General features: G+C 67.6%; 49 protein-coding genes and 11 pseudogenes (1 of these 60 running past the window's edge). 34 read left to right on the top strand and 26 right to left on the bottom strand.

Annotated features, from left to right (window positions below):
- From ACFU6I_RS17880 to ACFU6I_RS17865, 4 genes and pseudogenes are all read left to right on the top strand, one after another.
- Window positions 1–143: the end of a metalloregulator ArsR/SmtB family transcription factor gene (locus ACFU6I_RS17880; protein WP_384367242.1), read on the top strand. 712 nt of this gene lie to the left of the window's left edge; the window shows 143 of its 855 coding nt (coding positions 713–855); the start codon falls outside the window, past its left edge; its stop codon occupies window positions 141–143.
- On the top strand, window positions 140–739 hold the full coding sequence (locus tag ACFU6I_RS17875; protein ID WP_384367239.1) for a dihydrofolate reductase family protein: 600 nt from the start codon (window positions 140–142) through the stop codon (window positions 737–739). The genes ACFU6I_RS17880 and ACFU6I_RS17875 overlap by 4 nt, the downstream gene beginning before the upstream one ends.
- A 121-nt stretch (window positions 740–860) precedes the next feature.
- Window positions 861–1111 (top strand): annotated as a pseudogene (locus ACFU6I_RS17870) (DUF3093 family protein); the annotation flags it as partial.
- A 772-nt stretch (window positions 1112–1883) separates the two neighbouring features.
- A complete protein-coding gene (locus tag ACFU6I_RS17865; protein WP_384367236.1) occupies window positions 1884–2624 on the top strand; it encodes a DUF1775 domain-containing protein in 741 nt (246 codons plus the stop codon).
- 134 nt (window positions 2625–2758) lie between these two features.
- On the opposite strand, the pseudogene ACFU6I_RS17860 reads toward ACFU6I_RS17865, so the two are convergent.
- Together ACFU6I_RS17860 and ACFU6I_RS17855 are read right to left on the bottom strand one after the other, a co-directional pair.
- Window positions 2759–3196 (bottom strand): annotated as a pseudogene (locus ACFU6I_RS17860) (DUF4158 domain-containing protein); the annotation flags it as partial.
- Between the two features lie 184 nt (window positions 3197–3380).
- On the bottom strand, window positions 3381–4595 hold the full coding sequence (locus ACFU6I_RS17855; protein ID WP_384367233.1) for an MFS transporter: 1215 nt from the start codon (window positions 4593–4595) through the stop codon (window positions 3381–3383).
- 72 nt (window positions 4596–4667) lie between these two features.
- Between ACFU6I_RS17855 and ACFU6I_RS17850 the strand changes: the two are divergent.
- From ACFU6I_RS17850 to ACFU6I_RS17835, 4 genes and pseudogenes are all read left to right on the top strand, one after another.
- Window positions 4668–4802, top strand: a pseudogene (locus ACFU6I_RS17850) (LysR family transcriptional regulator); the annotation flags it as partial.
- Window positions 4803–5100: 298 nt separating this feature from the next.
- Complete coding sequence (locus ACFU6I_RS17845; RefSeq protein WP_384367230.1) at window positions 5101–5511, top strand: LysR substrate-binding domain-containing protein; 411 nt, start codon at window positions 5101–5103, stop codon at window positions 5509–5511.
- Window positions 5512–5598: 87 nt separating this feature from the next.
- Window positions 5599–5907: pseudogene (locus ACFU6I_RS17840) on the top strand (transposase family protein); the annotation flags it as partial.
- A gap of 311 nt (window positions 5908–6218) precedes the next feature.
- Complete coding sequence (locus tag ACFU6I_RS17835) at window positions 6219–8033, top strand: APC family permease (protein ID WP_384367227.1); 1815 nt, start codon at window positions 6219–6221, stop codon at window positions 8031–8033.
- A gap of 67 nt (window positions 8034–8100) precedes the next feature.
- On the opposite strand, the gene kdpF is transcribed toward ACFU6I_RS17835, so the two are convergent.
- The 4 genes from kdpF to ACFU6I_RS17815 all read right to left on the bottom strand — a co-directional run bounded on the left by kdpF (window position 8101) and on the right by ACFU6I_RS17815 (window position 12004).
- On the bottom strand, window positions 8101–8190 hold the full coding sequence (gene kdpF, locus ACFU6I_RS17830) for a K(+)-transporting ATPase subunit F (RefSeq protein ID WP_384367224.1): 90 nt from the start codon (window positions 8188–8190) through the stop codon (window positions 8101–8103).
- A gap of 130 nt (window positions 8191–8320) precedes the next feature.
- Window positions 8321–9697, bottom strand: a complete 1377-nt coding sequence (gene lysA / locus ACFU6I_RS17825) for a diaminopimelate decarboxylase (RefSeq protein WP_384367221.1) — start codon at window positions 9695–9697, stop codon at window positions 8321–8323.
- Window positions 9698–9710: 13 nt separating this feature from the next.
- Window positions 9711–10127: an SAV_915 family protein gene (locus tag ACFU6I_RS17820; RefSeq protein WP_384049208.1), complete on the bottom strand. Its 417-nt coding sequence runs from the start codon at window positions 10125–10127 to the stop codon at window positions 9711–9713.
- A 608-nt stretch (window positions 10128–10735) separates the two neighbouring features.
- On the bottom strand, window positions 10736–12004 hold the full coding sequence (locus tag ACFU6I_RS17815; protein WP_384367218.1) for an ROK family protein: 1269 nt from the start codon (window positions 12002–12004) through the stop codon (window positions 10736–10738).
- A 425-nt stretch (window positions 12005–12429) separates the two neighbouring features.
- Here ACFU6I_RS17815 and ACFU6I_RS17810 point away from each other — a divergent pair, with 425 nt between their 5' ends.
- Window positions 12430–13446, top strand: coding sequence for a sugar phosphate isomerase/epimerase family protein (locus ACFU6I_RS17810; protein ID WP_384367215.1), 1017 nt, complete (start codon window positions 12430–12432; stop codon window positions 13444–13446).
- Window positions 13447–14137: 691 nt separating this feature from the next.
- Here ACFU6I_RS17810 and ACFU6I_RS17805 read toward each other — a convergent pair.
- Together ACFU6I_RS17805 and ACFU6I_RS17800 are read right to left on the bottom strand one after the other, a co-directional pair.
- The gene (locus ACFU6I_RS17805) at window positions 14138–15310 is read right to left on the bottom strand and encodes a hypothetical protein (RefSeq protein WP_384367212.1); all 1173 of its coding nucleotides are present in this window, start codon (window positions 15308–15310) and stop codon (window positions 14138–14140) included.
- Between the two features lie 1271 nt (window positions 15311–16581).
- Window positions 16582–16995, bottom strand: a complete 414-nt coding sequence (locus ACFU6I_RS17800; protein ID WP_384367209.1) for a DUF6896 domain-containing protein — start codon at window positions 16993–16995, stop codon at window positions 16582–16584.
- A 156-nt stretch (window positions 16996–17151) separates the two neighbouring features.
- Here ACFU6I_RS17800 and ACFU6I_RS17795 point away from each other — a divergent pair, with 156 nt between their 5' ends.
- Window positions 17152–17898 carry a hypothetical protein gene (locus ACFU6I_RS17795; RefSeq protein WP_384367206.1) on the top strand — a complete coding sequence of 249 codons (747 nt, stop codon included), beginning with the start codon at window positions 17152–17154 and terminating at the stop codon, window positions 17896–17898.
- Entirely contained in the window at window positions 17864–18220 is a 357-nt protein-coding gene (locus ACFU6I_RS17790; protein ID WP_384367203.1) for a hypothetical protein, read from the top strand. The genes ACFU6I_RS17795 and ACFU6I_RS17790 overlap by 35 nt, the downstream gene beginning before the upstream one ends.
- 243 nt (window positions 18221–18463) lie before the next feature.
- Here ACFU6I_RS17790 and ACFU6I_RS17785 read toward each other — a convergent pair.
- A pseudogene (locus ACFU6I_RS17785) lies at window positions 18464–18620 on the bottom strand (IS5/IS1182 family transposase); the annotation flags it as partial.
- 183 nt (window positions 18621–18803) lie between these two features.
- On the opposite strand from ACFU6I_RS17785, the gene ACFU6I_RS17780 reads away from it, so the two are divergent.
- Complete coding sequence (locus tag ACFU6I_RS17780) at window positions 18804–19397, top strand: ALF repeat-containing protein (protein WP_384367200.1); 594 nt, start codon at window positions 18804–18806, stop codon at window positions 19395–19397.
- A gap of 338 nt (window positions 19398–19735) precedes the next feature.
- On the opposite strand, the pseudogene ACFU6I_RS17775 reads toward ACFU6I_RS17780, so the two are convergent.
- The 4 genes and pseudogenes from ACFU6I_RS17775 to ACFU6I_RS17760 all read right to left on the bottom strand — a co-directional run.
- A pseudogene (locus tag ACFU6I_RS17775) lies at window positions 19736–20026 on the bottom strand (hypothetical protein); the annotation flags it as partial.
- 679 nt (window positions 20027–20705) lie between these two features.
- Window positions 20706–21182 carry a ribonuclease E activity regulator RraA gene (rraA, locus tag ACFU6I_RS17770; RefSeq protein ID WP_384367197.1) on the bottom strand — a complete coding sequence of 159 codons (477 nt, stop codon included), beginning with the start codon at window positions 21180–21182 and terminating at the stop codon, window positions 20706–20708.
- Between the two features lie 104 nt (window positions 21183–21286).
- Window positions 21287–22450, bottom strand: a complete 1164-nt coding sequence (locus ACFU6I_RS17765; RefSeq protein WP_384367194.1) for an MFS transporter — start codon at window positions 22448–22450, stop codon at window positions 21287–21289.
- 9 nt (window positions 22451–22459) lie between these two features.
- Complete coding sequence (locus ACFU6I_RS17760; RefSeq protein ID WP_384367191.1) at window positions 22460–23155, bottom strand: GntR family transcriptional regulator; 696 nt, start codon at window positions 23153–23155, stop codon at window positions 22460–22462.
- Between the two features lie 286 nt (window positions 23156–23441).
- Here ACFU6I_RS17760 and ACFU6I_RS17755 point away from each other — a divergent pair, with 286 nt between their 5' ends.
- Genes ACFU6I_RS17755 through ACFU6I_RS17715 form a run of 9 tightly spaced genes read left to right on the top strand, consistent with a single transcriptional unit; the run spans window position 23442 to window position 33775 of the window.
- A complete protein-coding gene (locus tag ACFU6I_RS17755; protein WP_384367189.1) occupies window positions 23442–24608 on the top strand; it encodes an ABC transporter substrate-binding protein in 1167 nt (388 codons plus the stop codon).
- Between the two features lie 30 nt (window positions 24609–24638).
- Complete coding sequence (locus ACFU6I_RS17750; RefSeq protein ID WP_384367186.1) at window positions 24639–26411, top strand: ABC transporter permease; 1773 nt, start codon at window positions 24639–24641, stop codon at window positions 26409–26411.
- Complete coding sequence (locus ACFU6I_RS17745; RefSeq protein WP_384367183.1) at window positions 26404–27534, top strand: ABC transporter ATP-binding protein; 1131 nt, start codon at window positions 26404–26406, stop codon at window positions 27532–27534. Before ACFU6I_RS17750 ends, ACFU6I_RS17745 begins: the two co-directional genes overlap by 8 nt.
- 51 nt (window positions 27535–27585) lie before the next feature.
- Window positions 27586–28677, top strand: a complete 1092-nt coding sequence (locus tag ACFU6I_RS17740) for an isocitrate/isopropylmalate dehydrogenase family protein (protein WP_384367180.1) — start codon at window positions 27586–27588, stop codon at window positions 28675–28677.
- Between the two features lie 26 nt (window positions 28678–28703).
- A complete protein-coding gene (locus ACFU6I_RS17735; protein WP_384367177.1) occupies window positions 28704–29393 on the top strand; it encodes a hypothetical protein in 690 nt (229 codons plus the stop codon).
- Complete coding sequence (locus ACFU6I_RS17730) at window positions 29390–29542, top strand: hypothetical protein (RefSeq protein ID WP_384367174.1); 153 nt, start codon at window positions 29390–29392, stop codon at window positions 29540–29542. Before ACFU6I_RS17735 ends, ACFU6I_RS17730 begins: the two co-directional genes overlap by 4 nt.
- The gene (locus ACFU6I_RS17725; RefSeq protein ID WP_384367171.1) at window positions 29539–30603 is read left to right on the top strand and encodes an Ldh family oxidoreductase; all 1065 of its coding nucleotides are present in this window, start codon (window positions 29539–29541) and stop codon (window positions 30601–30603) included. Before ACFU6I_RS17730 ends, ACFU6I_RS17725 begins: the two co-directional genes overlap by 4 nt.
- Window positions 30603–30926: a putative quinol monooxygenase gene (locus tag ACFU6I_RS17720; RefSeq protein WP_384367168.1), complete on the top strand. Its 324-nt coding sequence runs from the start codon at window positions 30603–30605 to the stop codon at window positions 30924–30926. The genes ACFU6I_RS17725 and ACFU6I_RS17720 overlap by 1 nt, the downstream gene beginning before the upstream one ends.
- Entirely contained in the window at window positions 30923–33775 is a 2853-nt protein-coding gene (locus ACFU6I_RS17715; protein WP_384367165.1) for an aconitate hydratase, read from the top strand. The genes ACFU6I_RS17720 and ACFU6I_RS17715 overlap by 4 nt, the downstream gene beginning before the upstream one ends.
- Before the next feature lie 506 nt (window positions 33776–34281).
- On the opposite strand, the pseudogene tpg reads toward ACFU6I_RS17715, so the two are convergent.
- Window positions 34282–34536, bottom strand: a pseudogene (gene tpg, locus ACFU6I_RS17710) (telomere-protecting terminal protein Tpg); the annotation flags it as partial.
- Between tpg and ACFU6I_RS17705 the strand changes: the two are divergent.
- From ACFU6I_RS17705 to ACFU6I_RS17695, 3 genes are all read left to right on the top strand, one after another.
- Window positions 34496–34627, top strand: a complete 132-nt coding sequence (locus ACFU6I_RS17705) for a hypothetical protein (RefSeq protein WP_384367296.1) — start codon at window positions 34496–34498, stop codon at window positions 34625–34627. The pseudogene tpg and the gene ACFU6I_RS17705 overlap by 41 nt on opposite strands.
- A 335-nt stretch (window positions 34628–34962) precedes the next feature.
- A complete protein-coding gene (locus ACFU6I_RS17700) occupies window positions 34963–35475 on the top strand; it encodes a hypothetical protein (protein ID WP_384367162.1) in 513 nt (170 codons plus the stop codon).
- 5 nt (window positions 35476–35480) lie between these two features.
- Window positions 35481–35621, top strand: coding sequence for a hypothetical protein (locus tag ACFU6I_RS17695; RefSeq protein ID WP_384367159.1), 141 nt, complete (start codon window positions 35481–35483; stop codon window positions 35619–35621).
- 2 nt (window positions 35622–35623) lie between these two features.
- Here the strand turns inward: ACFU6I_RS17695 and ACFU6I_RS17690 are convergent, their stop codons facing one another.
- Window positions 35624–35881: a hypothetical protein gene (locus tag ACFU6I_RS17690; RefSeq protein WP_384367156.1), complete on the bottom strand. Its 258-nt coding sequence runs from the start codon at window positions 35879–35881 to the stop codon at window positions 35624–35626.
- 217 nt (window positions 35882–36098) lie between these two features.
- Between ACFU6I_RS17690 and ACFU6I_RS17685 the strand changes: the two genes are divergently transcribed.
- Together ACFU6I_RS17685 and ACFU6I_RS17680 are read left to right on the top strand one after the other, a co-directional pair.
- Window positions 36099–36413, top strand: a complete 315-nt coding sequence (locus ACFU6I_RS17685; RefSeq protein ID WP_384367153.1) for a hypothetical protein — start codon at window positions 36099–36101, stop codon at window positions 36411–36413.
- Window positions 36414–36427: 14 nt separating this feature from the next.
- The gene (locus ACFU6I_RS17680; RefSeq protein ID WP_384367291.1) at window positions 36428–36940 is read left to right on the top strand and encodes a hypothetical protein; all 513 of its coding nucleotides are present in this window, start codon (window positions 36428–36430) and stop codon (window positions 36938–36940) included.
- Here the strand turns inward: ACFU6I_RS17680 and ACFU6I_RS17675 are convergent.
- Genes ACFU6I_RS17675 through ACFU6I_RS17665 form a run of 3 tightly spaced genes read right to left on the bottom strand, consistent with a single transcriptional unit; the run spans window position 36937 to window position 37654 of the window.
- Window positions 36937–37107, bottom strand: a complete 171-nt coding sequence (locus ACFU6I_RS17675; protein ID WP_384367288.1) for an ATP-binding protein — start codon at window positions 37105–37107, stop codon at window positions 36937–36939. The two genes, ACFU6I_RS17680 and ACFU6I_RS17675, sit on opposite strands and share 4 nt — an antisense overlap.
- A gap of 34 nt (window positions 37108–37141) precedes the next feature.
- The gene (locus tag ACFU6I_RS17670) at window positions 37142–37486 is read right to left on the bottom strand and encodes a hypothetical protein (protein ID WP_384367150.1); all 345 of its coding nucleotides are present in this window, start codon (window positions 37484–37486) and stop codon (window positions 37142–37144) included.
- 12 nt (window positions 37487–37498) lie between these two features.
- Complete coding sequence (locus ACFU6I_RS17665; protein ID WP_384367147.1) at window positions 37499–37654, bottom strand: hypothetical protein; 156 nt, start codon at window positions 37652–37654, stop codon at window positions 37499–37501.
- Window positions 37655–38461: 807 nt separating this feature from the next.
- Here ACFU6I_RS17665 and ACFU6I_RS17660 point away from each other — a divergent pair.
- The 3 genes from ACFU6I_RS17660 (at window position 38462) to ACFU6I_RS17650 (ending at window position 41450) form a co-directional block, all read left to right on the top strand.
- Window positions 38462–39115, top strand: a complete 654-nt coding sequence (locus ACFU6I_RS17660) for a hypothetical protein (RefSeq protein WP_384367144.1) — start codon at window positions 38462–38464, stop codon at window positions 39113–39115.
- Between the two features lie 611 nt (window positions 39116–39726).
- Window positions 39727–40251, top strand: a complete 525-nt coding sequence (locus tag ACFU6I_RS17655) for a GNAT family N-acetyltransferase (protein ID WP_384367141.1) — start codon at window positions 39727–39729, stop codon at window positions 40249–40251.
- Window positions 40252–40679: 428 nt separating this feature from the next.
- Window positions 40680–41450: an MBL fold metallo-hydrolase gene (locus tag ACFU6I_RS17650; RefSeq protein WP_384367138.1), complete on the top strand. Its 771-nt coding sequence runs from the start codon at window positions 40680–40682 to the stop codon at window positions 41448–41450.
- 160 nt (window positions 41451–41610) lie between these two features.
- Here the strand turns inward: ACFU6I_RS17650 and ACFU6I_RS17645 are convergent.
- Both ACFU6I_RS17645 and ACFU6I_RS17640 read right to left on the bottom strand, forming a co-directional pair.
- Window positions 41611–42530 (bottom strand): annotated as a pseudogene (locus ACFU6I_RS17645) (IS256 family transposase); the annotation flags it as partial.
- 128 nt (window positions 42531–42658) lie between these two features.
- Entirely contained in the window at window positions 42659–44797 is a 2139-nt protein-coding gene (locus tag ACFU6I_RS17640; protein ID WP_384367135.1) for an MMPL family transporter, read from the bottom strand.
- A gap of 79 nt (window positions 44798–44876) precedes the next feature.
- On the opposite strand from ACFU6I_RS17640, the gene ACFU6I_RS17635 reads away from it, so the two are divergent.
- The 5 genes and pseudogenes from ACFU6I_RS17635 to ACFU6I_RS17615 form a co-directional block, all read left to right on the top strand.
- The gene (locus ACFU6I_RS17635; RefSeq protein WP_384367132.1) at window positions 44877–45365 is read left to right on the top strand and encodes a MarR family winged helix-turn-helix transcriptional regulator; all 489 of its coding nucleotides are present in this window, start codon (window positions 44877–44879) and stop codon (window positions 45363–45365) included.
- Between the two features lie 26 nt (window positions 45366–45391).
- Window positions 45392–45484 (top strand): annotated as a pseudogene (locus ACFU6I_RS17630) (IS5/IS1182 family transposase); the annotation flags it as partial.
- Between the two features lie 665 nt (window positions 45485–46149).
- Entirely contained in the window at window positions 46150–49035 is a 2886-nt protein-coding gene (locus ACFU6I_RS17625) for a glycoside hydrolase N-terminal domain-containing protein (RefSeq protein WP_384367129.1), read from the top strand.
- A gap of 171 nt (window positions 49036–49206) precedes the next feature.
- The gene (locus ACFU6I_RS17620; protein ID WP_384367126.1) at window positions 49207–49620 is read left to right on the top strand and encodes a hypothetical protein; all 414 of its coding nucleotides are present in this window, start codon (window positions 49207–49209) and stop codon (window positions 49618–49620) included.
- A gap of 36 nt (window positions 49621–49656) precedes the next feature.
- Window positions 49657–50300, top strand: a pseudogene (locus tag ACFU6I_RS17615) (transposase family protein); the annotation flags it as partial.
- A gap of 100 nt (window positions 50301–50400) precedes the next feature.
- Here the strand turns inward: ACFU6I_RS17615 and ACFU6I_RS17610 are convergent.
- The 6 genes and pseudogenes from ACFU6I_RS17610 to ACFU6I_RS17585 form a co-directional block, all read right to left on the bottom strand.
- Window positions 50401–51159: a hypothetical protein gene (locus ACFU6I_RS17610; protein WP_384367123.1), complete on the bottom strand. Its 759-nt coding sequence runs from the start codon at window positions 51157–51159 to the stop codon at window positions 50401–50403.
- Entirely contained in the window at window positions 51156–51767 is a 612-nt protein-coding gene (locus tag ACFU6I_RS17605; RefSeq protein ID WP_384367120.1) for an RNA polymerase sigma factor, read from the bottom strand. The genes ACFU6I_RS17610 and ACFU6I_RS17605 overlap by 4 nt, the downstream gene beginning before the upstream one ends.
- Before the next feature lie 196 nt (window positions 51768–51963).
- Window positions 51964–52140 (bottom strand): annotated as a pseudogene (locus ACFU6I_RS17600) (DUF742 domain-containing protein); the annotation flags it as partial.
- Between the two features lie 818 nt (window positions 52141–52958).
- Window positions 52959–53315, bottom strand: a complete 357-nt coding sequence (locus ACFU6I_RS17595; protein ID WP_384367117.1) for a hypothetical protein — start codon at window positions 53313–53315, stop codon at window positions 52959–52961.
- Between the two features lie 1100 nt (window positions 53316–54415).
- Window positions 54416–54556 carry a hypothetical protein gene (locus ACFU6I_RS17590; RefSeq protein ID WP_384367114.1) on the bottom strand — a complete coding sequence of 47 codons (141 nt, stop codon included), beginning with the start codon at window positions 54554–54556 and terminating at the stop codon, window positions 54416–54418.
- 111 nt (window positions 54557–54667) lie between these two features.
- A complete protein-coding gene (locus ACFU6I_RS17585; protein ID WP_384367111.1) occupies window positions 54668–55333 on the bottom strand; it encodes a hypothetical protein in 666 nt (221 codons plus the stop codon).
- Between the last annotated feature and the right edge of the window lie 583 nt (window positions 55334–55916).

Here is a 55916-nt window from a genome sequence, read left to right as displayed (position 1 = left end):
GGATCACTGACAGCACGGTCGACTCCGCCGACTTCATCGCAGGCATCGAGATCGGCTTCGGCCAGAGCCTCGACAAACTCGTGGCGGCCCTCGCCGCAGACCCGCACGACACCGACAGTGCCGATACAAGGAGCGCGAAATGACCGACTCGACCGGCCGCAGGGTGACCGCGAACCTGGTCCTCAGCCTCGATGGGCGTTACAACGGTCCCGGCGGGGCCGGCGATTTCAGTGCGTTCGCCCCGTACGTGACCACCGAGGTCGCGCGAAACCACCTCACCCGCATCTGGGAGGGCGCGACGACGGCGCTGCTCGGCAGGGTCAACGCTGAGGGATTCCTGGGGTACTGGCCGTCGGTCGCCGCGGACGAGAACGCCGATCCGCGTGATCGTGGATATGCGAAGTGGCTGGTCGACACCGAAAAGGTGGTGCTCTCGACCACCTTGGCCGAGGCGCCGTGGGCACACACCCGCGTGGTGAACGCCCCCGCTGCGGACGTCGTCGCCGACCTCAGGACCACCGGTGAGGGCGACATCCTCGTCAACAGCAGCGCCAGCGTCATCAAGGCGCTTCTCTCAGCAGACCTGCTGGACCGGATGTACCTCATGATCTTCCCCGAGATCGTCGGGGGCGGGCAGCGGCTGTTCGACGACGGCCTGCCGAGCTCGAAATGGAAGCTCGCCCATCAGGAGACCGGCGATCTGGGCGAGATCGCCATGGTCTACGACCGAGTGCGCTGATCCGGCCTGTCAGCGTACTCAGCGGGCGAGGCGGGCCCGGCAGGTTGAGGGAAGTGGCACCGCGATGCTGTGCGGGCGCGGCCGTCCATCGATCGCCTCGTTCATCCGGAGGCGGTGAGGTTCCGGTCTCCTCGTCATCGGGTACGCCCGCATTCCGTTGCCCGCGCTCGGCGAACCCCAGGTGCTGCAGGGCGAGGAGGCGAGAGCGTGGCGGACCTATAAGGCTGACCTGCGCGCCCACACGGTGCAGCGCAGCCGCATCCCCACAGCGGTCCGCGTCGAGGTCGTCGACCCCGATGACCCACCCCGTATGTCTACGTCTCCACCCGCACGCCCCAACTGCTCGCCGAGGCGATCCGCGGGTCCGCCTGACGCAGGACGAACGAGGGAGGATGATGGGCGACCGTGCCAGGTGATCACGTGATGGCGTACGACGGCCCGAGTGGCCGTCTGCGGCCGGATCGTGCTGTGGCATGCGTGCGGGCCGGGCTGTTCGCGCTCGTCGGCAGCGTGCTGGCGGCCCTCGGCCACCACGCGGTTGCCGAAGGCGCGGTGCCGTGGCGGCTGGTGACCGCATTCGCTGCGGTTCAGTTCGTGGTGGCCTGGCCGTTCGCCCGCCGTCGATTTTCCCTGGGGATGATCACCGGTTGCACTCTGGTGGCCCAGGGCGGATTGCACCTGGCCCTGACCTGGGTGGGCGGCGAGCACGAAGCGAAACCCGACCAAGGGGGCAACGCCGGTCATACCGCGATGGAAATGGGGAACGGGCATGCCTGGCACGACGCCGGGACGGCCATGACCACCGCCCACGTCCTTGCCGCTCTTGCGGCGGCCTGGCTGCTGCACCGCGCCGACACTGCAGTCACCGTGGCCCTGGCGGCCGCCCGCACTCTGCGCGCGGTCGCAGCCGCGGTCCTGTTGCGGGTGCTGCCACGCCTCGCCCTCGGTAATGGCCGCAAGCCGCCGTGCGCACGGCTCGCCGACCGCTTCACCGATCCGGCCCCACCGCGGACACACACTCTGGAACATGCGCTGGTGCGCAGGGGACCTCCGGGACGCGAGCGCGTTCCGGTCATCCCCTCACCCGGGCCCTTCGGCTTCGGCCAGCCCGTCTTCAGCACCAGCAAGGAGCTCTCCTGTGTCCATGTCCACTCACGTTCTAGGCCGGACCACGCGACGGATCGGCGTCGCCGGCGCCCTCGCGTTGACGGCCACACTGGCCCTGGCCGGCCCGGCTTCCGCCCACGCGGAGGTCGAGGCCGACACCGCTCAGGCCCTGGCCGAGAACGTTACGCTCAGCTTCGTCTCCGAGGCCGAGTCCGGCAGCGCGGGCTTCACCGAGATGCGCGTCGTCCTTCCCGAAGGCATCGCGCCGGGTGACGTCACGCTCGTGGAAGCGCCCAAGGGCTGGAAGTTCAAGGCCACGAACGACGGCTACACAGTGGGCGGTCCGAAGCTCGCCGTCCGGACGGACGCCGAGTACAAGGTCAAGGTCCGGCAGTTGCCGGACGCCAAGGAACTCGCCTTCAAGACGGTCGAGACCTACAGCGACGGCGAGGTCTCCCGCTGGATCGAACTGCCCAGCGGCGGCGCGGAACCCGAACAGCCCGCGCCCATCCTGAAGCTCAAGGCCGCCGCCCCGGGCGCCACACCGATCAACCCCAGCCCCACGGCGAGCGAAACGGCCACTCCCACGCCATCGACCACCAAGTCCACACCTGCCGCCGGCAACGCGGACGCAGCCGCAACAGCCACCGAGAAGGAGGACGAAGACACGGGCAGCCCAACCGGCCTGATCATCGGCGGGGTGGTCGTGGCGCTGGCCGTCCTGGGCGGAGGCGCCTGGTGGCTGGTCAAGCGCCGCGCCACAGCGTCCGACAACTGACCGGAGGAGTCCAGGTGAACCCGCGGGGCGGAGCCACCGCTGCCCCGCGGGGCACCTGCCGGGGCCGGTTCTGCGGCAGATCGGCCCCGCGGCCGGGACCAACGGGCCCCGGCATCAATCGCGACGGCCAGGAGCAGCGGGACCGGCCCCTCGGCGTGCGTACACGCCCGGCCGCGCAGGAAAGTGCGGAACCGCCGCGACCACTCGGCATCCTCGTACTCGTGGTACTCGTAGGCGTCCCGGATCTCCCACGCGTGCTCGTACGCCGTCGGCTTGCGCTCGGTGTACCGCTTCACGCGCGAGACGTCCTCGACGCCCAGCTGCGCGGCCAGATGCTCGACCACGACCCACGGCACGTCCGGCGGGTCATCCGGGAGGAAACGGCCGATGCAGCGCACGGTGCACATCTGAAGAGCGAACCCGAGCCGACTGTCGTCCCCGCGCCGCTTCGCGATCAGCTTGCGGTCCTCGTCGTCCAAGAAGAAGAACCGCTCCACCTCAGGCCGGGTCGGCTCCTCGTTGAACTTGCCATACGAAGCCGCTTGTTCGTCGGTCAGGAACTCCACTGGCATGAGCACGAAAGCTATCGGCGTCCGATGCTGATCACGGATCTTCCGCCGAACCTCGCCGCTGCGCCTATCGCCTGTGCTGGTGGTTGTCCCGTATGGGGTTGGGCAATCCCCTGAGGGCCATGTTGTGGAGGCGTGCAACGCCGAGCATGGCCTGACAAGGCTCAGCCACTGGACGGCAGGCAGATCATCGCGCGTCCGAGGCCCCGATGAAGCTGGGATCGCTGCGCACCGACCGCGTTCGGGTGGGTGAGCGCCGGGACAGCAGCCATCCCATCAGCGCGGCGGCGAGGCCGGCCAGGCCGGCCGCCGCGAAGCCGCCTGCCGGTCCGGACGTGTCGATCGCCCCGCCGACGATCGGGACGCCGAGGGCGAAGCCCGCGCCCAGCGCCGAGGACTGCAAGCCTGTCGCCTCACCGCGCACGCTCGCGGGTGCGAGCCGGCTCACGGCGTCGGACAACGCGGAAAGAGTCGGTGCGGCAAGCAGCCCCGCGCCGCAGCCTGCCACACACAACCAGCGCCAGTCGTGGGCCAGTCCGGCGGGAATGGTTACCAGCCCGAGCAGGCCGAGCAGCAGCCAGGTGGGCAGCGGTCGCGGGAGCGCGCCGTACAGAAGCCCGCCGGCGATGGAGGCCGCGGCGTACACGGCCACCACGACGGCGGCCCAGGAGACCTGGCCGGCTTCCTTGAGAGTGGCCACGATGGCCAGGTCGGTACCGTTGAGCACGATCGTGGCGCCGAACGCCATCACCAGCACCGCGATCATTCTCAGGCCCAGCCACTCCCGGTGACGGGGGCGGTCGGCTGGGGCGGCCGGCGCCTCGTCCTCGGCCCGCAGCGGGGGGTTGAGCAGGGCGATCCCCGCTCCGCCCGCCACGATCGCAGCGCCGACGCCCCAGGCCACCACGCCGGAGGGCAGTTGTGCCGCGCAGAGGATCACGATCGGCGGGCCCACCATGTAGGACAGCTCGCCCTGTACCGCTTCCAGCGCGAAGGCGGCCCGGCGCTGTCCCGCCTTCGTCATCGCGGCGATCGCCTGCCTGGTCACCATCGGGGCCGGCACCATCAGCAGACCTGCTACGAAGGCGGCGGCCAGCAGGGTCGTGTACGGCAGTACCGCGACGCTCAGCCAACACGCGACCTGAACCACGACGGTGATCAGCAGCACGATACGCGCGCCCCGCCGGTCGATCACGCGGCCCAGCAGCGGACCGCCCAGCGCCAGACCGGTGGTCATGGCCGCCGCGGCTCCTCCTGCTGCCGCGTAGCTCATGTCCAGGCCCAGAACGACGTACATCGTCAGCGCCATCCCGGAGGCCGTGATCGCGGTTCGGGCGAGCAGCGAGACGCCCAGCAGCGATGCCATCCCGGGCACGGCGAGCACCTGTCGGTATCGAGTCACCCGCGTGACGCTAGGTCCTCCATCTGGCCATAGGAAGTAGCCAGTTGATTGGAGCCGATATAATGAAGTCTTATGGCCAGGGATCTGGAGATCGTACTGCTGCGGTCGTTCGTTACCGCTGTGCGGGCGGGCAGCATCAGCCGTGCCGCAAGCGCGCTTGGGCAGAGCCAGCCCGCGCTCAGCCAGCAGTTGCGCAAGCTTGAGAAAACCGTCGGTAGCCCTCTGCTCCTCCGGTCCACGACCGGCGTCTCGCCGACCCGCGCGGGTGACGAACTCCTGCCATACGCGGAGCGCATCCTCTCGCTCTCCGCGCAGGCACTCACCGAAGCAGGCCGCGCACTGACCGGCCACTGCGGCGTCGGGTTGCTCGAAGACCTCGCCGCGTCCCAGCTTCCGCAGGCCCTCGCCGACCTCGCCCGGCTGCATCCAGGCGCGACGCTTGAGGTGCTCAGCCTCTCCGGCGACGCGAGGCGCGAGGCGTACGACGTCGGGACGCGTCCAACTCGTGCTCGACGAGGCGGCGGACGTTCCCGGCCGGCCGCGCTGGACGGTGCGCCGACCGCTGGTCTGGGCGGTCGGCCAGGGTGTCGACTTGGCTGCCGATCCGCTACCCGTGGTGCTGTTCTCGGGCCCGTGCACATGGCGTGCGTCGGTGCTGGAAGGGCTGGAAGGTGCCGACCGCCGCTGGCGGGTGGCGTTCGAGAGCAACAGTCTCGTCGGTGTGCTCGCCGCGGTGCGGGCCGGGCTCGGCGTTACGGCGGTGCTGCCCGGGAATCTCGAACCGGCCATGGCGTGCCACGACGCGGACGCCCTGCCCAGCCTGCCGGACATCGAACTCGGCCTGGCCAGGCACCCGCGGACCGAAGGCGATCCGCTGGTCGATGCCGTGGAGACCGCGCTACGACGCATGGTCTGAGCGGCGCCGACCGCTGCCCGTCGGGTGCCGCTCGAATCTGACCGAACCACTCGGTGTCCAACCGCCGCCCGTCGGCGATGTCCGGTCATGGATGCGGTGATGTCAGCAGGTGACCCGAAGTGGATCGAGTCGTTCGTCGGGTTGAGCCCGGTGCAGTTCGACCGTCTCGTCGCGTTGGTGCGACGGCGGGGTGGTGACATCCAGCGAGGCCTGCCGTGGCGATTGCCGCTGGAGGACCGGGTGTTGCTGGTGGTCACGTACTCGCGCACGAATTTGACGCTCCGGCAGGTGGCGCTACCGTTCGGGATCTCGAAGTCGGCCGCGGACCGGATCCTGAACCATCTCGCGCCGCTGCCGGCGATCTCTCCGGCGCGCCGCAGACGCGAGGGCACCGTGAGTCACCTGACCGTCAAGGTCACCTCTGTGCCCAGGGCTTCGGCGTGAAGACACCGCAAGGAGCCGACCGAAGGCCGCCAGCCGGCGGACTCACCACGGTCCTCGTCGTCCCGGCCACCCCGACCTTCGGGCGGGCGCCACCTTCAGGCCGGCCCTTTACTCGCCGTAGAGCCGCGTGGCCCTCGGCATGGGGGATTCCCTGAAAAGACGTGGAGCCTTGGCGCGTCCTTGACGCGTCTCGCCGTGGTGGCCCGGTCACACTGGCCCCGAACAGCACGCATCCCCCCGCACCCTGCACCGCGAGGTCCCTCATGGCGTACGGCCTGGCCCGCCGCGAACTGCGGCCGAGAGTTCCGTTGCGGCCCGGGGAAGGTGAACGGCACCACCTGACCAGCATCGAGGGGCTTGCCGCGCTGTCCCTGGACGCGTTGAGCTCGGTCGCGTACGGGCCCGAGGCGATCGTGCTCGTCCTGATCGCCGCCGGGACCGGGGCGCTGACCGCCACGCTGCCGGTGACATTGGTCATTGCCGCACTGCTGGCGGTGCTCGTCGTGTCCTACGGGCAGGTGATCGCCGTTCACCCGGACGGGGGCGGCGCGTACGCGGTGGCGAAGAAGGATCTCGGCCCCAGGACGAGTTACCTCGCGGCGGCCAGTCTCGTCGTCGACTACGTGCTGACCGTGACCGTCAGCCTGGCGGCCGGCGCAGCCAGCCTCGCCTCCGCCTTCCCTTCCCTCGGCTCGCATCCGCTGGAAATCTGTCTCGTCGGGCTTGCTCTTCTCACGGCCGTGAATCTGCGCGGTGTGGCCGAGAGTGCGCAGGTGCTGATGCTGCCCACGGTGCTGTTCATCGTGAGCATCCTCGGCATCATCGTGCTCGGGCTGCTGCGCTCCCACCCCGTGGCCGTCGTCGGAACCGCCCAACCCGCGCATGGCACTGAGGCCTTGGGTGTGCTGCTGCTCCTGAAGGCGTTCTCCTCCGGCTGCTCCGCGCTGACCGGGGTGGAAGCCATCGCCAACGGTGTGCCCGTCTTCCGCGAGCCGCGCGTCAAGCGGGCGCAGCGTACCGAGTTGATGCTTGGCGCGCTGCTCGGGCTGATGCTGATCGGGCTGGCCGTCCTGATCCGCCGCGATCATGTGGCCCCCCGCGGCGGCGTGACAGTACTCGCGCAGCTCACCGCGGGCTCGTACGGGACGGGCTGGCCGTACTACACGACCAACCTCATCGTCACCCTCGCGCTGGCCTTCGCCGCCAACACCAGCTTCGGCGGCCTGCCCGTCCTGATGAGCCTGCTCGCCAGGGACCACCGACTGCCTCATCTCTTCGGTCTGCGCAAAGAGCGCCCCGTCTACCGCTGGGGAGTGGTGGCCCTCGCTCTGCTCGCGGCACTGCTACTGATCGCCGTGAACGCGGACACGCACCGGATGATCCCGTTGTTCGCGATCGGCGTGTTCATCGGCTTCACCATCAGCCAGGTCGGGCTCGTACGGCATTGGGCGCGGGAACGGCCGCCCGGCTGGGTGCGGCGCGCGGTGCTCAACGGGATCGGCGCGATCCTGACCACCGTGGCGGGCATCGTCCTGCTGGCCACCAAGTTCCTGGAGGGGGCCTGGGTGGTGGTTGCCGCCGTTCCGCTGCTGATGCTGCTGTTCGCCCGCGTTCAGCGGTACTACACGGAGGTCGGCAGGGAACTGGGGCTGGGCGAGGTCCCGCCGCCCGTGCGCGTTACCGACTCCCTCGTCATCGTGCCGGTCGGCGAGGTCAGCAAACTCACCCAGCACGCGCTGACGGCCGCCCGCGCCCTCGGTCACGAAGTCGTCGCGGTCGCGGTGCACGGTGACCCAGCCAAGGCTCGTGCATTGGAGCAGAGTTGGGCCCGCTGGGATCCCGGTGTACGTCTGGATGTCATCGACAGTCCGCAGCGCTCGCTGGTGCAGCCCATCGTCGACTACGTTCGGCGGGCGGCGGAGGGAGGACGGCAGATCGCCGTCCTCATCCCCGAGGTGGAGCCCCTCCACCGCCGCTACCAGATCCTGCAGAATCAGCGGGGCCTGCTGCTGGCGGCCGCGTTGAGGGCCCGTACCGACGTCGTCGTGTGTGTCGTGCCGTACCGGCTGAGTCTGTGAGGATCGCAGGCTCAGCCGGTACTCGCGCCGCTGCAGCAGTCCGTCTTGACCGTGGCGGGGGCGGACATCAGAACTTCTCCGGCTTGATCAGGGCAAAGATCAGACAGGCGAGCAGAGCGACGGCCACGACAAGGTCGATGGTGTTTTCGACGGTCATCGAGACCTCGTCCTCACACATTGGGGTATGCGAATAGGGGTACTTGGTGATCTTTCGGGCCATCAGTGGGTGTGCTGAGCGGCGTCCGCTGAGAGGGGGTTTCGGCGGACGCCGGGTGTGGGGGCGGGTGTTACAGGCCGATGTCTCTGCGGCTCATGTCGTCGAGTGACTCACGGCGTATGAGTACGCGTGCGGTGCCGTCGGACACGGCGATGACGGGGGGTCGGCCGATCATGTTGTAGCCGGAAGCCATGGACAGGTGGTAGGCGCCGGCCGCGGGAACGGCGAGGAGGTCGCCGGGGCGTATGTCGCCGGGGAGTGCTACGTCGTCGGCGAGGACATCGCCGGCTTCGCAGTGCCGGCCCACGACGGTGACCAGGCGGGGCGGCGCGGATGAGGGGCGGCCGATGAGGCGGGGCGCGTACTGCACGCCGTAGAGCGCGGGCCGGGGGTTGTCGCTCATACCTCCGTCGACGGCGACGAACGTGTGCTCGCCGGTTCGCTTGACGGCGAGTACGTGGTAGACGGCGACTGCGGCTGGTCCGATGATGGCGCGACCGGGCTCGAGGGTGAGCCGGGGTACGGGGAGCTTGGCGCGGGCGCAGCCGTCCTCGAGTTCGGCGCGGACCCGTCCGGCGAGCTCGGCGACATTCATGGTCTCCTCGCCGGGCCGGTAGGCGATGGCATGGCCGCCGCCGATGTTCAGCTGGGGGAGGGTGATGCCGTGCTGGTTTTTGATCCGGGCCATCAGACCGATCATGCGCCGTACGGCGGCGACGTACGGTTTGACTGTGGCGATCTGTGAGCCGATATGGCAGTGCAGGCCGACGAGTTCCAGGTGTGGCTGGTCGAGTATGCGGGTGACTGCGTGTCGTGCGGATCCGTCGGTGATCGAGAGGCCGAACTTCTGGTTGTCGGTGCCGGTGCGGATCTTGGCGTGTCCGCCGGCGGCGATGCCGGGGACGACGCGCACCATGACTTTCTGGCGGGTGTCGGCCGGGGTGATCGCGGCGAGGCGTGCGATCTCGGAGGGGCTGTCCACGACGATGCGTCCGACACCGAGCCGGATGGCGGTGCGCAGGTCCTCGGGGCTCTTGGCGTTGCCGTGCATCACGATGTTCTCGGGTGGGAAGCCGGTGGTGACGGCGAGCGCGAGCTCCCCTGCGGAGCAGACGTCCAGGCCCAGGCCTTCTTCTTGCACCCAGTGCGCGAGCGCACGGCACAGGAACGCTTTGGCGGCGTAGACGATGTCGGCTTCGGGGAACGCCGTGCGGTAGGTACGGCAGCGCTCGCGGACTTCCTGTTCGTCGAGGAGGTAGAGGGGGGTGCCGAAGCGGTCGGCCGCCTCGGTGAGGGAGACCCTGCCGACGGAGACGTCCCCGTCGGCCTCGGGGCGGGTGGAGCGGGGCCAGACGGAGAGGCTGTCGGCGTTGCCGAGGATCCGGGACAGGGCCTGGGGGGCCGAGGGTAGGGAGTCCGGAAGGGGCGAGGGAAAGGAAAGGGTCATGGCGGGCGCCTCCTCAGCCGACCAGCAGGTTCAGACACGCGACGACAGCAGCGGCACCAGTCACTCGCAGGGCACCGACCTGCTGGGGATGCCAGCGGCTCCAGGAGTTCTCGCGCTCACGGACCTTGGCCGCGGTGCGGTCGGTTGCGGGGGCGGAGAACTGCGGGTCGACGGTGAGGGCGGTCACACCCAGGGGGGCCGCGAGAGCGCGCAGTGCGGGTTCGGAGAGCCTGATGCAGGCCTGGTCCGTGCCCAGGGTGGCGGTGAGCTTCGCCGCCGAGGTGAATCCGACGGCCGTGCGGCCGCCCAGGGGGGTGCGGAAGAACCGGGTCGTACATCCAGAGGGCCCCGACCGGACAGGGACGTAGAGAAGTCCGGCCGGGAACCGTTCAGAAGGCTCGGGGTCCTCGGGAAACTCGACTGGGGACATGGGGTTGCTCCTCGCAGAGGGCGACTGGGGCGCCCGGTCGGTCCGGCCGTGCGCTCCACTGAAGTTATGCCCGCCTACCGGGGACGGGCCGCCACGCTGACGGATGCTTGATGCCTGGCCCGCACCCCGTAACGCGACGCTGACGGTCCACGGTGTTCCTGGTCAGCGTGGCGTCAGGGCCACGATGCGTTTGTCTCGCTGGGGGCAGTCCCATTTGCTGGAGACGACTCCAGAAGACCGGATCATGATCGCGTTCCGCGCTTTTGGGAGTGCCGGTTCACCACCGAGTTGGCGTATGAAGCGAGATCGTGGACCAGAATCTGCAGACGCCGTCTCCTGAGCGTGTCCAGAAGCGGGAGAGCATGCCGGTGGGTTGCTGACCAGGTGATTTCAGTACCGCCATGAGACGCGCGGGTGAGGTTCACAGACCTCTGGGAGTGCGGCTGCTCCGAGACGGCTGGACGGACCCGCCGTCAACGCCGCGGCGGTGAGTTGACGGCTGGAAGGTGTCGACAGGGATCACCGCGGCTTGCATGGTGCAGGCCTCGCCGTCAACACGACGGGGGTCCGAGCGCTTGAAGGCGCAAGTCACAGATCCCACAGTGGGCTTATTCGCCTGCTGTGATCGGAGGCGATGATGCGCTGGTGATTACCTCGTCGACACGATCGGCGGCGAGGGCGTGCTGGATAGCCATCGTCGCCGCGCCGATGACGCCGACTTGGATGCCGGTCGTTGCCGGCACGATCTGCAGGTGGGCGGTGGCGAGAGGGAGCGAGCGGCCGTAGACGACCTCCCGCACCCCGGCGATGAGACTCTCGCCGGCCTGGGCGAGTGAACCGCCGATGACGACGAGCTCGGGGTTCAGCAGGCTCACGCACGTCGCGAGGATTTCACCGATCGTGCGTCCTGCCTGATGAACCGCTTGTGTGGCAGGGGTGTTGCCGTTGCAGACGAGCGCGACGACATCGCTGTTCGTCATGGCAGGCACCCCGGCTGCGGTGAGGTGTTTGATGATCGCGTGGCCACTCGCGACGGCCTCGAGGCAGCCAGTGTTGCCGCACGTGCACAGGACGTCGGAGGCGTGGGGGACCGCCACGTGGCCGAGGTCGCCGGCGGCCCCGACCGCGCCTCGGAGCAGGCGACGACCACTGATGATCCCGGCGCCGATCCCGGTGGCGACCTTGACGAACAGGAGGTGATCGACTTCCGGGTGGGCCATCACGTGCTCGCCGAGGGCCATAAGGTTGACGTCGTTGTCGACGTGGACCGGGACGTCCCAGTGGTGCCGCACGTGTCCGGGCACGTCATAGCCGTCCCACCCCGGCATGATGGGCGGGCGCATCGGCCTGCCGCTCGAATGCTCGACCGGGCCCGGCAGGCCGATCCCGATGCCGACGAGGTCCTTGACGTCCTTGTCCGCCTCGTCGAGCAGCTGCCGTATCGTCGCAACGACCCAGTCGAGGACAGTGATCGGCCCTGCCGAGATGTCGACGCGCTCGGCGACCTCGGACAGGGGTTGGCCGGTGAGATCGGTGAGCGCGACATTGGCGTGGGTTGCCCCGAGGTCGGCGCCGACGACGACTCGAGCCTGCGGGTTGAAGACGAACCTGGTCGGAGGGCGGCCGCCAGTTGAGGCCGCCCTGCCTGAGGGCGCAAGCAGACCGCTGGCGAGTAGGGCGTCGACGCGGATGTTGACGGTGGACCGGGCTAACCCGGTGAGTCTGGCCAGCTCAGCACGTGTCTGCGGCCGCCCGTCGCGAAGTAGTTGGAGTAGTTCCCCGGCGCCGGGAGCCCCGGAGCCTGGTCCGGTGACCCCGCCAGTAGCCGCCGCGCCGCGATGAATGGGCGCACGTGGTGCAGATGCGGACTGGGGCATGGTCGAAGTGAAGCACACGACGGCGCCGAGAGGCGATTGCGGTGTCTCAGAAGCAACTCTGCTTGAAGGCCGAACAAGAGTGATCGAGGCGCCGGCGGCACCGTCCTCGGCGAAGTCGGCGCCGGCGTCCGCGAGGCGTCGGCGGCCCCCGGCCAGGTCATTGGCATCCCGGGGCCTCTGGTTCCGGGCCGAGCCCATCGTCCGGGCGAGCCGTCGGGCTCTCCGCTTCAGCTCGACGGCTGGGCCGAGCACCGGGATCAGTCTCGCGTCGATGCTGCCCAACTGCCCGCAAGCCGACAACTTATGCACTCTGCTCCGAGACTTCTGCCGGACTCTTGTCATAAGTTCTGGCGTCGCCCTATGGTCGGCACCGCAGCGCTGTAAAGCGCCGACCGTAGGACCGCGCGAATACAGAAGGAGAGCCCGTGGAAAACAAGCTAAGTCGGCGCGCCATGCTCGGCGCTGGCGCCGGCGCTTTGGCCACCGGGGCGCTCGCCGCCAATGCGAGCCCAGCCTCCGCCCTTGCATCCTCGGCGCAGGGTCAGCCCAGCGGCGGACCGAACGTGATTCCGGCCGACCGCATCGGCTTGCAGATCTTCACCGTCCGCCAGTTGATCGGCAGCGACTACAAGAACCTCGAGATCTCTCTGGAGGCGGTTCACGACGCTGGTGTGCGGGAGCTTGAGCTCGCCGGCGATTACTACGCGAAGACGACGGCCCAGCTCAAGTCCATTGTCCAGTCGCACGGGCTTCGCATCGTGAGTAACCACTTCGGCCCGCGCGGGCTCAACCTTCCGAACCCGTGGATGACCTACGAAGGCAGGATGCAGATCTTCGAGGACGCCCAGACGCTGGGTAAGTTCCCATATGTCGGGACTGGTAGCTCCCTCGGCTTCCCCGATGGGGGCACCAGTGAGGGCATGAAGGCCATGGCAGAGAAGTTCAACGAGTGTGGCGAGCACGCCGTTTCGCAGGGCTTCGGCGGCTTCTTCTTCCATAACCACGACCGCGAGTTCGCGCTTGAGAACGGCGTCCCGATCTACAACACCTTGCTCGAGCACACTGACCCCCGGTACGTCAAGTTCGAGGTCGACCTGGGCTGGGTCTCGGTCGCCGGCGAGGACCCCTACTGGTGGATCAAGGAGCACGGGGAGCGTTTCATCGGGTTCCACATCAAGGACATCAAGTGGGACCCGAACGGCAACCGCACGGCGGCTGCGGGAACCCGCGCGGCAGGCAAGAAGTTCCGGTTCGCTGACGTCGGGAAGGGCGACATCGACTGGACCCGCGCACTGTCGGCGATCAAGGACCTTCGGGACTATCGGTTCTTCCTGGAGCACGATGACGCCGGTGACGTGACCCTCAACCCGCCCGGGCCCGCGAACACGGTCTGGCGAGGCTGCAGCACCCTGGATGGCATCAACACCTCCGGGCGCAAATAGGAGGAGCAGTCATACCGAGCCGACGTCCCACTCCGTCCTGCCGTGGGACTCGGCTCGTTCCTTGAAATGTGAGCAGTCACCATGACGGGCAACGGCCCATCGGCTGAATGAGCTTGCGACCTGGCCGGATGATCCATCGGCACCCGCAGGGTCGGTCCACGTGCTGGAGCCATGCTCGAGCGCTGGATCGGCCCCGGCCTTCTTGAGAGTTGTGAGCTGCTGTCGGTTTCCTGCACTGAAGTGAGTGGTGGTGTGCGGGAGTGAGTCCGGTCGGTGGGTTTGTGGGGGTGGGAACGGGGATTCTGGGATCGAATGGGTGACCTGGGCGGCTGTTGCTCGTTGGGCTGGACAGCGGGTGTCCGGCCTTTGAGGGCGGGGGTGATGTGGTGGGTGCTGTGAGGGAGTTGGCCGTGCCCTTCGTGGTGCCGGGGCCTTGTGGGGTGGCGGTCCGGGACCGGCTGGGGCACCTCACCTCCCAGACGAGAAGGTGCAGTCTCAATCATCTCAGGGCAACTGCGCAGGCGTCTCAGTCTTCTCGGGGCACACGTACTCGGAGGTCAAGCAGCCGATCCCAGCCTTCAACAGGGCTGGGATCGGCTGTTTCAGCCCGGGGTCCGGTACCGGTGGTACCGCGACGGCCTGGCCCACGTCCTCGTGCCCAGCACGGGGACGCGGCGACCGGGCGGCGCGATCAGCGATCGTGGAGAAGGGCGACTGCTTCGGCGAAGTCGGCATGCGCGGGTTCGAAGGATCGTGCCGCGACGAGGAACATCGACCGGTCGGTGAGGGCGCGGGCGAGGCCTGCGGGGTTGTCTGGCAGGCGGCGGGCGAGCGTCACCCCCTCGTCGAAGTACGGTGTGAACCGCTCCTCGAACAGGTAGGGGCGGTCGCCTTCGCGGACGGCCGCGCGGATGCCGATCCTGCGTTGGACGTCGACTAGCTCGGGCAGCCGGTCGGCCTCGCGCAACCTCGCCGCCTCCGCTTCGAGGCCCGGCAGCATGCCGAGGAAACCGTCCCGCACGTCGCGCGACCATCCGAGCTCCGTGCCGAACGGCGGCATCGGGGACTCGGGGCTCGCGGCGGGTTCGGCTGCCCGCCCCGACAGGACGAAGAGCGTCCTCCACCACCCTAGGATGCAACTCCAGTTCTTCGGCTCGCCCGTGGTCGCGAGCTCCTCCAGGACACTCAGGGCCTCTCGCCGGGCGGCCGCAGCACCCGCCCCATCCCCGACGGTCTCCCGCATCCGGGAGAAGTGAACCAACTCCCAGGTGAGTATCGCCAGAGCGGTGCCCTGTTCGGCTGCCTTGCGCCGGGTCTCCTCAAGGAGCCCGCGGAAGACGGTCGATGCGGCGTCGTGCAGGCCGGCGCCCTCCAGGTTCGCCGCCCACCGCACCATGCTCCAGAAGGAGTGCTCCGGGATTCCGTTCCGGGCGGCCTCTTCGTCGAGCTCCGCAGCCTCCCTGAAGCGCCCCTCCTCGGCCAGAACGCTCGCCAGGGGCTCGCTTCGTCCGGCCTCGGCAAGCTCCGCACAGATCGCGCGCCCTTCCGCCCTGCGCCCGAGGGCGAACAAGGAAGCCTGGTAGGCGTCCAAGGCCCGGCGCAACCGCTCCGCCCGGTTCGGCGCCCCGACCTCTATCCTGCGAGCGGCCCGGGAAGCCTCGGCGGCCAGCGCGACGTCCACCTTCGGATCCCGGCTCTCGTACTGCAACGCGAGCAGGGCGTCGACCAACTTCGGCACGTAAGCCTTCGGACTCACCTCGGCCAGAACCCGGTACGCACCGACCAGTTCGGCCCGACTCGGCCGGCCGGACCCCAGCAGCAGCACGCGGGCCCGAAGCACCGCGTCGTGATCGATCGTCACCATTCCCCTTGTCTCCGAATGACGCACGAAGGAGATTCTGAGAGGCGGGGATCGGACCGGACAAGCCTCGCGAACTGTGCGTTCCGTCCTACGAAAAACGGCGCTGACCTGTCATGATGGACATGCTTTCGTCCTGAAGCCACGAGCGGGGAGCCGCACCGAACGCCTCCCACGCCGCACACAGCACCCCGGCTCGACCCGGCTGCGAGGATGTGCCCTGTGGTGAGCGACGAGGAGTGGGACCGCATCCGGCACGACGTGCGTCTCGGGCAGCGGTTGATCGGGCGGGTGAGCGGGGTTCCGACGTCCGCTGCGGCCGCACCCCACCACCACGCTCGTGCTGCCGTGCCCCGAGATCGTTGAGACGAAGCGACGACCCTCGTCTCAACCAATCTGAGGCACCACAGGTCAAAGCCGCGCTTTCCCCCGACCTACGTGAGACAGGACAGCGGGTTTACCTCCCACGGGCGGTTCACGGGCGTTCAGCCTGGTGGTGGTTGTCGGGTGTGCTCGGATCAGTACGAGCTCGCTTCGGGAGGGTCGGTGGGTGTCGAGGAACTGGGGCAGGCTGACTTCGAGATTGCGTACGCGGATGAGGATCGCGTGCCCCCGTCGCGAGGCGTTGACGGCCTGTCCGTTCCCGATGCCGAACGAGCCCCGCACCCATAACCCGGAGTCGCTGGACCAGCTCACCCGCCGACTCAAGGATCTCCTTGCCCCTGATACTGACGACCGGGGCCGTTGCGCCAGCTGCGGCACCAAGTTGAAGGCCCCCAAGTCGAGTACGCGGTTCTGTTCAACCGTGCGAGAGGAAGCGCTCGCATGGCTGCGGTACGACGAACCGACCATGGCGAATCAGGCGTGAGAATCCGTCGTCGTGTTTGGAAGCCGACCGGCAACATCAACTGAGACAGTCATGCGGAAGTGTTGCTGAGAGGCAACGTCAAGTGAGACTCCGCCGAAGACACGTCTCACCCGACCTCGCATCCCCCGGGTCACAGGCTCGGCTACCGGCAAGATCCACTGAGACGGGACACCACGGGTTGCGTGACCTCTCGCAACGAAGCTTGAGCGACTCTCAGCGAAGGCTGGTGACAGGCGCCTTTCTCACCGATGGTTGAGCACGCATGGTCTCGCTGCGGTAGCCGTCCTACGCCTGTGGAACCCGCGGCCCTTCCCAGGCGGCGTGGTTCTACGCTGAGTCGCTTGCCCTCCGGGGACGATGCGTGGTCCGTGGACAGGAGGAAGAAGCGGCAGGGAGGTTCGTAGCCGCCTCAAGCAGATGACGCTGCAGGCCAGTTCCAACTTGAAGCCTTGGCGTCGGCCACGCTGAACCATCCGGGCCGCACCTCGACCAGTAGGGGCTTCAGCAACTCTATTGCGGTCCGCAGGTCTTGGTCCGTGGGGTCATGAGGCTCAGGCAAGCTCCGCCCGTAGCAGCGCAGCCGCCACAGGTCGAAAATCTCCGTCCCGTCAGCCGCGAAGTCCACGTCGATCTCGATGCCCGTTTGGCTGGTGAAGAGGCAGCCTGCTCCGTGGACGCTATAGCGGTAGACGCCGATTTCACCGTTCCTGCTGATTTGGTGCGAACGGGCCAGGCCCAGCACATCAGCTAACTGTTCAAGGGAAGGAACCGATCCCCTCAGAGCCTCACCAACGGCGTTGAGCGCCTCGATGTAACCGATCACAAGGTGACGCGCTGTCACCGCGTGTGGCCCTCTCCCAGCTGAGGCCTGTCCCATACCGCGCCGCCCCCATCCATGCTCGAAGCGATTGTTCCACGAGGGCTTCCAACCGCGAGAAATGGTGCGACACCTCGGTGTGACAGGACCGACAATCGTTCGATGACTGCCAAGAAACATTGCCTCACCCTCCACGTTGTCGTTCCTGATCTTCCGCAGGGGGGCGCAAGCGTGGAGGTCCGACCGCTGGTCGACAGTGAGGACATCCTGGCTGAGGTGTTCACAGATGGGCCGGGCGAAGATCCCAAGTATCTCTTGCTGCCGGATGGCCCTCTCACGGCTGGTCCTGAGCCGCACGAGGTGCGGTTGGCCGAGGCAACGTGCACCGAAGGGTGCTGCGGCGCTCTCTACGTGACCATCCGGCGCGACGGCGACCACGTGATCTGGAGCGAGTGGCGCAACCCCGACGAGGACAACGTTGACCTGCCTGAGTTCTGGTTCGATGCTCGGGAGTACCAAGCAGAGGTCGAGCGAGCCGTTGCAGACCACAGCTGGGAGTGGCCGGCGCGCACCGTTGCCCGGTTGTTGGAGCTGGACCTCAGAGAGCGCGCCGGCTGGCTTGCACAGTGGGAATGTGAACTCGGCGGTGTGTCCGCCTGGCTTTGGGAGCCCGACCAGATCAACCTCTTCCTATTCCACCCGAGCCGCTCGGCCATCGGGGAAGACCGCCCATGGCTGCAGTTCCGGATGGTGCTTGACGTCTCCAGTGACGACCCTGAAAGTCAGGCCGAGAGACTTGTTGAGCAACTCGTGGCGGGTGACCCACGTCAGACAGCCGAGGTCTGCGGCGGATCTCCGGAGTACGCCGGACAGCTTGGTTACCCGTGGCCGCAGCGGCGGAGGGCCTGAACGCGACGATCATCGGCTGATCTTTGCCGCGGCGATCAACACCCTGCTGACCTGGCACGATGCCCTGATGAATGCCAACGACTCCTGGGAATCCATGCCAACCGTCAATGTCCGCCTGTGGCGCTCCGATGCCGTCGTGCTGTTCGACTGGCTGATGAGCACCGACCTCAACGCCATACCGATCACGCATCCGGCTCAGAAGCAGGCGCTCGCCGACCTGCTGGGGCGGTTTGAGTGGGCATGTGATGTCGACATCACGGATTCCACAGCGGAAGAGATCGCCGCTGCCCAGGAAGAGGTGGCCAAGGATATGGGCTGGTAGGGCACCGGAGGCGATCAAACTTCGATGGCACGCGCTCAAAGTTCGTTGAGGGCGTAGTGGCGGCCGTGAGGTACTCCCTGGGGCGCGGGGTACGGCAGATTTCTCCGTGACGGCGGAGGATGGTGCGTGGCAGCCGTTGCTGGACGGCTGGCCGGATTCCCGCGCGCCGGCCTCGGCGCGACCCGGTGAGTCCCCCGACGATATCTGATCGCACGCTCGGTTCGAGGGAGCCGGTTGCCCGTACGTGCGGACGCTGGGGCTTGAAGTGGCGCCAGCGGTGGGGGTCGTGTCTCGTTTGGTGAGCCTCGACCATGGGCTTCAGCGTTTCGCTGTCATGGGTGTTGCCGGCGGAGATGCCGACGATCAGGGGCAGTCCGTTTGCGTCCGACAGGACGTGGATCCCGGGGTCGGCCTGGCAGGTGAAGGGCGCACTGGTAGCCAGCTGGGTCGGCCCGCGACTGACTAGGTACGCGTGGGCGGCAACGAACAGGGGATGAAGGCTGCCGACTTCCGGAAGTGATCTTGGCGGCACGCAGCGGCGAGAATATTCGTATCGACAGCTCTACCACGGGGGGACACACCTATGAGACCGACTCGTGCTGCTCTGCTCGTCGCGGCCGCCGCTCTGACGCCGGCCCTCCTCTTCACCACTCCGGCGTTCGCCACGGGCTCGACGGCCACGTCGACGACCGCGACCGCCACGTCCGAGACGCCGGTGGACGAGATGTCGGAGGAAGACCTCCGTATCGCGATCCTGCGCATTCTGGCAGACAAGGACAGCGGCAAGGCGGTCGTCGGAGAGGCCAACAAGGCCCTCGACGGCACCGTGGAGGACATGCGGAACTTCCTGGAGACCGGCTACCGCCTCGCCCAGGCCGAGGACGACCGCGTCGCCGTCTTCCGCATCCTGTACCTGGCGAACAAGAACGGCGACAAGGCGGTCATCCGGGAGGTCAACAAGGCCCTCGACGACGGCAGCCCGGAGGCCCTGCGCGCCTTTTTGGAGACCGGCTACCGCCTCGCCCAAGCCGAGGACGACCGCGTCGCCGTCTTCCGCATCCTGGCCGATCCGACCATCAGCGACGCCCTCCGCGCGGCTGCCGAGGAGGCCATCGACGGGACGCCGGAGGAGCTGCGGTACTTCCTGGAGGTCGGGCAGTACGAGGTGGACGGTTAGATCCGCAGCCGAGGTCGGCGCAGCGGCTCGGGGAACTCCGGAGCTTCCGCGCCCTCGTCCCTGTTGACGGTGGCGAACCTCCCATTCCCCTCCTGGAGTTGGTCCACCACATGAGCCGGCAGATATTCCGTGACCGTCCAGTCGGCGGATTCGCCGTGGAGGTCTCGGGCCGGTGCGCCGTCGCGCGGCAGATGCCGCACCAGCACCGCGAGCCGACGTGACGACAGTGGGCCGCGGTGCCAGTCCAGAAGGCCGACGCCGTGGTGGCGCAGCAGATCGGCCTCGATGGCCTCGGTGTGCTCTTCGACGAGCGCGTCGAGGCTCAGTCTTCCCTCAGGACCAGCCCCCGTCTCCTTGCCGTATGCCTCCAGGATCGCGGCGATGTCCTGCATGGTGATGTCGTGGCGCTCGAAGCGGGTGAACTGCTGCTCGCCGAGGAGGAGTCGGAGCAGTCTGTCGACGTCGTTGTCGTCGAGGTAGCGCACCTTGCGGGCGGTGGTGCGGCTGAGTTCAGTCGGAAGCTCGAACGAGTCCTCGTCGAGATCGAAGGTTCAGGCCCGGCCGAGCGCTTCGAGGCGCTGGGCGCGGGCGGCGTTGCTGGAGTCGACGGAGGCCCAGGTGCTGTGAATCGAGCCAGTTCAGAAAGTCGATGGCGGCCAGCACGTTGCCGCAGTCGCCTTTGTGCGCGGCGTAGGTGTACCGGCCTCGGGCTGAGCGTCGGCGGGCGTCGCGGATGATGTGCCACTCGGCGAACGGACGAATGGGATTGGCGTGCCGCGCTGGGAGTTCTGCCACGGTCCGCGCGATCCAATTGGTGAGCAGGGCGAGATTCTCATCGCGTGGCGGCAGGATGCCGGCGGTGACGAGTAGCCCTCGCACGTAGGCGGTGGCGGCCCGTTGGGGCAGCGAGTCGAGGGATTCATGGTTCAGGGCTCCAGGGTCGAGGGCCAGGCGCCCCAGGAGACGGGCTGCGGGACTGGTTTCCGCGTGAGGGCCCTGGTGGCACCGAGCCGGTCGCCGGCTGTTCCGGCAGGAGCTCGATCCGCGTCCACGACATGTCTGGCAAGGGCTCTGCCGGCGGTGAGCGTCCCGCTCCCAGCAGAGCCCTTGCCCGCCAAAAGGGTCCCCGGCGTGGCATTCCTGGCACGTCTTGAATGTCGAAAGCATCGTGAATTCGGTGGCGTTCGAGGGGCACCGTGCTCACCAACGACAGGGTCCCTTCCTCCGGTCAGCCGGCGTTCAGCCCGGGCAAGCTGGTCCTCGAGCTCTGCACAGGCGACGGGCCGCGCTCCGTCGAGAGCGTGGGAGTCAGGCGGGCAGCAGAACGATTCCGTCCTCGTCGCTCACGAGGTGGGCGCCCGGCACGAACACGACTCCGCCGAAGCGCACAGGGACGTCGACTTCGCCCACGCCGTCCTTGCGGCTCTTGCGCGGGTTGGTGCCGAGGGCTTTGACGCCGACGTCGATTCCGTTGACCGCCGCGGCGTCCCGGATGGCTCCGTTGATGACGATGCCCTCCCAGCCGTTGGCGGCGGCGAGTTCGGCCATCTTGTCCCCGAGCATCGCGCAGTGGACGGATCCTTCCGCGTCGACGACGACGACCTTGCCGTGGCCGGGCTCGGCGACGACCTTCTTCAGCAGGGCGTTGTCCTCGTGGCTGTGTACCGTCACCACGGTCCCCTGGAAGCGGCTGCGTCCGCCGTACTGCCGGAACTGCGTGTCGCACGAGGCCAGGGCCTCGCCGTGCTCGTCGTACAGGTCTGCGGTGGGGATGAACTGCGTCATGGCTGATTCCTCGGGATGTCGGGGGTCCGGGTGGGCCGGACGTGGCTGATGATCGTTGGTTGCTTTCGGCTGCTTGTTCGCCGCTTGCGGTTTGAGGACTGTGGTCAGTGGGTGATGCCGCGCGATGCCAGTCCCGCGGCGACGAGCGCGCCGGCCGTGGCGGCGAGTACGCCCGGCGCTCCGGTGCTGACGGCCAGAGCGCCGGCGGCGGACGGGACCACGCTCTGGCCGAGCCGGTTCCCCGTGAGGCGCAGCGACATCGCGCGTCCCCGCAGTCCCGGAGGCGTCTCCTCGGCGAGCCACGACATGGTCAGCGGCTGGCCCGTACCGAGACCCAGGCCCATGGCGATGACGACCGGGACGAGCAGCCACACCGGAAGCGGCAGCGCGACGAACCCCGTGCCGGCGGCTGCCAGGGCGATGCTGCCGGTCAGGAGCCGGCCGCGGCCGAGCCGCCGTACGAGACGGCCGAGGAACAGCCGCGAGCCCATCGACGCCGCGGCCCGCACCGCCAGCAGCGCGCCGATGGTGCCTGCTGCGATGTCGCGTTCGGCGCCCAGAACCGGCAGGTAGACGAGGCTGATGTCGACCGCCGCGAGCACCACGCAACTGACCGTCAGGGCGCGTACGAGGCCCCGGCGGCGCAGTAGGGTGCGCACCGATCCCGCATGGCGCTCGGACGGCGCGGCCTGTCCGCGGCCGGCGGGCAATGGAAGCGAGACGACGAGCAGGGCCCCGGCCAGGGCGAGGGTTCCGGTGAAGATGGCGCTGCTGTCAGGGAGGGTTCGGGAGCCGCCGAAGAAGACGATGAGCATGGGGCCGATCGCCTGCCCGGCCGAGGCGACGAAGGTGTAGTGCCCGAACGCCATGTCGTACCGGGAGCGGGGCGTCCGATTGGCTACCAGGGCCTGCTGCCCCACGACGGAGCCCAGGTGGCCGGTGCCGAGCAGGACACTGCCCGCGACGATGCCCCACACCTCGTGTGCGGCGAAGACGAAGGTCAGGGCCGACAGGAGCGTCATGACCGCTCCGAGCATCATGACGGTGCGCTCGCCGAAACGGTCGGCGACCTGGCCGGCGGGAACCGCGAGCACGAGTGGCACGAGCGCGAAACTCGCGCCGAGCGCGCCGAGCCACGAGGCGGGCACGTGCAGCTCGATGGCTCGGTAGACCGCCGTCGGCCTGAGGACGAAGGTGATCGTCTGGACCAGGAGGGTGTGCGCGTACAGCGGTGCCAGGAGTTTCGGTGCCGACGGCCGTATGTCCATCGGCCGGCGTCAGGGGAGCCGCTTGAGCGGATGACCGGGCTCCACGCCGAGATGCGTGGCGGCCCGGGCCCCGAGCGAGGTGTGGATGTGCTGGCGCATCACCTCGGCGGCGCCGTCACTGTCACCTCGGACCACGGCGTCTACCAACTCGTGGTGCTCGTGGTCCTTCTGGTCCCGCTCCTCCTGGGTGCGGACGGCCTCCAGGCCGAGGCGCCGGTACCGGTCCGCCTTGTCCCACAGGCCTCCGAGCGTCGCGATGAGGAGGTCGTTGTGGGACGCCTCGATGACCGCCTGGTGAAAGGCCCGGTGCGCGCCCAGATCACGCGTCGTGGGGTTGCTCAGCAGTGGCTTCACATCCTTGACCAGTTCGCGGATGCGGCGGATGTCGTCCTTCGTCCGGCGCTGCGCGGCGAGCGCCGCCGCCAGCGGGTCGAGTGAGAGCCGGATCTCCAGCAGGTCGCGGGCCTCCTCGGCGGTGAGGGGGGCGACCCGGGCGTCGCGATGCGCGTCGAGCTCGACCAGGCCCTCGGACTTCAGCCGGCGCAGCGCCTCACGCAGGGGAGTGGTGCTGATGCCGATGGTGCGCGCCAGCGTGGCCTGCTGAAGGACGGTTCCCGGCTCGAACTCGCCGGAAAGGATGCCTTCGCGGATGCGGGTGTAGGCGAAGTCGCTCTTCGTCGCGTACACCATGGCGGGTTCGGACATGGGCCGTCTCCTCCTCGTGAACTCGCTATAACCTATCGCGTCCTGTGGGGTGCTGTCTCGAAGATCAGGCCATCTGTTCAGAACTTTCTTCGCGCGGCCTCCGCCCGGTCGAGCGTGCCACATGCTGCCAATGCTTGCAGCTCATGGGCTTGATTCGCAGCCTTTTCCGGCGGTGCGGAGCGCCCGGGGCGAGCAATTGATCACTCCCGGCCCCTTGACTGTCATAGGTTATAACCTACAACGTGATGGCCGGTAATCGCCGCAGCAGTCGTCTGAGGAGTGGTCGATGAAGTCCATTCAGTCCCGTCCCGGGACCCACCGCCGGAGGCAGCTGTGCCTGCCGGTCGCCGGCGTCGTCGTTCTCGGCGCCCTGGCCGCCTGCGGAGGCGGGGGCGGCACCGAGGCCGAGCAGCCGAAGGCGAACCCGATCGCGGCCGGCAAGGTGCCGGCCTACTACCCGGCCGGCTACTCCGACCTGGTCTCGCAGGCCGAGCACGAGGGCGGCACGCTGACGATCTACTCCAACACCTCGGAGGAGAACTGGGCGCCGGTCTTCCGCGACTTCAAGAAGAAGTACGGCTTCGTCACCAAGATCTCCGCGAACGACCTGGACAGCGACGAGGTGTTCCAGAAGGTCCTCAGCGAGCAGGCCACCGGCTCCTCGCCGGTCGACCTGGTGGTGTCCAACGCGGCCAGTGCGTGGGCAACCTTCGCGGCCCGCCCCAAGATGCTGGCGTCGTACCAGTCGCCGGAGCTGTCGAAGCTCCCGGACTACGCGAAGCTGCTCCCCGACGTCTACGCGATGGCGATGGACCCGCAGCTGCTCGCGTACAACACCTCGCTCATGGACAAGCCGAAGGGCCTCCACGACCTGGCCGAGAAGGTCGCCGCTGACCCGGGGAAGTTCAACAACAAGATCACGGTCCGCGACCCCGAGAGCTCGTTCGGGTTCACGGTCACCCACGCGTACACCAAGGCTCTTCCGACCGCCTGGGACGACTTCAAGAAGCTGCTGCCCAAGACCCGTCCGGAGACGTCTTCGGGCACCCAGATGGAGAAGATCTTGTCCGGTGAGTACATGGCCGGTTTCCTCATCAGCGGCGGCCCCGCCTACCCCGTCGTGGGGGACAGCGACGGCCTGGTCGACGTGGTCTACCCCGAGGAGGGCACGGTCGTCCTGCCGCGCGGCATCGGCCTGGCTGCGGACGCGCCCCACCCGGCGACGGCGAAGCTCTTCATCGACTTCCTGCTGTCCGCCGAGGGCCAACGGGCCGTCGCCGAGGGCGGGTTGTCGTCGTACCGGGCCGGTGTCTCAGGCCCGGGCCTGCACACCTACCAGGAACTGGTGGACAAGGTCGGCAAGGACAAGGTCATCCAGGTCCCGTACACCGAGGTCTCGAAGAACGAGTCCGATGCGTGGCTGAAGCGCTTCGACGACCTCGTCGGCAAGTAGGAACCTCTCGGACGATCGGAGTCGGCGGACATGACCACCTTGACCAGGCCCCTGGAACCGTCGGGCCAGCAGGAGACACGGCCCGGGCTCAGGCCACCGCGCTATCGCAGACCGATGGGGATCGGGCGGGACACGGCGGTTCACTATGCCGTGTTGGCCGTGCTGGCGCTGTTCGTGCTGGCTCCGATTGTTCCGACCCTGATCCAGTCGATCCGCTCGGTCCCGCTCTACGAGTCGGGCGGAGTGTTCACACTGGACGGCTACAAGCACCTGTTCACCGATGCCGGCTTCGGCCGCGTCGTCTGGAACACCCTGCTCTTCGCCTCGTTGACGACCTTCCTCTCGCTGGTGATTGCGATCCCGATGGCCGTGGTGGTCGTACGGACCAAGCTGCCTGGCGGACGCCTCATCGCGCTGGCGATGCAGTGGCCCTTCTTCATCTCCTCGCTCATCCTCGGCTTCGGCTGGATCATCATGTACGGCCCGGCGGGCTTCGTGAGCACCCAGGTCCGTGAGGCATTCGGGGGAGTGCCCTGGAACCTGTACTCCATCCCCGGCATGGCGGTGACCGAGGCGGTCGCGCTGGCTCCCGTCGCCTACGTGTTCTGCGCCAACGCGCTGCGCCAGTCCGACGCGTCACTGGAGTCGGCGGCGCAGGTCTGCGGAGCGGGCCCGCTGCGCATCATCGTGCAGGTCATCATCCCGATGCTCAGGCCGCCGATGGTCTACAGCTCCATCCTCGTCTTCTCCATGTCCATCGAGACCCTGAGCGTGCCCCTGCTCTACGGCCAGCCGGTCCACATCGACGTGTTCTCGACGTTCCTGTACCGCAACGGCCTGCAGTCCGTGAATCCCGACTATGCGGTTCTCGGCGCTGCATCCGTGATCATCCTCTGCGTCACCGCCGGCCTGGTCGCCGTCCAGGCGAAACTCCTGAAGAACGCCGCCCGGTTCGTGTCGGTCCGAGGCAAGGCGACGCGCCCGCGCCCCCTCGACCTGGGCCGGCTGAAGTGGATCAGTGTCGCGGCGATCGTCTGCTACGTCGTCTTCGGTGCGCTGATCCCGATCCTGGGCCTCGTCTTCCGCTCCTTCACCCTGATCTTCACCCCGCTGCGCAACCCGTTCGACTTCCTCACCACGAAGAACTACCAGACGATCACCGCCTACGACTCCTATGTGCAGTCGATCTGGAACAGCGTCATCGTCGCGGGTTTCGGGGCCGTGGCGGTGAGCGTCCTCGCCATGTTCGCGGTCATGGTGTCCCGGCGGTCCACCTTCCGACACGCCCGCGCCATCGAATACCTCGCCCTGATCCCGCAGTCCATTCCGGGCATCATCGTCGGCATCGGCTTCTTCTGGGCCTTCTCCTACGCCCCGTTCGGGCTCGCGAGCCTGCTGCCGGGCACACTGACCGCAGTGATCATCGCCTTCGGGCTGCGCGCCGTGCCCAGTGCCTTCGGCTCGGTCGCCCCCGCGACGATGCAGATCGGGACCGAGCTCGACAACGCCGCCCGCGTCGTCGGCGCCGACTGGGTCATGACGTTCTTCCGGGTCCTGCGCACGCTCGTCACGCCCGCCTTCATGGGCGCCGTGATCCTGACCTTCGTGATCATGCTGAAGGAGTACGCGCCGGCGGTCTTCCTCAGCTCGGCCGACAACAACGTCCTGGGCACGACGATGCTCGGCCTCTGGGCGCAGGGGCGCACCGGCTCCGTCGCAGCCCTGGCCTCCATCCAGATCGCCATCACCGCGACGTTCGTCGCGCTCGCAGGCCTGCTCATGAGAGGGAAGCACCATGCCTGAACTCACCGTCACGCACCTGAAGAAGGCCTTCGGCGACAACACCGTCCTGCACGACAACAGCTTCACCATCAAGAACGGCGAGTTCTTCACTCTCCTGGGCCCCAGCGGCTGCGGCAAGTCCACGACGCTGAACTGCATCGCGGGGCTGGAGCAGCCCACCGGCGGCTCCATCGTGGTCGGCGGCACCACGTTCGTGGACGCGGAGAAGAAGGTCTTCCTCCCGCCCGAGGAGCGCAACCTCGGCATGGTCTTCCAGTCGTACGCCCTGTGGCCGCACATGACCATCGCCAAGAACGTCGCGATGCCGCTCACCATCCGCAAGGCGTCCAAGAGCGATCAGCGGGCCCTCATCCACGAGGCGCTGGACAAGGTCGGTCTCGCCGACCTCTCCGGCCGCTACCCCCACCAGCTCTCCGGCGGTCAGCAGCAGCGGGTCGCGCTCGCCCGGGCCCTGGTCTACTCGCCCACGGTGCTGCTGCTGGACGAGCCGTTGTCCAACCTCGACGCGAAACTCAGGGAGCAGGCCCGCGCCTGGCTCAAGCGCCTCCAGGAAGAGCTCGGGATCACCACCGTCTACGTCACCCACGACCAGGACGAGGCGCTGGCCCTCAGCGACCGCATCGCGGTCATGTCCGGCGGCCACATGCTCCAGATCGCCGACCCGCACACCATCTACGAACGCCCCGCCACCGCAGAGGTCGCAGCCTTCGTCGGCCGCTGCAACTTCCTCCAGGGAAAGGTCGAGGGATCCGCGGGCGACCGCCACCACATTCGCCTCGACTGCAACGACGAGATCGTCCAGGTCGCGACCCCGGGCCTCACGGCCGCACGTGGACAGGCCGTCACGGTGGCCGTCCGGCCGGAGAACCTCGAAGTCGTCGCCGCAGACGCGGACGTATCCGGCGCCAACCGTCTCACCACCGAGGTGCTCACCTCCTCATACGTCGGCTCACGCTACGAGTACGACGTCAGGCTCGGCAGCCAGGTCGTCCAGGTCGAGAGCAACCGGCCCGGTCTCGCCGGCCAGGTCCAGCTGGTCTTCCAGCCGGAGGCCGCCCTCTTCTACACCGAGAAGGTCGAGCTCAGCCAGGAGGAGCAGGACCTCCTGACGGTCACCCCATGACCTGCACTCGCCGCCTGCTCGTCCCGCACCTGAACCCGAAAGGCAACGACTGTGACCACCCCTGGCTCCCGCACCTGCCGCCTGGGCGTCCTCCACGGGGACGGCATCGGCCCGGAGATCGTCCCGTCGTCGGTCGCCGTCGTCGACGCCGCCGTCGCAGCTGCAGGGGGTGAGGCGATCGAGTGGCACGAACTGCCGCTCGGCTTCGCCGCCCTCACGGAGTACGGCGAGCACACGCCCGCGAGCACGCTGAAGGCACTGGAGGACCTCGACGGCTGGTTGCTGGGCCCGCACGACAGCGCGGCCTACCCCGAGCCCCACCGCAGCCGGCTGAACCCGAGCGGCACCATCAGGAAGCACTTCGGTCTGTACGCGAACATCCGGCCCGCCAAGGCCTTCGAAGGCGGTAACGCCCTTGTGCCGGGCACCGACCTCGTCATTGCCCGGGAGAACACCGAGGGCTTCTACGCCGACCGCAACACCTTCCGCGGCACCGACGAGATGATGCCCACACCCGATGTCGCGATCATGCACGGCATCATCACCCGGGCCGCGACGGAGAAGATCGCGCACTCGGCGTTCCGGCTCGCCCAGCGCCGCCGCCGGAAGGTGACGATCGTGCACAAGGCCAACGTGCTCAAGATGACCACGGGACTCTTCCGCGATGTCTGCCGCGAGGTGGGCCGGCAATACCCCGAGGTCGAGGTGGACGACTTCCACGTCGACGCCATGACCGTGCATCTGGTGCGCCGGGCCCACGAGTTCGACGTCATCGTCACGGAGAACATGTTCGGCGACATCCTCTCCGACCTCGCCGGGGAGATCGCGGGCTCGCTGGGCATCGCGCCCTCCGTCAACTCGTCCGACACGCACGCCATGGCCCAGGCCGCCCACGGCTCGGCCCCCGACATCGCGGGCCAGGACAGGGCCAACCCGATCGCGATGAACCTCTCCAGCGCCATGCTGCTGGAGTGGCTGGGAGCCCGCCACGACGACCCCCGCCTCACCGACGCCGCCCACCGCATCGAGGACGGCATCGCCCGCACGGTCCGCAGCGGCGTGTCCACCCGGGACCTGGGCGGGTCGGCCGGCTGCAGCGAGTTCACCGAGGCCGTCGTGGCAGCCATCGGCTCCTCCCGCTGACCCGCGGGCATCCAGGAAAGGACGCGATGGAGAGCACCCGACCCCTCGTGGCGGCCGTCCACGCCACCCCGGCGACGATACGTCCGGTCAACGAGGCCTACGCGGACGACTTCCCGGCAGCCGATGTGTGGCACCTGCTCGACGACCGGCTCGTCAAGGACGCCGACCGCGCCGGATGCCGCACGCCCGAGCTGGCGCTGCGCATGCGCACACTCATCCGCTACGCCCTCGACGCCGGCGCGGACGCGGTTCAGCTGTGCTGCTCGATGTACGGGCCGGTCGCCGCCCAAGTGGCGGCGGACGTGCCGGTCATCAGCTCCGACCAGGCGATGTTCGACGAGGTCGTGGCCCTGGCGCCGCGCCACGTCCGCGTCCTGGCCTCCCTGGCCCCGGCGGCCGAGGACAGCCGGGCGCGGCTCGGCAAGGCGCTGGAAGAAGCCGGCCGGTCCTGCCCGGTCGGGTCGGTGGTGGTGGCAGGCGCCGCGGCCGCCGCATCGACGCAGGACCTCGAGACGCTGCGTGCCGTGATGACCGAGGCCGCGCGGAGCCTCGATGCCTCCGTCGACGTCATCGCGTTCGCCCAGTACTCGCTCGCTCCAGTCGCCTCCGCAGTCGCGGCAGCCGTCGCGGCCACGGTCGTGACCGGCCCGCACCTGGCGGCCTCGACCATGGCAGGGCTCCTGGACGGTACGCCGGAGCGCGGGGGCCGCCCGTGATCACCCTCGGTTGCATCGCCGACGACTTCACCGGCGCCACCGAAGAACTCGATGAGACCGCACGGCTGTTCCTGCTGCTGCGTCGCCTCGATGCCCGCCCTCTCACCTCGGCACAGGTGAACGAACTCAACCGGAGGTTTCCGGCATGACCACCCTCGTGGATCCCCAGCGCCTCATCCGGTTCGGTTCCCAGGTCCTGGCCTCGCTGGGCGTTCCGGCAGACGACTCCCGGCTGGTCGCCGACAGCCTGGTGACGGCCGACCTCTGGGGTCACCCGTCGCACGGCATGCTGCGCCTCCCGTGGTACGTCGCCCGGCTCCGCTCCGGGGTCATGCGGCCGCAGACGCGGCCCGAGCCGGTGGCGGACCTCGGCGCCGTCGCCGTGCTCGACGGACGGGACGGCATCGGGCAGGTGATCGCCGACCTCGCGACGTGCAGCGCGGTCGACCGGGCCCAGACCCACGGCGTGGGCGTGGTCGCGGTACGCAACAGCAACCACTTCGGCACGGCGGCGTACTGGACACGCCGCATGGCCGACCGCGGCTGTGTCGGGATCCTCACCACCAACGGCAGCCCGGCGATGGCGCCTTGGGGCGGGACACGTAAGACCGTCGGCGCAAACCCCTGGTCGGTAGCCACTCCCGGCGGCTCGCACCCGCCCGTCGTCCTCGACATCGCCAACACGTCCGTCGCCCGGGGCAAGATCTACGCCGCCGCCCAGCGCGGCGAAACGATCCCCGACACCTGGGTCATCGACGAGCACGGGACGCCGACCACCGACCCGAACGTCGCCGTGCACGGGCTCCTGGCCCCGATGGCAGGGCACAAGGGCTACGGCATCTCGTTCGTCATGGACGTCCTGTCCGGTGTGCTCACCGGCAGCGGTTACGCCACCGACGTCGCCGGCCCCTACGTCCCCGACCAGCTGAGCCGATGCGGCCACCTGATCCTGGCACTGCGCATCGGCGCCTTCCTGCCCGAGCAGGACTTCGCGGCCCGTATCGACGACCTCATCAGCCGGACGAAGGTCGTGCCGAAGGCCCCCGGTGTCGCCGAGATCCTCTATCCGGGCGAGCCCGAAGCCCGCGCCGAACGCGGAGGCAGGGCGGACGGCGTACGGCTGCCGGAAAGGACGGTCGCCGAGCTGAGCGACCTGGGGGCGTCGTGCGGGGTGCCGTTCAAGGACACCGTCCTGGCCGGGACGGCGTGATGTTCACCGTCATGGTCACCCTCACCGTCAAGCCCGACCGGGTCGAGGACTTCCTGGACGGCATCCGCGCCAACTCCCGGGCGAGCCTGCACGACGAGCCCGGCTGCCTGCGCTTCGACGTGCACCGCAACACCGAGCGGCCCAATGTCTTCCACCTCTACGAGATCTACGCCGACGAGGAATCCTTCCTCACGGCGCACCGGCAGGCCCCGCACTACGCCGCCTGGCGGGCCGTGACCGAGCGGTGCGTCGAGCCAGGAGGGCACGTGAACACCTTCGCCACCCCGATCTTCCCCGACGACATACCCGAAAGCCACCGATGAGCCGACCTAGCCAGATCACCGCGCTGAACACCTTCGGCACCGAGTCCGTCCTGCATGTCGGGAACGCCGCGTACCGGATCCACGACCTCAGCCGCCTCGACACCCAGGCCCTGCCGTACAGCCTGCGCATCGTGCTGGAGAACCTGCTGCGCCACGAGGACGGCCACCGCGTGAGCACCGACCAGGTGCGCGCCCTGCTCGACTGGGACGCGGGCCCGGACCACGCGCGCTCGGTCGACCTCAGCCCGTCCCGGGTGTTCCTGCACGACACCAACGGCGTCCCCACGCTCGCGGACCTCGCGGCAATGCGGGATGCCGCCGCCGGGCTGGGGGCGGACCCCGCCCTGATCAACCCGCTCATCCCGGCCGAGCTGGTCGTCGACCACTCCGTGATCGCCGATGTCTTCGGCACCCCGGACGCATTCGCCCGCAACGTCGACATCGAGTACAGCCGGAACACCGAGCGGTACCGGTTCCTGCAGTGGGGGCAGCAAACGCTCCGGGACTTCGAGGTCGTGCCGCCCGGGACCGGGATCATGCACCAGGTCAACGTGGAGTACCTGGCACGTGTGGTGACCGCCGAGGAGGGCTGGGCCTTCCCCGATATCTGCCTGGGCACCGACTCCCACACCACCATGGTCAACGGGCTGGGCGTGCTCGGCTGGGGGATCGGAGGCATTGAGGCCGAGGCAGTGATGCTGGGCGAGTCCCTGTCCATGCTGCTGCCCCGCGTAGTCGGCTTCCGCCTCTTCGGCGAGCTGCCGGAGGGCGCCACCGCCACTGACCTGGTCCTGACCATCACGGAGAAGCTGCGCGCATACGGCGTCGTGGGCAAGTTCGTCGAGTTCTACGGCCCGGGCGTGGCCGCTACGGCGCTGCCCGACCGGCTGACGATCGCGAACATGAGCCCGGAGTTCGGCTCCACCTGCGCCTTCTTCCCGATCGACGCGGAGACGGTGCGCTACCTGCGCTTCACGGGGCGGCCGAACACGGTGGTCGAGCTGGTGGAGGCGTATGCCAAGCGGCAGGGGCTGTGGCTCGACCCCGACCACACTCCCGCCTACTCCGAGTTCGTCGAGCTCGACCTGGGCAGCGTCGTACCATCACTGGCCGGCCCGAGACGCCCCCAGGACCGTGTGCTGCTCACGGCCGCACAGCGCGACTTCCGCACCGCGCTCCCGGACATTCTGCAGGTCGGGGACGACGGCATCCGTACGAAGGCGGATGAGGCGTCGGCCGAGTCCTTCCCTTCCAGCGACCCTCCGGCGATCGACGCGGACGATCCCGACCTGCCGCGCGGAGGGCTGCCCGGAGGTGTCCCGGACCGTCCGCATCGCAAGGTCGCCATCGAACTCGACAGGAACAACCCGGGCCGGGGCCCCTTCACCCTCGACCACGGCGCTGTCGCGATCGCCGCCATCACCTCGTGCACCAACACCTCGAACCCGACCGTCATGGTCGCGGCGGGACTGCTCGCGAAGAACGCGGTCCAGCGGGGGCTGCGGAGCAAGCCCTGGGTGAAGACGAGCCTCTCGCCCGGCTCACAGGTCGTCACTGACTACCTGAACGACGCGGGCCTGAGCTCCTACCTCGAGAAGCTGGGGTTCCACCTCACCGGCTACGGATGCATGACCTGCATCGGTGCCTCGGGCCCGCTCATCCCGGCCGTGAGCGACGCCGTCCGTGACCACGGTCTGGCGGTCGTGTCGGTGCTCTCCGGGAACCGCAACTTCGACGGCCGGATCAACCCCGACGTCCGGATGAACTACTTGGCGTCGCCTCCCCTGGTCGTCGCGTACGCCCTCGCCGGGACGATGGACGTGGACCTCGTCCGGGACCCCCTCGGAGTGGACACGGACGGACGGCCGGTCTTCCTGCGCGACCTGTGGCCCTCGGGACGTGAGGTGCAGGCGACCATCGAGTCCACTGTGGACGCGGCCATGTTCGAGCGTGCCTACGCGGACGTGTTCGCCGGCGACGCACGATGGCAGGAGCTGGCCGCGTCGGACGCAGAGACCTTCTCCTGGGACGAGGCCTCCACGTACCTGCGCCGGCCGCCCTACCTGGACGGGATGCCGTTGGACCCGGATCCGGTGCCGGACATCCGCGGAGCCCGTGTCCTGGTCAAGCTGGGCGACTCGGTCACCACCGACCACGTCTCGCCCGCGGGAGCCATCCCACCACGCACGCCCGCCGGCCGGTACCTCACCGAGCGCGGCGTGGAGCGCTTCCAGCTCAACACCTACGCCTCGCGCCGTGGCAACCACGAGGTGATGATCCGGGGGACCTTCGCCAATGTGCGCCTGCGCAACCAGCTCGTCCCGGGCACGGAGGGCGGCTTCACCCGCAACTTCCTGACCGACAAGGTCACAAGCGTCTACGACGCCGCGCTTGGATACCAGGAGGCCGGTGTACCACTGGTGGTCGTGGCAGGCAGGGAGTACGGCACCGGGTCCTCGCGCGACTGGGCCGCCAAAGGACCGGCACTGCTGGGGATCAGAGCCGTACTGGCCGAGTCCTTCGAACGGATCCATCGCTCCAACCTCATCGGAATGGGAGTGCTGCCCCTGCAGTTCCTCGACGGCCAGAGCGCCGACTCGCTGGGCCTCACCGGAAACGAGACGATCTCGATCACCGGACTCGACCAGCTCAACGGCGGAGGCACTCCCGGTACGGTCAGCGTGCACGCCGGTGACCTCCAGTTCGAGATGCATGTCCGGCTCGATACGCCACGTGAGGTGGAGTACTACCGTCACGGCGGAATCACCCGCTACGTCGTCCGCAAGCTGCTTCGTGGGGCTCAGGAACAGGACGCACACGGTGAGCCGGCCATAACGTCAACTTCCTGAATCCTGCGCCCTGCCGGCCTGCGCCCTGCCGGCCTGCGGCCTCGGGTGCGGCGACCGGGGCACGCAGGGACGGGCTGCCGTCGGCTGCCCACGACCACCGCATGGCGTGGACGAGTCCGGCCCGGGTGGTGATCCGGCCCGGCGTGTACCGGACGCGGGGCCTGGCGGGCGGCCGGTGGACGGCGGCTGCGGCGGCCTGCCACAGCTGCTCGGCTCTCTGCTCGTCGGCGCCGGCGCCCCGGGCGAAGGCGATCACGGAGCGTCGGGTGGGCAGCCGGCCGTCCAGGGCCTGGTGCAGCGTGCAGGCGGGCATCGGAAGCTGGGGCGTGCTGACCTCGAGCTGAGTCTGGTGCGCGACCTGCATCAGATGCTGCGCTTCCGCCGCGGGCATCGGCCGCTCCTGATCCCGCCGCCGGACTCTCACTGATTCCTGACATCCAGTGCTGCGACCGGAACGGAACGACGGAACGGATGAATCCCTTCTCGCCGATGATGCCCACCGGATGGGCCCGGGTCTCGATGACGATGCCGGTCGACGTCGCGGCCTGGCGCTTCGCCCGCTCGCGCACCCGCGGCTGCCAGTCCTTGCGCACCTCGGCCACGAGCTTCGCCGCGAGGTCGGGGCGCGGGGTTTTGATCTGGTCCTTGAGATAACGCTCCACAGTGCGCTGGGAGATGCCCAGGCGCTGCGCGACGGTCCAGGTGGAGCCCTTCTCGTGCTTGACGAGGAACCGTATCTGGGCTCTGGCCGACTTCGGTATCGGGCGGGTCGCGGTCGCGGCCTTGTCGAGGCTGTCGCCGATGATGCCCACGGAGATTCTCCTGTCGCTGATCGTCCGTACGGGCCGCTGAGCGCCGATCTACACCCCAAACGACCGGGGAGGGGACTCCGAGGTGGATGATCGTCAGCGAGCAGTGCCCTCAGGGGTTTTGCGGGGCCGCTGGTCGTGATGCCCACGTCGGCGCGAAGACCTCAAGCCGGGATGCCCGATGCCGATCTGCGGGCATAACGAGGACAACCCCGCCGCGCCGAAGTGTGGCGGGAAGCTCACCTACCACCCGCGCAAGACGCTCATCCGCTGCGACACCTGCAGCCGTGCGTACGGGCCCACCGACCGGGCCCAGCTCGCGCTGCCGCTGGCCTCATCACCCTCCCGCTCACCTTCACGGCCGTCTAGGAGGCCCAAGTGATCTGCACCGAACCCCAGCCCGGCGATATCGGGCTGACCAGCATCACCGGCCCCGTCGGCCGGCTCATCCAGATCGGGCAGTGGCTCAACGGCGACGGCTTCGGCCCGTACGAGCACGCCTTCATCGTGCTGCCCGACGACCAGCTCATCGAGGCCGAGCCCGGCGGCGCCCAGGTCGCCCCGCTGTCCGAGTACGACGACCGCGAGGTGCTGTACGTTTCGCCGGCCGGGCTGACGTCGGCGCAGCGCGAGGCCATCGTCTCCTGCGCCCTCAAGTACCGCGACGTCCCGTACAGTTTCCTCGACTACGCGGCGCTCGCCGCGCACCGCTTCCACCTCCCGGTGCCCGGACTGCGCACCTATGTGGAGTCGACCGGGCACATGATCTGCTCCCAGCTGTGCGACCGGGCGTACATGGACGCTGGCATCCAACTCTTTGACGATGGGCGGTGGGAGGGCTACGTGACCCCCATGGATCTCTATGACCAGCTCGCCGACCCGACCCGATGAATACAGTGACCGGCCGACCCCACATCCACTGGTACGCCCAGGTGTTCGGCATCTACTACCGATGCTTCTGTGGGCACTGGGAGATGCGCCCGTGCGGCCCGGTGCTGTCGGGTAGGCCGGTCTCCCCGCGCGACTCCCAGGCATGACATCAGGCGTGCCAAGTGTGGGCGTACCCTTCGCGCAGCGGGCCACCGAACAGATCAAGAACATCCGCGACTGCGGCAGCCAACGATGCAGGGTCAGCCTTGTCGGCCACAGCCCGGTGGCCATCAAGCAAGGCTTTGCCGCGCAGCGGATCCGCGGTCAAGAGCCGGCGGGGCAGCCATTTACCGGTGCCCGTCCAGGCACCGTGGTAGTCGGTGAGGAGGTGTGTCGCCTCCCGCCGGGTGAAGTCGGCCAGGGACAACGGTTCGGCACCTCGCTGCGTCGTCGGAACGCCCGAATACATCCAGTATGAGGACGCTTCTCCGCCTTGCGATGCACCGCATCTGACGCCGCGCGCTGATCCACCAGGGATTACGGGACAGCCCTTAGGCTGGCCAGAAGCTGTCCGATACGGGGTTGGCTGAGGCCGGTGCGGGACACTGAAATCTGGTTGTTGGCCTTGATCGAGGGGGAGGCTCGTGGTCAAGCTCCGTGCTGAAGCGGCCCGGTGGGTGGATGACGAGCCGTTCCCGGGCATGGTGGAGATCCAGTTCACGGATGCGGAAGGGCGTCGGTGGTCGCTGGTCGACAAGGCTCCGGTCTTCGACGCCGAGGGCGTCCTGGGTCCGGACTCGGCCTATCCGCTGGAGATCGGTGTCGCCTGCGTGATAAGCGGATCAGTCGGGCTCCAGGAGGGTGACGAGCTCGTCACGATCTCCACCGCGCCCCACGATGTCACGACCACGGACGGGCGGGACGAGTTCACGGTGCGGCGCGACCAGCTCACCTGTTGAGGGCAAGCGTGAGCATGCGGCGGTGGAATTATCGCTATGTCGGACCGGCCGACTTGAAGACGCTTGTCCGACCAGGAGGCCAGGGCCGGAGCGTGCGCCGGCCGGCCGACTTCGGTGAGTGGGCCTCGACGCGGACGGTTGAAGAGTTGGCCGAGCCCTTCACCTTCGTTGTCGATGGGGACGGTGTCCTGCGGCTCGCGCCGCGTCGCAGTGAGCACGTGGTGTGTGCTGGTGGAGAAGCGGTCCTGAGCGCCGGTGAGATCAGCTTCCGTGAGGAGTCCGGGCGGTGGGCGGTCGACGAGATCAGCAACCAGTCGACCGGCTACTGCCCGGACGTCAACTCGTGGTCGGCCGTTGCCGAGGCCCTGGACCAGGCCGGGATCGTTCGTCCGTCCAGCTTCACGCACGAGGTGGTGTTCCGACGCTGCCCCGCCTGTCAGCAGCTCAACATCGTGCGCGAGGAGGACTTCGTCTGCGTCTTCTGCGACGCGGTCCTGCCGCGGGAGTGGAACGTGGACAGCCCTTAGGCGCTCGGCTTGCCGGTCGGGTCCTTGGGGCACTTGTTCGGTCGGTAGCTGGGGCCGCTCATGATGACCTGGTGGCTGGTGTTGATCAGCCGGTCCAGCAGCGACTCGGCGACGACGGGGTGGGGAAAGAGCGGATACCAGTCGCTGGGCGCCCGGTTGCTGGTGATGATCAGAGATCAGCCCTGCTGGTCAGGTGACGGGCTATGGAGCTCCTATGCGCAGAAATTCACCATAGATTCGCTGCAGCAGAACTGCATATTGATAATGGGCGTCGACAACTTCTCGTTCTTCGGTGGTCATGCCTTCGCCGAATCGTTCCAGGCGAGAGATGACCCCTTCAAGCAACCCCATGACGTCCGCCTGGCCCGGCCTGAATATCCCCTCGTCGACAAAAAGGATCACCTGGGTCACATGTTCGTCAGCGAGAGCTAGATCGGCATGAATGAGTGCAAGGTTCTCTCCTGCGCGCAACAGATTCTCGGAGCGGCGTAGACCAGGAAACGGCAAGCGTCGCCAGAGAGTGTAGTTCTCCATGAAATTCGACAACGACTCATCCTCTCATTGGTCGGCGACGCCAGCGCCTTCCAGGAACACGACCAAGTCGTAGTCACTGTAGGCGGTACCGAGAATCTCGTTCCGGCCGCTGCTGTGCACGGTGCCCCTCCGACCGCCCGACATGGAGGGCCGGTGCACGACGATCGACGCGCTGGTCACGCCACCCAGCGTGCCCGGGGCCTGTTCGGTGGGCGAGTCGACCCGGGCAACCAGATCCGCACACTCGTCGTCTCCGTCCCCGCCGAGGTCCGGGAACGACTGGGCAGCCTTCCCACCTACCAATTGATTGCGCAGCTAAGGGCTGTCCCGTAATCCCTGGTGGAACAGCGCGCGGCGTCAGATGCGGTGCATCGCAAGGCGGAGGAGCGTCCTCATACTGGGCGTATTCGGGTGTTCCGACAACGCAGCGAGGTGCCGTAGCCGGCGTCGTGCGCCCGCCAGGGATTACATGAGAGCCCTTAAGCTCAGCTCGAGAGGAGCACCGCGTCAGGAGCGTGGTGGGGCGAGTTGGGGCCTGACCTGCTGAATGCGGATGGGAGGTCGGCCGCACGCGCTCACGCGCGTAGCCTGACGATGAAGTTGAACATGTTCATTATTGCTGACAGGTGACAAGTACCTGCTCGACGACTGATCGAACCGCGGTCGTTCGTGGTGCTGAGACGGGCCGGATCGTGAAGACCGAGGGGCCTGCGGAGCGGGACTTGCCTTGGGGCCCTATCCCGGCATCCCTTGATCGCTGTGCTGCACCGTCTTGAGCACGGAAGCATACGTGCGAGAGACCCCGGCGCCCTTGAGGTGTCGGGGATGGCCAGGCACCGCCGAGGGGTTTTGACGCCTGGGGGCTTCTGGCCTTAGATCTTCACTTGTCGAACGTCTGGGCGCCCCACCGCCGGAGGCTCAACACATCTTGCCCGCCTTCGCCTTGCCTCTTGCTGGAGGCGACGTTCAGAGAACCGAGCACTCTTCATGCGCCTTCGCCGTACCGCTGCCGTTGCTGCCCTTTCGATCGCTCTGCTCCTTACTGCCTGCAGCAGCTCCGAGTACAGCGGCCCGGCAGACAGGCCCGCGGCCAGGCCCTCCCTGTCCGACGCCACCCTTGAGAAGCTCACCATGGTGGGGACCGTCGCCGGCCTCCGGGTGACCGAGCCTGCCGAGGACTTGCTTCCGGAGGGGGCGTACCGGGCCGACAAGGACGAGTGCCTACCCATTGCGCAGCTGGCCTTCACCGATACGCCGCGCCCCGCGACCGCCCGGGCCGTCCGCGAATTCTCGGGCCCTGGCGAGCTGAACTCCACCGTCGGGGCGCTGTGGGTGACTGTCCATGAGGGAGACGATGCCCGCTCGGCGCTCGACGATGTCCGCAAGGCGCTCACGGAGTGCTCGGGCAGCTTCAAGGTTCCCGGCGCCCCCATGATCTACCGCGACCTCGAACCGTCCCAGGCCCCGGATCTCGGGGACGAATCCGTCGGCTTCCGGTTCACCACCAGCCTCTCCAGCGTAAGCAGTCCCGCGACCTACGCCGTCGTCCGCACCGACCACATCCTCACCACGATGATGGTGATCACGGACACGCTTCCGCGGCCCCTGCTGGAGGCGCAGCTGGCGAAGCTCCCTGGCTGAGGAGGGCATACAAAGGGCGCACAACGCATCAGGGCCGGTATCCCGTGAAGGAAACCGGCTCTGAGCTCTGCTGCTTCAGCTGTCGGGGTGGCGGGATTTGAACCCACGACCTCTTCGTCCCGAAGCAACTTGGATGAGCGTCTGACCTTGGGCTGCTGCATCTCTCACCTGCGCCGATGGTCCGCAGGCGTCCGCGCTTGTCCGCCGCTGTCCGTCGGCGTTGTCACGCAGTTGGACACTCAGCGTCGGCCACTATTCGTGGGCTCGGAACTAGGTCGTCACCTCGTCGATCGCGGCGAGGATCAACTCAGGCACCGCGGCGAGGGCGCTGTCCAAAAGGTACTCGGTCGCTACAGCATCCTTGCTGCGGTTCTTGTCAGTCTGTGCAGTCCACTGGCCTGGCTGATAGCGCGCAGAGCACCGCCCACCAGGCCAACAGAGGGTGCATCACGCGGTCGTCACCGCCGAATCGCGCGTGGAACACTCGGGTGGATGGCGATGCCCTTGGTGGGTAAGATCCGGGAGTTTCAGCGGCCGCGAGTGCGCGGCGAGCGCATTTGCGAGACTGGGGGCACCACATGACGCAGCAAGGGACCATCACGATAGAGCGCATGGATGGATCGGCCGCAGTGCAGGCTGAGGATGCGTTCAAGCTGATCTACGCCGAAGCGTTCGCTGGGCCTCCTTACAACGAGACCGAGGACGACGTTGCTGCCGCCTTCCGCCGCTTCCCCGTACCGGCTCGCAACCGCACCTTTCGCGCTGCCTTGGCCCGTACCGAGGACGGCGAGCCGATCGGCATGGCGTACGGCTACCGGCTCGGGCCCGACACGGGGTGGTGGGACAAACTGACCGAGCCCGTGCGTGACGGCATGCGGCGCGAGGACGGGCACCGCACCTTCGGGCTCATGGAACTCGCCGTGCGCGGACCGTGGCGCGGACAGGGTGTTGCGCGGCGTCTGCACAAGACGCTGCTCGACGGCATCGGAGCTGAGCGGGTGCTGTTGAACGTCCACCCGGCGAGCAAGGCGGCGTCGGCCGCTTACCGGGCGTGGGGATACCGCAAGATCGGCGAGGCGCGGCCATGGGGCGAGGGCGCGGACCTCCATGACGTGATGCTGCTCGATCTGCGCTGAAGGCAGTCTGTGAACTCGTAGAACGAGGTGCCAGGCTGCGGTACAGCAGTGAAGCACAGCAACCCCATCGACCGACTTTGGACCGCCGTGGCTCCGGATGACCCTGACGAGGCCGGTTCGGACGTCGCTGACCGTTCTGCATAGAGCTACGGATCAGAAGGTCATTGATCAACTGGTGTGTGTCTGGACCGTTTCTCGGCCGTCCGATGCCGCTCACCAGCGGCTGACAACGACCAATGACGACAGGTCAGGCAACCACGATCAGGGCCTGGAGCTGCAAAAACGCAGGCCCCCAAGATCCCCGACAAGACCCAGGGCAAGAAGAAGCCGAGGCCACGACAGCAATCGACCGGCCAGAAAGTCTCGCGGCATCCACGATGGCGAGTAATCGTCAAGACTTGTGGATGGTGTGTTCTAGGATCTTTGGGATGAGCGACGAGCTTCTTCACCTCACGGTCCTGGGCTGCGCGACGCCCTACCCGAGCGTGGACAATCCGTGCTCCGGCTACCTGGTGTCGAGCGGGGACACCCGTATCTGGGTGGACGCGGGCAGCGGGACGCTCGGCCCGCTCCAACGTCATGTGCGGCTGGATGAGCTCGATGCGATCTGGATCTCGCATCTGCACGCCGATCACAGCGCGGACCTGCTCACCGCGTACTACGGCGCCCTGTACGCGGACATTCAGCTCGCAGCGCCGATCCCTCTCTACGGTCCGCCTGGAATCGCCGACCGGCTGGCCAATTTTCTCACCAACACTCCGGCTCGCAGCCCGATCGAATCCGCCTTCGCGGTAACCGAGTTGCACGACGGGCATCAGGCGGCCGTTGGCTCGCTCCGACTGACCAGCCGGGCCGTGTCGCACGGCATTCCGGCCTTCGCCGTGCGCATCGAGGCGGCGGGCAAGTCGCTGGTGTACTCCGGAGACACGGCACCGTGCCCGAGCCTCACGGACCTGGCCGAGGGATGCGACGTGCTGTTGTGCGAAGCCGAGAGCGCACAGGCACCAGTCGAGGGCGAACAGGTGCACCACACGCCCGAGGACGCCGGCGACACAGCCAGCACGGCCGGGGCGGGCCGACTGATCGTCACGCACGTCGGCCGCTTCCTCACGCCGCAGCAAGCAGTGGCACGTGCCGCGGCGCGGTTCGATGGTCCCGTCGACTACGCCGCCCCCGATGCCGCCTTCTCAATCGGCTAAGAGCTGTCCCGTAATCCCTGGTGGATCAGCGCGCGGCGTCAGATGCGGTGCATCGCCAGGCGGAGGACCGTCCTCATACTGGGCGTATTAGGGCGTTCCGACAACGCAGCGAGGTGCCGTAGCTGTCGTCGTGCGCCCGCCAGGGATTACGTGACAGCCCTTAGGCCGCGGCCGCCTCGGGGCGTTCGACAAGGCAGCCACGTTCGAAGCGGGCTCCGGCGCGGACGAGGGCGACGAGGCGGGGCACGTTCACGGCCCGCCACCGCTGCTGGGCGGACTCGACGAGCTTGAAGACCATGGCCAAGGCGGCGGTGCGGGAGCCGGCACCGCAGGTGACCTTGGTCCGCAGCCGGACCGTGGAGAAGGTCGACTCAATGGGGTTCGTGCTCCGCAGATGGATCCAGCGCTCCGCCGGAAAGTCGTAGAACGCCAGCAGTTCCTCCTGGTCGTCGGTGATCTTCTTGACCGCCTTGGGGAACTTCGCGCCGTACAGCTGGGCGAACGTCCTGACCGCCGCCTCGGCGTGGTCGCGGTCTTCGCGTTGTAGATGTCCTGGATGGCTTTCTTCGCGCCGGGCTGCGCCGACTTCGGCATGGAATCAAGGGCATTGGCCGTTTTGCGAACCCAGCATCTTTGCTCGCGGGTGTCGGGGAACACCTCGGCCAGGGCCTTCCAGAAGCCCAGGGCTCCGCCGCCGACCGCGAGGACCGGGGCGCGCATGCCGCGGCGGGCGCAGTCGCGCATCAGGTCGGCCCACGACTCGGCGGACTCGCGGTAGCCGTCCTTGAGCGCGACCAGCTCCTTGGAGCCGTCGGTGCGGACCCCGATGAGCACCAGGACGCACGCCTTGGCCTCCTCCAGGCGGACGTTGAGGTGGATGCCGTCGGCCCACACGTACACGTAGTCGACCTCGGACAAATCGCGGTCCATGAAGGCAGTGTGGTTGGCCTGCCACTGCGTCGTCAGCCGGGTGACCGTCGCCGCCGAGAGCCCGGCAGTGGAACCGAGGAACTGCTCCAGGGCAGGCACGAAGTCGCCGGAGGACAGGTCGTGGAGGTAGAGCAGCGGCAGTATCACCGTCCCCATAAAGGAGTTGACATCCATCACCAGATCATGCTCACCGGCGGCTACCCGGCGTCACCACCGACTACGTGCCAGACCCGAACGTCTTACAGTCCCTCGACTGTTGCCACGGTGCCCTGCTTCTTCTAGACGGTGTAGCTACCGCTCCTGTCGTTCGGCGCCAGGTCGGTTGCGGTGAGGTTCGGGTGTTCGTGGTCGGCTTCACGGCTCAGCCGGCTGGGCCACCAGACCGCGCGCCCGATGTCCCTGACGAGCGCGGGCACAAGGAGTGAGCGGACCACAATTGTGTCGAGCAGCACGCCGAAGGCGACGATGAAGGCGATCTGGGCCAGGAAGGCGAGTGGAATGACGATGAGGGCCGCGAATGTGGCCGCCAGAACCACTCCCGCCGATGTGATCACACCACCTGTGGCGATGAGCCCGCGGAGCATGCCCTCTCTGGTGCCCAGCCGCAGAGTTTCCTCGCGTACTCGGGACATGAGGAAGATGTTGTAGTCGACTCCCAGGGCGACGAGGAAGACGAATCCGTACAAGGGCACGGAGGCGTCCGTGCCGGAGAAGCCGAATCCGTGCTCGAAGACGAGTCCGGCGATCCCGAGGGTCGCCAGGTAGTTCAGGCCCACTGTTGCGACCAGCAGGACAGGCAGGAGCAGGGAGCGGAGCAGGACGATCAGGATCGCGAGGATGATCGCGAGAACGACGGGGATGATGAGGTTCTTGTCGTGCTCAGCGGTGCGCTGCGTGTCGTACTGCTGGGCCGTGTAGCCACCCACCAGTGTGCTCGGGTCGGTGGCGTGGACCTGGTCGCGCAGGTTCTGGACGGCCTTCTTGGCGGCATCGCTATCAGGGGCGTCGGCGAGAGTGGCGTCGATGCGGACTCGGCCGTCGACAACCAGCGGCTGTCCGTTCGGGGTGCTGGTGACCACCCGCGCGCTGGCCACTCCTGGCGTCCGGGATGCGGCCTTCTGCACCGCGTCCTGGTTGTCGGCGTCGGCGATGATGACCGCCGGCTGACCGGATCCGCCGGGGAAGTGCTTTCCCAACGTCTGTTGCGCGGCCACGGACGGGGCATCGTTGACGAATAGTTCATCGAGGGGCACTCCCTTCGACTGAAGGGCGGGAAAGAATGCCGCGCCGGCCAGGAGAAGTGCGGTGGTGATGATCCACAGCTGCCGGGGGCGGCTGTCAACCCAGTGGGCGGCGCGGCGCCAGATTCCGTGACCACCGGTTTCCGCGTCGGCTGACCTCGGCTTTGCGGGCCAGAAGGCGGCCTTGCCCATCAGGGCCAGGACCGCGGGGAGGAACGTGAGGGTCGTGAGGACGGCGCAGACCACACCGATCGCGCCGACCGGTCCCAGGGCCCTGTTGTTGGTCAGGTCGCTCAGGAGGAGTGCGAGCAGGCCGAGTGCGACGGTGGCTGCGCTGGCGGTGATGGCTCCGAACGATCCTCGGGTGGCAGCCCAGGCGGCTGCGGCTCGGTCGCTGGTGGTAGCGAGTTCTTCACGGAAGCGCGCTGTGAGGAGAAGTGCGTAGTCGGTGGCTGCGCCGATCACGAGGATGGACAGAATGCCCTGCACTTGGCCGTCCACGCGGACGATGTCGTTGTCGGCGAGCACGTAGACGATTGCACCGGCGACGCCGAGGGCAAAGACGGAGCTGATGATGATCAGGAAGGGGAGCAGAATGCTGCGGTAGACCAGCAGCAGGATGATGAGCACGGCTGCAAGGGCCACGCCCAGCAGAAGCCCGTCGATGCCTGCGAACGCTTCCCCCAGATCTCCCTGGGTCGCCGCGGGCCCGGCGAGCTGAGCCCGCGTGTCCGGTACCGCATCTGCTGCGACCTGGATCTTGTCGAGGACTTCGCCAAGATCCTCCCCGAGATCGGGGGACAGTGGCAGGACGCCCTGAAGTGCCTGGCCGTCCCCTGAACGGACTGCTGGGGAGGGGGCACCGTCTACGCCCTGTGCGCTCGCTAGTGACTGCAGTGCGACGGTAGCCGCCTTCTGCTGAGCCTGCGAGATGTCGCCGCCTTCGGTGGTAGTCCAGACGACGATGGCAGGCAGGGTCTCCTGCTGATTGAAGGCCTTCTGCTGCTCGATCACCTTCGTGGACTCGGCGTTCCGGGGCAGGAAGGCAGCCTGGTCGTTGGTGGAGACTTCTCCGAGCTTGCCCGCGTAGGAGCCGAATGCTCCCCCCATGCCGAGCCAGACGACCACGAGGACGAGAGGGACCAGCCAACGGACTGGTCGGCGCGCGCTGTTCATTGACTCCCTAACGGGGCGGGCAGTGCAGGTACCTCAAAGATTAACTATCTCAATGATTGAGTGACACTATACTTGGGGCATGCAGTCACCTTCACCAGCCGCCGACGACCAGGCCAGTGACCTGCTTGCCTACGCCGTTCTGTTGCGCACGCTCAACCGTGAGCTGAACCGCAGCACTCTGGACTTCGCGCATCAGCATGGACTGCACGCAACGGACATCCATGCCCTTGCTGTGATCATGGATTCATCGGCGGACCCTGGCGGGCCCGTCACTCCTTCGCATCTCAGAGAAGAGCTGCGTCTCACCTCAGGGGCAGTGACGGCCTGCCTCGACCGCCTGGAGCGCTCGGGGCACATCAGCCGCGTACGCGACAGCGCGGACCGCAGGGTCGTCCATCTCGTCTACAACGCTGACGCTCGTGCCCTTGCCCGTCAGTACTTCGCCCCGCTGGCACGAGCGACGCAGACCGCGCGCAGTCAGTTCACCGCGGACCAACTCACAACGATCGCCGCCTTCCTGGGCACACTCAATGCCGCACTGGCAGCTGAGCACGAGACGCAACCGTAAGGAGGTGTGAACTGCGGAGCGTGATCAACAGCCGCCTGGTGGTGACCATCGGTGACCCACTACCCGGCAGCCGCAACGACTGCCGGGCTTTCACCGAGTCCGGTGTCGACTGCTCTGGTCTGGTGTCCCGTCTTTTGGTTGGGATTCGGAGCTGGAGAGCGGTCGTTTTCGGGGTGTGGCTGGCGTGGCCTGGTGGTGTGTTCGGTTTGGTTGTTCGGGTGGTTGGCCTGCGGTCTTGTAGTTGGGTGGGAATGATCTCGGCCCTCCCGTGTGTGGTGGTGCGTCTATAAGCAGCTGCGCTTGCTACTGGCGCCGGTGGGTCTTTTGTGCTGGTCGGCTGCGTGTGGGTCAGGAAGGCGCGGAGCGGGTCGTTCGCGCTGGGGGTCAGGCGGGTGAGGCCGATGGCCGAGGTCATCGCGCTGGCCAAGCTCCACGGCACCGCCGAGGTTGACCGGGCCCGCTCTTACGGGCATGACAGCCCCAACGGGCCTCCATGCAGAGTTGGTCGACAACCTCGTCTCTGCCAAGAGGCCCGTTCTTTCGTGCACACCAACCGGCCAGCAAGATCGTTCGAGGCGTCCCCCGCCTGCCCCACCCACCGAACACGGTCCGGTTCACCACCACGCTCTCCGTGCGCCCCGACCTGACACGTTGACAACACCACGCACACCCCTAGACATCCGATCTATCCTTCGGCCAAGATGATCACGCCTCGATATACGGCGATGCGGCTATCCCTCCCTCTGCGAAAGAGCCGATGAATGAGTCGGGAGATCTCACCGTGATGAATGAATTCCAACCGCAGCGACGAAGGATCCTCAAGATCGGCAGTGCCCTCGCCCTTGCACCTGTGATCACTCAGCTGACTGGCGGCATCCCTGCGGCCCAGGCCTCCGCCATCACGGCACCCGGCGCTCCGGGGGCGCCCCTCAACCAGACGGCGGCCACCGCGCAACTTGCAGACTCCAAGGGCAAGCCCCTGCGTATGTGGTACACCACCCCGGTGTCTGACTGGGAGAACCAGGCGCTGGTGCAGGGCAACGGCACGACTGGCCTGATGGCATTCGGCAACCCCGGGCGAGACCGCCTCCACTTCAATGAGAAGACCCTGTGGAGAGGCGGGCCTGCAAATGGGCGCACCTACCTCGGTGGCAACAAGGCGACAGCGATCACGCCTGAGCAACTGAACAACTACCGCCTCGCTCTCGACAACAAGGCCACCAACGTCTTCGGCCTCCCGCCCACCGGCGCCGGCGGCGCCAACCCGCAACTCACCAGCCTGATGTTCGGCGACACAGGCGGAATGGGCATGTACCAGGACTTCGGTGACCTCTACCTGGACTTCAGCGCCACCGGCATCACCGACGCATCGGCATCGAACTACGTTCGCGACCTGGACATGAGCACCGCCGTCTCGACTGTGAACTTCGACCACGGCGGCGTGCACTACCAGCGTGAGTACTTCGTGAGCCATCCTGACCAGGTCGCCGTGGTGCGCCTGAGTGCCTCCGAGCCGGGCAAGCTCACTTTCACGATGTCGACGACGGCGGCGAGCGGACTGACCACCACTGCCACCGCGGATCCGAACGAGAAGCGGATCACCCTCGCCGGCCAGGTGAGCGACAACCAGATGCGGGCCGAGATGCAGCTCAAGCTGCAGAACGAGGGCGGAGCTGTCTCGAGCGGCGATGGCCGCACGCTGACGGTCACCGCCGCCGACACCGTCACGCTCGTCTACTCGACGGGCACGAACTACAAAAACGATTACCCGACGTACCGAGGCGAAGACCCGCACGGCAAACTCACGCAACGCGTGGACTCCGCCATCGCCAGCGGATACGGCGCCCTGCTCGATAGGCACCTGGCCGACTACCAGGAGCTCTTCTCGCGCGTGCAATTCGACGTAGGCGCATCCATACCCGACATCCCCACCGATCAGCTCATGAGGAGCTACCGCGCAGGATCCTACGATCTCGCAGTCGACCAGATGGCGTACCAGTTCGGTCGCTACCTCAGCATCGCCGGCTCGCGGATCGGCGACCTTCCCACAAACCTCTGCGGTCTGTGGATGATCGGCAGCGCGAGCGCCTTCTGGGGAGCGGACTACCACTTCAACGTCAACGTCCAGATGAACTACTGGCCGACGATGATCACCAACCTTGCCGAGACCCAGGTGCCGCTCAACGACTTCGTCGAGTCGCTCGTGGTTCCGGGTCGACTGACGGCTGAGCGGTCCGCAGCGGTGGAGACCGAGGACTTCGCACACGCGCCGCTCGGGACCGGCAAGGGATTTCTCATCAACACCCAGGTGAACCCGTTCGGGCACACCGCGCCGATCGGTTCGCAGGAGTACGGCTGGAACATCGGCGGATCGTCGTGGGTGATGCAGAACCTCTACGACTACTACCTCTTCACCGGCGACGAGACCTTCCTGCGCGACACCGCGTACCCCATGCTCAAGGAGATGGCCGCGTTCTGGAACGAGTACCTCTGGTACAGCCCGTACCAGAAGCGACTTACCGTGGCACCGAGCGTCTCAGCCGAGCAGGGCCCGACAGCCGTCGGAACCGCATACGACCAGTCCCTGGTGTGGGAGCTCTACCGCATGGCGATCGAGGCCTCCGAGAAACTCGGGGTCGACGCGGACCTGCGCGCGGTGTGGCAGGACAAGCAGTCGCAGCTCAACCCGATCCTGATCGGGCAACAGGGTCAGGTGAAGGAGTGGTTCGAGGAGACCACCCTCGGCAAGGCCCAGGCCGGCGATCTCCCCGAGGTGGGCATCTGGAACTTCGGTGCCGGTGGCAGCGCCAACCAAGGCTCTGTGCACCGCCACACATCGCAGCTCGTCGGACTCTTCCCCGGCACGCTGATCAGCAAGGACACGCCCGAGTGGATGGATGCTGCCATCAAGTCGCTCGAGCAGCGCAGCCTCAACGGCACGGGTTGGTCCAAGGCTATGAAGATCAACATGTACGCCAGGACCGGCCTCGCCGAGGACACCTACTCCATGGTGCGCGCGATGCTTGCCGGGAACCGGAACGGCCTGATGGACAATCTGCTGGACTCCCACCCGCCGTTCCAGATCGATGGCAACTTCGGGCTGACCGCAGGCATGACCGAGATGCTGGTGCAAAGCCAGCTCGGCTACACCCAGTTCCTCCCGGCACTCCCCATTGCGTGGAAGGACGGGAGCGTCGACGGCCTCGTCGCGCGCGGAAACTTCGTCTTGGACATGAAGTGGGAAAATGGCGCCGCCACGGAGTTCCGGGTGATGGCTCGCAACGGCGGCACGTTCGTCGGTGACTACCCGGGCATTGTGCAGACTACGGTAAAGGACGCGGACGGCAACCTCGTGGCCACAAAAGCCAACGGCGCCGACGAGATCTCGTTCGACACGACCAAGGGGCAGACCTACACGATCGCCTTCGAGCCCGTAGGTGTTGGGTTCGCCAACGTCTCCTGGCACGTCGATCGCGCCGAGACCGTCGGGGAGCTCGCGAGCTCCGCCGCGGAACAGGTTCGGCAGCACATCGCGCAGGCAGAGCGCCTTGCCCAACCGCCCGCGTCGAACCGTGCGGTCACCGCGCAGCTCGACAATGCGGCACGAAAGGGGAAGGCGAGTACGAAGTTGGTGGAGGCACTCAATGCGCTAGCAGCCACATTCCGCTGAATCACCGAGGCGTGTGCCCGGCGACGCCGGTTGCCGGGCACACGCCCAGCTTGCTAAGACTTGTCCCGTAAGTGATGGTCGAGGCAGGTTGGTCATGACCGGCCCGAAGCCCGCTGCGACGAAGGTCCAGTGGCAGGATGGCGGCTTCGACCATCTTGAGAGGCCATCCTCGTGCCCACGCCTGCCGACTACCTCGCACTGGCACGTGCCGAGAGAGACAGCTTGGTCCTCCAGCGTCTCGCGAAATGTCCGTACCCTTTCGTCTGGCAAGCCCTGGCCGCCAATCCCCACACCCCGCCCGAAGCCCTCCAGGAACTGAGCGCGGCCCGCGACAGCGTATGGAACGACAACAAGCTTCTTCGCCTGCTGGCAGACCATCCCAGTGCAAACCCTGTCGTTCTTCGAGCTGTCCTTGAAGCTGTTGCAGCGAAGCTCGATGAGGGCGAGCGGCCCTACGCCGCCGTACTCGCTCTCGCCGACCGGCTGGAGCTCGAGGTGGATGAGGTGAGGAGGCTCGGAACCCTTCGTGGAGCCTCTGCTCGTCTACGCCATCAGCTTGACCTGCGGCTGAGCGTCCGCATCTGAGGCGCCTCCTCTGGTCACGAGTGAGATGATCTTGTTGTGGCTGGTGTGATCACGGCGTCTGAGCCGTCTTGGACAGCCCCGTTCACCGGGCTGAGCCCGCGTTCGTGCGGCAAGCTGGTGACCGCTCTGCGCCGCGAGGGTGCAGATCCGGTCCGCAAGGGCCGCCCGTGGTCTCTTCTCCTGGAGGACCGGGTGCTGCTCGTAGCGGCCTACTGGCGCACGAACGTGACAATGCGCAACTCGCACCGCTCTTCGGCGTATCGAAATCCGCGGCCGACCGCATCATCGACCAGCTCGGCCCGTCACTCGCGCTGCAGCCCCGCAAGCGGTTCGCCAAGGACACCGTACTCATCGTGGACGGCACCTTGGTGCCCACTCGCGACCACACGGTCGCAGAGCAGTCCAAGAACTACCGATACTCCACCAACCACCAGGTCGTCATCGACGCCGATACCCGGCTCGTCGTGGTGGTCGGCCGGCCCCTGCCAGGCAACCGCAACGACTGCAAGGCATCGGAGGAGTCCGGCGCGAAGGCTGCCGTCGGCACAACCATGACCATCGCCGACGACGGCTATCCGGGCACCGGGCTCGTGATGCCCCACCGACGACGCAAAGGCGAAGAACTGCCCGACTGGAAACAGGCCCACAACAAGTCCCACAAGCAGGTCCGCGCCCGCGTCCCGGTGCAGATGTCGCAATCCACACCAGGCCAGAAGGCCCTCACCCATTTCAAGATCAATCAGCCGTGAACCCTGTCACCAACCTCCGTGGACAGAACATCTAGGGCTGGCTGGAGCGGCCCTTCGACGGCTTGGCTTTGGCGCTCGGCATGCCGTGGCCTTTCCCGGTCTTGTTCGCCTTCTTCGGCGACGAGGTGGCCGTGTCTGCTGAGCCCGTCAACTGGGCGCAGTAGGCCGCCACGTGCTGTTTGCCGCCTGCAGCACGGATGAGACGCTGCCATGCCGTGGCGTCCAGGGCGTGTCCACGGTTCTTGACCCTCTCGTAGGCACGGCAGTGCGCCTCGACGTCCTTCGTCGTTCCGGGGTGTCGGGAGGGGGTGGTCGGTGCCGTGCTGGGCCCGGAGGAAGGAGAGCTCTGCTCGCGGGGCGTGTGTGCCGGCGGAGTGCTGTGGCTGGTGCCGGTCTTGGGAGTGTCGTGCTGCCGCGTGTCCACCACGCCGATGGAGGCGAAGGCGATGCCGCCCAGCAGGGAGCTCGTCACGAGGGCGACCGCTCCGCCGCGCGCCCAGCGGTGCTTCTGGGGCCTCGGGCGCCAGTCGTCGCGGCGCCGGGTGCTCAGGGTCCGATCGCGTGCCTTGCGCGCGCTTTGGAATGCGGCGATGGCGGCCTGCTCCGCGGTGTCGTCCACGGGCTGCTGCCGCAGGGCCGCGCTGATCCGTTCGGCCGTCCTTTCGGGGGTGAATGGGTCGTCAAGGTCGTTCGCGGGGCCGACGTCCTGAGGTGTTCCAGGGGGCGGGGTGGCGTCGCGCCGACGGGCCTCGCCGCTCAACCGCTCATCCCCGTTTCGATCGGTGCTCATCTCGGTTCCCCCAGGGGCCGTGGCACATGATGTGTCAGATCGTCAGGGCGGAGCAGACGGGCAAGGCTCCTCAAACCGCGGCGGGCCAGCATCCGTACGACAGGGCGGGGCCTGCCCATCACTTGGGCGGCTGCGCGTTCGTCCAGGCGTACGGCATGACGCAGAAGGACCGCCTCGGCTTGGGCGCGGGGCAGCCGGGCGACCAGGGCCTGGGCCGTCTCGGCGGAAAGCGTTGCTCCGGGCAGGGTGTGGGCGATGTTGTCCACGGTCGGCGGCGTCCCGGGGCTTCCCGGAGAACCGGGCGCTGCCCCGTGAAGCCGGAAGTGGCCCAGCGCGTGACGCCGGGCAATACTCGCCGCCCAACCGCGGAATCCATGCCCGTCGCCGCGAAAGCGTGGTAGCTCGCATGCGATCTCCCGCCAGGCAGCGGCGGCGATGCCTTCGGCGTCCTCGCCCGCGATCCCGCGCAGGTAGCTGAGCAGACCCGGTTGGACCAGCCGGTACAGCACGACGAAGGCGGCCTCGTCACCGTCCTGGGCCCGAACGACCGCCGTACTCAGCGCGGGATCATCGGCCGACACGCGCTGAGCATGCCCTCCTCGTCCCACGATCCGTCCCCCCACCGGCCAACCAACGCCCCCGGAGCGTACGACAGGTCGCATCGGCATCCCAAATACTCGGTGGCCACTCCACACAACGATCACGGACACCGATCATGCGAGTGGGATGTTGTCCTTCGCTCCGCCCTGCTGCCGGCGACGGGTGCAGGGGCAGACCCGTCACAGGGGAAACGAGCCTGTCCCTTGACTTGACCTCCCGGCACAGCTGGCAGATCCGCCGGTGCTCGGGCAACTGGCCGGTCAGTCCTCCGGGTTCCGCCGTGGTGTGCACCAACGCCTCGATGGCCAGGGCATACCGTGCCCGGGTCCGGCCGCGGGTCATGGCATAGGGGCGCACCAACGGGCTGTGGCCACCGCCCGCCCGTATCGCGTGGCCAGGCTGCCCCTGTTCCCGGGACTGTTCACGCCGCCCGTCCTGTCCTGGAGATCAGGGTTTCGGTGGGGCGCCTGTTCACCGGCCCAGTCGTCGTGTCGCCACGGCGGCATCAACGCGGCCCGGCTGCGTTCTTGGACAAGGAGGACGCGGAGTGGACCGGCGTCCACGGCGCAGTCCCCGGCCGGCCGTGGGCAGCGCCAAGCCCAGTCGGCAGAGGCTGTCTGTGCCCGCTGTGGTTGCTGCAACGCCTTGTCATCGAATGCGGGGTTGTACGGCGGATGAGGCTCACTGGAGGTCACTTTCTGTTTCTGAACTGGAGGGAGGGCCCTCCGGAGGGGCCCGACCGGTGAACCGAGCACGGATCAGGCGGTGAAGTCCTGCCGCTGTCTCTGTGGCTCCGACTGGACTGCTTCCGGCCCGATCAGTGCTGCCGCCTGGTGAAGCGCCTGTTGGGACGCGCGGTGGGCTTCTGCCAGAACGTCGCCGCATTCGCGTACCAGGCCCTCATAGATGGGCAGGTGATCGTCTCGGTCTGGGTTTCGTGTCACAGTGCCGGTCCTTCCGCTGCGGCTGGGCCACCTGACACAGCCTCAGGGCGGGGTTGCTGCGCGATCATCAGGGAGTCCCTGTGTCGGCGCGCTGCGGCCAGTACGAGGGGTCATGGGCGCTGCGACAGCGCCAAGTCATTGCTCCGCTGCCCGCGTACGACGGTGCGGGCAGCTGTCCGTACTCGGACGGATAAGAAGTTGCGAAGAGATAGCGAACGCCGCTGGTCCCCCGACCCGGATGAGAGCCGAACTGGTTCATGCCTGGTTCAGTCGCGCAGCGATTCCATGACCGATCAGCATATACATCACGGCCGGCAGGCCGTAATTGAGGATAATTCGCAGACCTTCTGTGTCCATCGTGAAAATGTCCTGTGACCACCAGGCCAGCAAGTCGGCCGCTCCGTGCACAAACGCGACGAAGACATTGGCTTGGTTGGCGCCCAGCAGATACAGCAGGACCCACAGGGCAAGGCAGCCGGCGGCAATATCGGCGATCGTGCGCACAGCCAGAGCTACCCGCCGAGGGGCGCCTTGGCGGTGGACGGAGCGGGGTGAGCCGCCTTGGTGCTGGTCATAGGCCTGGTATCCGGGAACCGGGTCAGTACTGCTCACAAGAAATCCAATCTGACGCATTGCGTTCGGCGGGGAGAGCGCCCTCTCAGAGGAACATGGGCCTTCTCGGGCGCACGGGTCGTTTGCCCGCTCCCTGTATATGTCTGCGCCATCCCAGTGCCGTTGCGTTACACGTGCGCTGCGATATCCAAAATATGCTTACCTATTCCGGCACTTACCCAAATGTTCGTGCGCATGCTCACTTTTGCGGATGGTCAAGAAGGCTTCCGAACGTCACCGTCACCTGGCAACTGCTGCTGTCGACAAGCACCTCACCCGAGATCCAGTACCTTCTGCCGGACGCGGCTGCTGGACCGCCATGCGGTGCGCTGGAGGCTGCTTGCTTCGGGGACGGTGAGCTTGCCGGAGGTTGAGGACCGGAGTCTGGCGATCAGCCTGGCTCCATCGACGGGAGCACGCTCAGCCTGCTCGGCACGGCAAGCAGGCTCATGCTGACCACGGGCACGAGTGTTCAGATGACACGGGCGAGGCCCGAGCCGTACATGCGCGGCCAGGCTGGGGTGATGGGTGTGTTGATGTACGGGTTCAGGCTGTAGGCCGTGGCTGTCCCCCAAGTTTGTTGTGTGGAACAGTCATTGTGTGATCTGCGCGTGTGAATTGCGTGAGCAGCCTGCTGGCTTCGTGCAGATCATGTGACGGATCCAGTTACCCGTGGGTCACCCGTGACACTTCCGTCGTATCAACCGCTGATGAGAGTGCCCCCCGAGTGGGGTCAGGCGCCTGCTCTTCGTGGGGGAGGTACGCGGGCGCCATCGTGCAGGGGCAGACCCGTTTCCCCCCCGTGACAGGTCTGCCCCTGCTCGCAAGAGCCCGGCCTGGGCGCTCGACCGACACGTGGCAGGTGCACCCAAGATGGATGGCAGGTGCCCGGCCTGGTGGGAGGGGGTGACGCGGTGGGTGGTGTGCGGGAGTTGGCCGTGCCCTTCGTGGTGCCGGGGCCTTGCGGCGGCGATCGCCTGGTCCTCGGCGGCGACCGCGGCGGCCCGACGGTGCCGCGCTTCGGCTACCGGACCGAGCACGGGCTCGAGTTCGGGCACCACCGTCTTCAGGACGATCAAGTCCGCGGGGGCCCCGACGGCTTAGGCGACGAGACCGCGCGCCAGGTCCTCCGTACTTTCAAGTGTGCGGCACTGGGTGTGGAGGTTGAGGTGGGGAATGTCGATGGCCCACCACCGGCCGATGCGGCGCAGGAGGACTTGGAATTCGTCGCGGGGACTCATGGGCTCTGCCTCCTCTCCTTCCCGTCGGCCGGGACTATTGCTCACAGACTGGCATACGGCCCGCGAACCTCGAGAATCGTTCGACCGGGAACGGACCGGGTGCAGGCGTGGTCAGCTGAGGCACAGTCCGAGTAGACAGACGTCCGTCGGCGACGTCGGCACCCGTGCGGGGCGGGTCTGGGACGTGCCCGAGTCCGTGCCGTTAGCGGGCGTGGGCGTCGACGGCTGTTGCGCCGTTGTATCGGGGCGGTCGGGAGCCGTGTCTCCGGCGGAGGGGGCGGTGCTGTGCGGCTGCAAGGTCGGCGTCGCGGCCGGGCGGCCAGGCGCGGCGGCCTCCGGCCGGTCGATCGGCGGCGTCGTACGCGGCGAGACCACGAGCGCCTGCTCTCGCGGGGCGTTAGTCCTCGCCGGCGGCTGCGGCTTGGAAGCGGCGTGTGACGACCGGTGAGTACGCTGACTGGTTGCTGGCGCGGAAGACGAACGATTCTGCTCGGGCGTCTGCTCCTCCACGGCACCGATGCTCGGGTCGTCCGGTGCCACGGCCGCCTCGACCCGGTCGGCGGAGGTCCCGTCCATCATGGCGATGGTCAGGCCGCCTCCGACGAGTGCGAAAGCACTGGCGACCGCCGCCCGGCGCTTGTTCTTCTTCCAGCGGACCAGCTGGCGCCGACGTGCCGCACGCCCCTGCCGCACAGGCGGCAAGTCCTCGACATCGGCGGCAACATGCGGGGCCACGCTCGTGGAATCGCTGGACTCCGCCTCGGCGTCGAGGAGCATGTCATGCCACGTTTCGGTGGTCGCAGTGTCCCGGTGAGCCGTTGTGGCCGGTGCGGTGCTTGCCATCGCCGGGGCCGACTCGCTGTAGCCGCCGCCGGCGGGCGGGGCGATGTCCGGGGCGTAGGCGCCGCACCCCGGGCACACCAGGGCGCCATTGAGATGCCGACGGCATGAGGAGCAGTAATCCATCAGCAGTCTTCCGGTCTTCCTGGTTCGACGCGCCGTCGGCCCACCTGGGCCACAGCCTGGTCACGTTCGCACATGTAATCGAGCAACCAGTAACGCTAACAAGGCTTTCGAAACACTGTGTGCAGCATGTGTGATGCTCCTGCGCGGATTCCTTATGTGGTGACGGGATAGGTGGACGTAACCGCGCCGAGTCCACCTACGGCGGCGACCCGTGCTACTCCGGCTAACCAGCCGCAGAGGCTCCGGCCGAGGGCCGCTTCCTCGGCGGGACGTGTCGGTGGGGCGCCCTTGGTCACAGTCCGCAGGAGCCGCGGTCGAGGTGGAAGTACCGGGCGTTGGCCCAGCGGCACAGCCGGATACCGACGACGACGCCGACGATGGTGACCAGGGCAGG

Source organism: Streptomyces sp. NPDC057486, assembly GCF_042802415.1.
In the GTDB taxonomy this organism is placed as follows: Bacteria; Actinomycetota; Actinomycetes; order Streptomycetales; family Streptomycetaceae; genus Streptomyces; species Streptomyces yanii.
This window is presented reverse-complemented; position numbering and strand designations above follow the sequence as displayed.

What these genes read in the sequence shown, in the direction of transcription:
- ACFU6I_RS17585 (WP_384367111.1), bottom strand. Translation starts at nt 55,333, where the DNA reads ATGCTCCTCGACGCCGAGGCGGAGTCCAGCGATTCCACGAGCGTGGCC.
- ACFU6I_RS17745 (WP_384367183.1), top strand. Translation starts at nt 26,404, where the DNA reads ATGCCTGAACTCACCGTCACGCACCTGAAGAAGGCCTTCGGCGACAAC.
- ACFU6I_RS17660 (WP_384367144.1), top strand. Translation starts at nt 38,462, where the DNA reads ATGCGCCTTCGCCGTACCGCTGCCGTTGCTGCCCTTTCGATCGCTCTG.
- ACFU6I_RS17715 (WP_384367165.1), top strand. Translation starts at nt 30,923, where the DNA reads ATGAGCCGACCTAGCCAGATCACCGCGCTGAACACCTTCGGCACCGAG.
- ACFU6I_RS17735 (WP_384367177.1), top strand. Translation starts at nt 28,704, where the DNA reads ATGGAGAGCACCCGACCCCTCGTGGCGGCCGTCCACGCCACCCCGGCG.
- ACFU6I_RS17755 (WP_384367189.1), top strand. Translation starts at nt 23,442, where the DNA reads ATGAAGTCCATTCAGTCCCGTCCCGGGACCCACCGCCGGAGGCAGCTG.
- ACFU6I_RS17805 (WP_384367212.1), bottom strand. Translation starts at nt 15,310, where the DNA reads ATGGTGACGATCGATCACGACGCGGTGCTTCGGGCCCGCGTGCTGCTG.
- ACFU6I_RS17835 (WP_384367227.1), top strand. Translation starts at nt 6,219, where the DNA reads ATGGCGTACGGCCTGGCCCGCCGCGAACTGCGGCCGAGAGTTCCGTTG.
- lysA (WP_384367221.1), bottom strand. Translation starts at nt 9,697, where the DNA reads ATGACCCTTTCCTTTCCCTCGCCCCTTCCGGACTCCCTACCCTCGGCC.
- ACFU6I_RS17590 (WP_384367114.1), bottom strand. Translation starts at nt 54,556, where the DNA reads ATGAGTCCCCGCGACGAATTCCAAGTCCTCCTGCGCCGCATCGGCCGG.
- ACFU6I_RS17610 (WP_384367123.1), bottom strand. Translation starts at nt 51,159, where the DNA reads ATGAGCACCGATCGAAACGGGGATGAGCGGTTGAGCGGCGAGGCCCGT.
- ACFU6I_RS17625 (WP_384367129.1), top strand. Translation starts at nt 46,150, where the DNA reads ATGAATGAATTCCAACCGCAGCGACGAAGGATCCTCAAGATCGGCAGT.
- ACFU6I_RS17750 (WP_384367186.1), top strand. Translation starts at nt 24,639, where the DNA reads ATGACCACCTTGACCAGGCCCCTGGAACCGTCGGGCCAGCAGGAGACA.
- ACFU6I_RS17635 (WP_384367132.1), top strand. Translation starts at nt 44,877, where the DNA reads ATGCAGTCACCTTCACCAGCCGCCGACGACCAGGCCAGTGACCTGCTT.
- ACFU6I_RS17795 (WP_384367206.1), top strand. Translation starts at nt 17,152, where the DNA reads ATGACTGCCAAGAAACATTGCCTCACCCTCCACGTTGTCGTTCCTGAT.
- ACFU6I_RS17820 (WP_384049208.1), bottom strand. Translation starts at nt 10,127, where the DNA reads ATGTCCCCAGTCGAGTTTCCCGAGGACCCCGAGCCTTCTGAACGGTTC.
- ACFU6I_RS17875 (WP_384367239.1), top strand. Translation starts at nt 140, where the DNA reads ATGACCGACTCGACCGGCCGCAGGGTGACCGCGAACCTGGTCCTCAGC.
- ACFU6I_RS17720 (WP_384367168.1), top strand. Translation starts at nt 30,603, where the DNA reads ATGTTCACCGTCATGGTCACCCTCACCGTCAAGCCCGACCGGGTCGAG.
- ACFU6I_RS17760 (WP_384367191.1), bottom strand. Translation starts at nt 23,155, where the DNA reads ATGTCCGAACCCGCCATGGTGTACGCGACGAAGAGCGACTTCGCCTAC.
- ACFU6I_RS17650 (WP_384367138.1), top strand. Translation starts at nt 40,680, where the DNA reads ATGAGCGACGAGCTTCTTCACCTCACGGTCCTGGGCTGCGCGACGCCC.
- rraA (WP_384367197.1), bottom strand. Translation starts at nt 21,182, where the DNA reads ATGACGCAGTTCATCCCCACCGCAGACCTGTACGACGAGCACGGCGAG.
- kdpF (WP_384367224.1), bottom strand. Translation starts at nt 8,190, where the DNA reads ATGACCGTCGAAAACACCATCGACCTTGTCGTGGCCGTCGCTCTGCTC.
- ACFU6I_RS17655 (WP_384367141.1), top strand. Translation starts at nt 39,727, where the DNA reads ATGGATGGATCGGCCGCAGTGCAGGCTGAGGATGCGTTCAAGCTGATC.
- ACFU6I_RS17780 (WP_384367200.1), top strand. Translation starts at nt 18,804, where the DNA reads ATGAGACCGACTCGTGCTGCTCTGCTCGTCGCGGCCGCCGCTCTGACG.
- ACFU6I_RS17680 (WP_384367291.1), top strand. Translation starts at nt 36,428, where the DNA reads ATGCGGCGGTGGAATTATCGCTATGTCGGACCGGCCGACTTGAAGACG.
- ACFU6I_RS17865 (WP_384367236.1), top strand. Translation starts at nt 1,884, where the DNA reads ATGTCCACTCACGTTCTAGGCCGGACCACGCGACGGATCGGCGTCGCC.
- ACFU6I_RS17725 (WP_384367171.1), top strand. Translation starts at nt 29,539, where the DNA reads ATGACCACCCTCGTGGATCCCCAGCGCCTCATCCGGTTCGGTTCCCAG.
- ACFU6I_RS17815 (WP_384367218.1), bottom strand. Translation starts at nt 12,004, where the DNA reads ATGCCCCAGTCCGCATCTGCACCACGTGCGCCCATTCATCGCGGCGCG.
- ACFU6I_RS17640 (WP_384367135.1), bottom strand. Translation starts at nt 44,797, where the DNA reads ATGAACAGCGCGCGCCGACCAGTCCGTTGGCTGGTCCCTCTCGTCCTC.
- ACFU6I_RS17765 (WP_384367194.1), bottom strand. Translation starts at nt 22,450, where the DNA reads ATGGACATACGGCCGTCGGCACCGAAACTCCTGGCACCGCTGTACGCG.